We start from the raw sequence: 57,671 nt of genomic DNA, 5'->3' as shown, positions 1-57,671 counted from the left end.
TCCGCTAAAGGCTATGGTGGCGTCCAGAGCCCTTCTTGCGGCCCTTTATGAAAAAAGGCCGGACGGCCTTTTACTTCGCTACCCTTGGTCACTGTTAAGGCTTTCCAAGATCATCCGCCTCCGGGTGGGGTATCCTGGCCACTATGGTAATGTCCACTCCCGATGGGCCGTGTCTTCCGGGGCTGACACGACCCGAGACAATAATCCTTGCCACCAGCGCCCTGACCAGGGACTTCTTGGTCGCAAAATCCAGCTCATCAAGGCTGTGCAACACCTCCGCCGCCAATGCCCGCAAATCCTGCGGCCTTTGGTTCCCTCCTTCTGCATCTTGAAGGGCGGCTGTAAGCTCAACCCGTCGCTGCTCCAGCCTCTCCTTGCGCCATTTTAATTCGGCCAGTTTATCTCTGGTGTAGGCGTCCAGGTCCAATAGGCCGGAAGCCAGCGCGTCCAGGAGGGCTTCCCTTCCCCTCTCTATTTCTCTTAAATGCTTTCCAAGGCGTTCTAGCTCCTTATGTATCTCTGCCACCCCGGGAGAAAACGTTAGAGCGGCCTCCACCAGCTTTTCAGGGTCTTTAAGCCAGGAACAAACCTGTTGCCAAACTGCCTTCTCCAAGGGTTCCGCTAAAAGCATCTTGCTGGGCTTGCACCCGGATTTCTTGCTCCCTTGGCTTTTTTGGCTACACGAATACCGCCGTTCTCTGATCCCCCACCACTGGGAGTACACGCCGGTCATGCTGTTACCGCAATCGCCGCAGGTAATCAACCCGCTTAAGAGGTAGTTGTGCCGGCCTTTACCGGCCCATAGGCGCCGGGCCTCCTTCAACTTCTCCTGAGCTTTTGCCCAGAGGGCAGCATCAATAATGGGGGGAACTGAGATATCGATATCTTTGTATCTCCACTTTCCTATGTATACGGGATTAGTTAATATCTGCCTTACTACCATCCGGTGCCAAAGTCCCTTGCGCTTCCGGGTCGGTATCCCCATATCGTTTAACCGCTTGGCCACACCGTTAACCCCTATATCTTCGTGGACAAACCAGTGAAAAATATGCTTCACTACTGCCGCCTCTTCTTCCAGCAGGGACACTTGGCCCGTTTCCGGTTCGTAAGTATAGCCGTAGTTATAAAACCCTATGGGGATGCCTCCTTGCTTGGCCTTCTGGAGTTTACCCCGGATCATTCGTTCCCGGATCTTCTCTTTCTCAAACTCGGCAATTGCCCCCCGGATGGCATAAAACATACGCCCTTCTGGCGTATCCTGCCAGGTGAAGTCCAGGAAATCCAGCCGCGCCCCGGCCCTTTCAAATTCTTCAGTAAGGAGTAGCTGGTGGGCCAACCTTCTGGACAGCCGATCCGGATCCCGCACGATTATAATCTCCACGCGGCCTCCTCGGACGGCTTCGCGTAAAGCATTCAGACCTGGTCGGTCTAGGGTGGCCCCGCTCACACCTTCGTCGGCAAACTCTAATATCATGGTAGCACCTAACGAAATAGCCCGGCGGTAGCAGGCCTCCCGCTGCTCCGCCAGGCTATAACCGTGCTTTGCCTGGTCTTCCGTGCTAACTCTTATATAGATTGCTGCCTGCACTTTATCTTACCGGCCTCCCATACCTTTGGGGCTAGCAGGCGGTATGCATTCTGGAGTCCAGTAGTATCATCGGAAGAATAAACGACCTTGAGGTTAACAAGAAAATTCGCCGCGGCTTTCCTTTTAGGGTTACCGCCAGACACCGGGCACATCCCCCTCCCCTACATCTTACGAGGGTTCTAGATTGTCCTACTACAGGAAAAGGGCCCCAGTTCACGGGGCCCTTTCAGCCTTTAATAAAACGGTTAGCCTGGAGGGTGTATCTATTCTGACTATATTACCGGGCACACAAAACACCATTGGAGCTACTTCTATACCCAAAGCAGCCCCCGGCCGGGGGGCTGTATAGCTCATTTAAACTTAACCTCCGTCAGCACCAGGCGGCCGTAACCGTCCTCATAGTAGGTAAACTCCATTTCTGCGCCCTCCGGAGCCTTCCATACCTCCGGCTTGATTTCTTCGGCTACCCAGAATGGAGTAGGTTGGCCCCCTACCATTGCCTCGATCATATTATTATCGATCCAACCAACGAAAACAGCGCTGACAGTCTGACGAGGGGCTTCCAGCTTTGCTATCCTTTTAATTTCCCACTTCCCCCTGGCAAAGGAGCAGTCAAAGCTAACCCTGTCACCGATGACCAGTGCGGGTATGATACCGCTCTCTTTTATTTCTCTGGATAATTCAAAGGTAACATGGTTAGTGTTGCTGGGGAACTGTATGCCCTCATCAATAGTAATTGCAACTGCGTTCTCACCCTTTTGCCCGCCATATACGCCGGTAATATTTTTATGCAAATTATCCTCTTCATTATTATTTTTATCCGGCAGAACTGCCTCTCCCTTACTACAGGCAACCAACAACAGGGGCAAAACAGACATCAGCAGCAATATTAATCCTTTCTTCATTAAGATGCCTCCCTGCATCTCCCGTCCGGAATTCTTAAGAAACTCCTCTATAGAAACGGATCCTGTTTAACAGGAGCCAATTGTTACCGGCGAACACATTATCCCCTTCTTCTATGGTAGGATAAGATAAGCAAGGCTTCCCATTTTCTCTCCTTCTTAAAATGCACGTGGGTTACCGTTGCTTCCCTTCCGAACTATTAAGCTTCATTTCAAACAACCATGGCCCGTTTAAGGCATAGGGCCATTTAGCTATTTTTACCTTCAGGCGCTGCGATTGTTGAATAAAGGCAGGACTAATCGTGACACCTTCGCGGTTACCCGGTCCTACGGTATACCCACGTATAGTTTCGACTTCACCCCTTTCATTGGTAATATAGATCAGGTTGGGATATTCGGCGTTACCTGCTTTATGGCCGTCCCTAAGGTCGTCTGCTTCCAGGGCTTCGTAAGGAGCTTTATTGTCATTAGGTATCAAGAGCATATTGATACTTAATCCTCTATTCCATACACCCACTCTCTCAATAAAAACTCTGGTATTATGAACATTGCCCACTTCCTGGTTGAGGTCAATTATCTTGGTATTATCAGCCGCCAGATATTGTTTGTAAGGGTTTAGATCAAGACTAAAGGTCAGCTCATCATCTCCCCACAAGATTAATTTTTCAATTTTAAGGGTAATTAGTTCTGGTATTTGATTAAAGGCAGGAAAAACCAACCAGTATTCATTGGGGTTATTACTGGCTTCAACTGCGGGAGTGATATAATATTCTTCTTTTTTATCCGTAAGGATTTTTCCCACTGCTATCCGATAAACCCTTTCGTTCTTGGGGGTGGAAAATGCAAAACGAAGCCTGTTTTCTGCCACACCGAGAAGCAATTCTTTAACCTCAAATTTGCGTCCAAGTAATTCCTGACTGCAATTTATAGCGTATGACTGTTCAATTTCACGGCTTTGGTCATAATTTACCGTCAGTGTTACTGGCTGCAAAGGATAAGATTTATCGCCTATTATAAGTTTGGCCTGCTTCCATACTACTTTGTCTACTGCCGTGAGTTTTTCACCGTTCATCTTTTGTAGTGGGTTATATGTCATCCTGCCATAATAACGTCCCCGGTAAACGATCCCTTCTTCTGGTGAAAAATTTGAGGTATATCCGGGATTGTTAAACAGTTTTTCCCCTCCGGCGGCTTCCAGAGAACCATAGTCTAAATACATATATGGCACTCGGCGATAATTAGCCAGGCTATAGAATAAAAACACCTCTTTGCTGTTGTACCAGATCTTTTCCAGGCGAACGGCGGTATTGGCTTCGGGCACTGGTATTTCTATGTTAAGGGGTGTTACCAGTCCCAACTCTTCGGCCCTTGTTAAGCCCGGGGTCATCGCTGCCAGGTATTGGTGAACCTCTGCCTGCGAGCGGGCTAGCTTAATCCCGGTGTTATTCAACCCGCAACCGGATGTCAATAGAACCAGCAAAAATAACAGCACTATCCGATAGGTTTTACTTGCCATTTGTTAATCCCCTTCCGGAATAAACTTCTTGATGGCGAGAGTAGTCTGGCCCCGGGGTTGTAGAAGAACTCAGTAAGCCCAATTAGCATACCTTTTATTCCCACCTTTGGAGGCTTCTCCTGTAAAGGCTTTGTCAGTGAGATTTCATTTTCAATGCAGCGGGCGGCGTAAGTAGCCAGTTTGGTTCCCTTATCGGAATTAAAGGTATTAATGGCTTTGATTAAACCAATGGTCCCGATGGAAATCAAGTCATCGATATCTTCTCCAGTACCTTCAAACTTTTTGGTGATGTGGGCCACCAGGCGCAAATTATGCTCGATCAGCACGTTTCTTGCTTCCCGGTCGCCCTTCCTTATGCGCTCCAGGTAATACTGTTCCTCCTGTTCGCTTAACGGCTGGGGTAAGGTGTTATTGGAAAGGTAAGAAAGCAGCAAAGCCAGGCCTTTAAGGACGGATAGGGCCACCACCGCCAGCAGGGTAGGCTCCATCGGCATACCTCCCGTAACGTGACGTCACCCTTTATTTATATGGAATTGCAAGGGCAGTGGTGCCTGTCCCTATCTCCTCTGTCGTTATGACTGACGCATTTTCTCCAGGATGCCGGAATTTTCCTTTACTTTCTGGGCAATATCCTGGGCCGACTTAGAGGTGCGGGCTGCCAGGTCCCGTACCGCCTGCGCCACCACGGCAAAACTGCGGCCGTGCTCCCCCGCCCGCGCCGCTTCGATGGAGGCGTTCAAAGACAGTATTTTAGTTTGATCGGCTATATCGCTAATGATGGAGGCCACGGCGGCAATTTCCTCATGGAACTGATTGAGCTTATCCAGTTGCTCTATAATATAACTTTCAATGGCCAGCTCCATGTCGAAAATGATCCGTTTGCTGAAAGCCTCCAGCAGGCGCAAACACAGCTCCCTTCCTTCATTGTACTGCCAGACTATGCGCTTGATGGCCGCCCAATGAAGGTGATAGGCGCCCAAATACCACTTGGGGTACAACCCTATTTCCTGGTGTTTTTTTCCCACCGCCAGGCGCCGGGCTATGTATTCGTCGTCAATTTTTTCGTCGGTAAGGCTGATAAAATATTCCCTTTGGGTCTTGGACAGCCTTTCTACGGTGCTGTGTTTCTTAATTAGGTTGTCCAGATAGGCGTAACGCTGAAGGTACTCATAGAACTCCTTTACCACCCCGTCTGCTTCCTTAATAAAATTTTCCCGCTGGCTATGCATGAGCCTCAAGTCCTCGGCGGTTATATTCAGGAAATGGAGCTGCTCTTTGTAACTGTTTAGCAGAGCCACGTCCACGGCCTTAGTCCGGCTCATAAGGGTATCGGCTCCCCTTCGTCTTTAGAATTAGAACTAGATAATTCGCCTCGGTGGGCCTTTTTTCCTCCAGGTGAGGCCAAATTTATGGCGGCAACATTTAGCTTCGGCCACGGGAAAACCTTTGTCTAGCGGTGCACCCGGTGGGGTACACCCCGGCGGGGACCTGCATATTATACTTTTACCAGGAATTCTCTGCGGTATTAAGGATGGTTTTGGCCATGCGCTTTGCTCTCGCCCTGGGAGGTGGGGGGCTTAAGGGGGCAGCCCACCTCGGCGTCTTAGAGGTGCTGGCAGACAACGACCTTGAACCCCAACTGGTCGTAGGTACCAGCGCTGGCGCCATCGCCGCTGCCCTTTATGCTGCCGGCCTACTGCCGGCCGCCAGTTCCCTTTTTAAATTGCCGTCCCCGCTCCTGTTCCGGGGTATCCCCCGCGTGGGAGGCCTGCCACTGGGCCTTCTAGACGGAAAGTCAATCGAAGGGATGTTCCGGCGTATCTGGGGGGAAAAATCCTTTCGCCAATTAAAGGTGCCTGCCGCCGTGGTGGCCTGTGACCTGTATACCGGTAACACCGTGGTCTACACCCATTTAACACCTGCCCATCCCCTGCCGCAGGGAGTCGTCATGGGAGGTAACGTGCCGGTGTGGCAGGCCGTGCGGGCCAGTATTTCCCTGCCGGCCATTTTTGCTCCCTTCCCCATCGGTTCCCACTTGCTGGTAGACGGGGGCATCACCACCAATGTGCCTGCCGACATCGCCCGCCTCCTCGGGGCGACCCGCGTTATTGCGGTAGAGCTGGGGACCCGTGCCACACCGAAAAACTTTAATAACGCCGGCGATGTTCTCTTGCGGAGTCTCGATATTATGACCCGGAGGTTAACTGACCTCAACCTGAGAATCCACGCCGATTTTGTGCTGTCTCCCCTAAAGGATTTAGATTCTCCTCCCAACTTCTGGGAAGCAAGGCGTATAAAGGAATTGGTAGGTTTAGGGGCCCAAGAGGCGGCCCGGCACCTTCCCCATATCAAAGCCTTGCTCGGCCGGAAAAGTTAGATCCAGAAAGCGCCTGAGCAGCGCCGCCGCCTCGGCCCTGGTGAGGGGACGCCGGGGCCTGAAGCTTCCATCGGGATAACCCCGCAACAGTCCCGCTGTTGTGGCCCAGAAGACGTCACGGTAAGCCCAGGGGGCCACCTCCTCCAGATCCATAAATGCTTTCGCCCCCTGGCTACCCCCTGGGTTAATCCCGATTTTTCTCGCCGTCCGTACCAGAACTGCCACCGCTTCCTGGCGGCTAACCGGGCTTCCGGGCCGGAAACTGCCATCTTCGTAGCCCACCATGAGTCCTGAACCGGCGACCCGTGCCACGGCACCCTCATAGGGAGAGTCCGGAGGCACATCCCGCCAATCCCCCTGGGGACCTGGCGGCAACATAAGGACCCGGTCCAAAAGGGCAGCCAGCTCGCCGCGGGCCAGGGGCTTTTCCGGGAAGAATCTTCCTCTTTCGACCTCCTGGAATAATCCTCGAGACGTTAAAGCCAAGATGTCCAATCGGGCCCAGTGGCCTTCAGGCACATCGGAAAAGTCCAGGTCCATGGCATCCCGACCCTCGCCTACAACCTCACCTTCCCGGTCCTCCACGTCGCCCTCTTCTAAAGTATCTCTGGGCGAGGCGTCTCGTCCCGGGAGGGATCCCTTCCCTTTCTCGTGGTCCTCGGATAGATCCACTTCTTCGGGCCGGTCCATTTCCTCCTTTTGACCCGGCTCCTCAGAGCCGGCGACCCCGGGGTTAAATAAAATGCTTGCCATTACCTCCTCGCTTACCCACCCGGCCCTGTCGCGGAAGCGAGCTATAACCTGCCGTAACCCCGCCGGTCCTGGAGACAGTTCCCACACTCTTACCGGCCGGTAAGGCTCCCACTCTCCTAGGGTGTCGCCCTCGTTGCGCAACATCATTTCCGCTATCCCGCCGGCGTCCTCGGCTCCCAATGTCAGTTGTACTGTTAAACTAGGGGTCTCTTCCTGACCGCCGTTAATATAAATCCAGGGGTGGGAAGGCGGGTGGCGGTCCAGGAGCAAACATCCCTCAGCCCTCCCTACGTTGCCCTTCCCGTCTACGGCCGAAACCTCGAAACAGTAGGACCCATCCTCCAGGTCGCCGGTATCCCACGCTATAGGCCGAGCCTGAGCACCCCACTCGTCGGCCCACCAGGACCGGCCATCGTTCTCCTCCCCCTGCGGGCCATAGACCCACAAGTTCACCCTGTCCAAGAGAGTCTCTTCCTCTACGGAGATCTCCAGGGGGACGGATGCGTTTTCACGCCATAATCCGGCCGGGAGGAAGAGATCCACCCGGGGTGGTAGGTCGTCTTCTCCGTGGGCGTAAGGAGACCAGGGTGTAAAGTTGAGATTTCCCGTAACCTTTTCCCCGCGGCCCTGCGGGTTTAAGAGTTCATGGCGGGGGCCGCTGCTGCTACCCCAGTAATTGTGGGGAGCCTCCACCGTTATAACAGAGGGAGCCTGCACGCCTACAGTGTTTCCGTACAGGTCGTTACGGCTGAATTGAAGCCGGTCCCCTGTCACGCAGCCCAGGTCCACACCGATTCCGTTGGCCGTGATGACATTATCGTGAATATCGGCCTCCACCTCACCGCTCACCACCAGGCCGGTGTCGTTGCCTTCCCAAAGCGAACTTTCTAGGACGGCCCCCGTGGCTGCGCTCAGGCGGGCTCCCACTCCGTTGTCCCGAAAGGCGTTTCCGGCCACTCTTATTCCCCCATTACCGTCGACCAGAAGCCCTGTTGACCAGCCCTGAAACACATTATCTACCAGGTCGAGGGAAGCGCCGCCTTGGATAAATACCCCCGTCCCACGCTCCGAATCCTGCGGACCGGTCAATTCGTTGCCCTGGAGCCGGCCGCCCACCGTATCCCGCAGGGCGATACCCCTTTCGTAAGCAGTAATAATATTGCTAATCGCCTCCAGTTCGCCTTGCTCCAAGTAGGCACCGTCGGCGAAGCCGGCAATATAATTCCCTTCGAGTTCAACCCTTCCCCTGATAACCCTTATCCCCTGCACCCCCGGCCCCGTCAATCTATTGGCCCGTATTACACACTGGGATGATTCTATTCTAAGGGCGGGGCTATAGGAGGTGTCCTCGTCCTGGTATCCTGCCCGGGTTATAATTTCATTTCCGGCCAGCAAGCCTTCGGTGACCCCCGTGAGGCTCACGGCTGAGCCCCGAGCCCGGTAAAAACGGCTATGGGCAACGGTCACGCCGCCCGCAGCCTTTACGTGGACCAAGTCTCGTGTATTCCCCCCTGCCTCAACGGTACAAGCATTCATTTCCACCGTCGTTGTGCCCGCCTCCACCCATAGAACGGACCCTGCCAGGGGGTTCCCCTCTTTCCCAAAACGACATGCTTCCAGGCTGAACTCGGTAACCGGGCGGTTGTTGCTGCTGCCGCTGAAGTAAAGGGCACCCGTGCTACTTCTTTCAAAGGTTACCCCCTTAAATAAGGCCTTGAAATCTTCTACGGAGGGATCAACCAAGACCCCATAGCTGCTGCCCGAAACCTTACCACCGGAACATTCCAGCTGTGCATTCCGCTTTATATACACGGCCTGCTTACCATAGATTTCCATGTTCTCAAGCTTGATCTCCAAAGGAGAACTTGCGCCCCCCAGAACTTCGATGCCGTTCGTGGCCAGGTCGCTGGTCTTGAGAATCCCGTTGCGCAGTTCGAGGTTTGTAACCGTCTCCGCTACGGTAATGGCGTTCTGTTCCTGCGGTGCCGTAACGGTGGCGCCGTTCAAGTCGAGGGTTATCCCGTCCGTCCTCCAAGAAAGACCCACATTAAAGGTAGCCCCACCGGCCACCACCCGCAGGGCATCGCCCTTTTGCGCCGCATCCAGGGCCGCCTGCAAGTCGCTGAAATAAGTGCCCCGGCTTTCGTTGTATACCGCATATACCACCTCCGCAGCGGCGTCCCCGCCATCCTGGGCCGCTAGGAGGCAGGCCGACCAAAGAAGGAACGAGACGAAAACAATACCCGAGTTCCGCCTTAACAACCTTTTCTTCCCTCCAAATGTTAAGACTTCCCTCGGGTATATTCGAGGTTCTTCTTTATTTTTCCTGCCGAGGAACATTTTTCGGCAAAAATATCACCCTGGAAGTAACACGGCTCCTTTGAGGGATACCGCTACCCTCTAAGGCAATAACAGGTTAGTCTGTTTATTTCTTCCATAATCTCTCCTGCTCTATCTTCGGGAGCGATAATATGCAGGTGGTCCCCCTCTAACAATCTGGTCGAGCCCCGGGGAATTATTTCCCTTGTTCCCCTGCTGACGGATACTAACAGACAGTCAGAGGGCAGAGGTAAATCTTTCACCCGGCATCCGCTGGCCGGGGAACCGCTTTCTACCACCACTTCGATAACCGCCGTCCTATCCCCTGGAGCCTGCTTCGCCGCAGGGTCTTGCAGGCCCCTCGTTAAATCCCTCTCTCGGCCTTATCTAGTACTCCCACCCGGTAACCCTGGCGGGAGAAATGTTTCATCAATAAGCTTCCCACATCGCCTGCACCGCTAGCTACCAAAATCCGCGCCTTACCTTATCATTCCCTTAAAGTAAGGCGGGCCGGGAATAAAAATAACCCATCGCCAGCCTGGCTCTGTTTTTCGCTCATCCCTCAGCTGAAGTAATAAGTTTCAATCCCCGCTCCCACCAGGACCAGGAATCCCACCGCCATTAAGAAGGTGTTGTTGCGGGTAATACTGCTATAAAGCAGGGGAAAGTCGAGCCACACCAGGATAAAGGCGGCGGCGTGGACTGAAAGAGGTTCCCCTGGGAAGGCACGGGCAGTTACCAAAGCTGTCGGGAGCCGGGAAATCGGTAAAAACGGTATACCAACCGGACCGCCTATATTTCCCCTCATAGTGGCCGGCCCTCCACCTCCCTTCCCCGGCTTCAAGGTACAGGCTGAAAACCACTGGGACCGGTTACTAGTATCCGCGAAATGCCCCATCCAGGGGTTGCTGCCACCCGGGGAGACCGGGCCCTCTCGCGCTGAAGGGCCCCAGGAAAGTCTGCATACCGTGCGCAGTTGTTTGGTATACCAATGTTGGGATATTATATTTGCCGCCCTTCCCGCCCGCGGCGGGAATCCTCCCTGTCATTAAAATTTTTTCGCAAGATTTATAGAGTTTCCTTTTCCTCTTCCAGGGCCAGCTGGGCGAAATAGGCCTCCCGGGAATTCTCAATATGTTGCCGGGCCAGCTTCTCCGCCCGATCGGCATCCCGCGCCTTGAGGGCCTCCAGGATCTCCCGGTGCTCCCTGGTGGCCGTGGCCATCCTCCCGGGTACGGCATAGCCCACTTTGGTAAACCCGACGATATACTCCGCCAGGTTGGTGATCATCTGTTCCAGGCGCGGGCTTTCTGCCGCCCGGTAAATAAGCAGATTATATTCACTGTGGAGCTTCTGGAGCAACTCCATATCCCTGCCCGCCCTGGCTTCCTCCATGGCCTTTACCAGCTCCTCCAGGCGTTCCAGCTGCCGGGCCGTAATGTTTTCCGCCGCGAGCCTTGCGGCCAGGCCCTCCAGAACCGCTCGGATGTTATAGATTTCCCATGCTTCCCGTTTGGAAATGCGGGCTACAACCACTCCCCGCCGGGGAACGTGTTCCACCAGCCCCTCCAGCTCCAGCTTGCGGATGGCCTCCCGCACCGGAGTACGGCTTACGCCGAGCTGCCGCGCCAGGTGCCGCTCCACCATTCTTTCTCCCGGCTGGAATTTGCCGGTCAGAATCGCCTCCCGCAATATGTGATAAACCTCACGGCGAACCGGTTGGTAAGAGGTCAGATCCAAGGGTTTCAAAACTCTGTCCACTTTCTCCCTCCTTGCTGGGGTGGCACCTGGTATCCCAAAAATAATTTAGCAGAGCTGCCGCTCGGAGGCAAGGACCCCTTTCGGCGGGAGGAGCCTCCCGGGGAGGGAAAGGACCGGGCCCCGGTCATTCCCCCGGTCTCCTTACTTTTGGGCAATAGGTCAGCGGACATGAATGAAGCCCTTACCCGGGATGGCTTCGCCGATTACCCGCGCCGTCTTTACTCCTCGCCGGTGCAGCTCCGACAGCAAGGGGGAAACTTTCTCGGGAGCCACGGCCATCAAAAGCCCTCCCGAGGTTTGGGGGTCGTAAAGGACGTCTTGTAAGGCCTCCTTCACGTGGCCGTCAAAATGCACTTTCCCCTCCATATAACGCCGGTTATTATAAGCCCCGCCGGGAACTAATCCCATGGCCGCAAAATCCAAAACCCCGGGCAACAGGGGTATTTCGCGACTTTCCAGCACCACATCCACTCCGCTGCCTTGGGCCAGCTCCAAACAGTGACCCAGAAGGCCGAAGCCTGTAATGTCCGTACATGCATGGACGCCTACCTCCGTCATGGCCGCGGCCGCGTCCCGGTTGAGCATGGCCATCCAGCGTCCCATCTCTTCTTCAGTTTCCCGACTTGCCATATCCGCCTTAAGGGCGGTGGCCAGGATGCCGGTACCCAGGGGCTTGGTGAGAATGAGTTTGTCACCCGGCCGGGCCCCCGAGTTGGTAACGATTTTGTCCGGATGGGCTATTCCCGTAACGGCCAGACCGTATTTGGGTTCCTCGTCCTCTATACTGTGCCCCCCTACCAACACGGCTCCGGCTTCCATGATTTTCTCGGCCCCGCCCCGCAGGATCTCTCCCAAAACGCCGGAGTCCACCTTCTTGGTGGGGAAGCATACCACGTTCATGGCCGTCAAGGGCCTCCCGCCCATGGCGTAAATATCGCTCAGGGCGTTGGCCGCGGCAATCTGCCCGAAAAGATAAGGATCGTCTACTATGGGCGTAAAGAAATCCAGGGTTTGAATCAGGGCTATATCGTCCGTCAGGCGGTAGACGCCGGCGTCATCAATGGTTTCTATCCCCACGAGGAGCTCAGGGCTCTGGAGGGCCTGCATCGGCAGGACTCGCAACAACTGGCTAAGGGTCCCCGGACCCACTTTAGCCGCTCACCCGGCACTGCAGGACAGCTGCGTTAATCGAATTCTCTCCTGGGCCACTCGTACTTACCTCCCTTGCCTTCCGGAAACGGTCTTCGTTCCCTTTACCACCGCCTTCATTTTACCACAAAGGGGTTAAGTTAATTATAACCCGTCGTTATGAGACCTTTTGCGCCGCAGGGTGCGTACCAAATCCCGCAAAAGTTCCCGCTCCTCCGGAAGGCAAGTATCCAGGAAAGAAACTATCTCTTCCTTTTCACCGCCGTGGCCCTCGACAGCGGCGGGGCGGTACTGGTTAATAATCCTTACGAACTGAATCAGTCCCCGGATTTCTTCATCTCCCCATGAGCGCAAAAGATTCACCAGTTCTTGCACGGCGCTGCGCTGCAGGCTGGAAGGCAGGGGCACCTCGTCTTCCATCAGGAAGTAACAGCTGGAAACCCCTAAAGCCTCCGATAGGCGGTGCAAAGTGGTCAGGGAGGGCAGAATGCGGTCGGTTTCGATTTGGCCGATAAGGCTGTGGGAAATCCCTACCTGATCGGCTAGTTCCTTCTGGGTGAGTCCCATCTTTTCCCGCAATCGCCTTAATTTGCTGCCCAGGCTTTCCCCTCGTTCCGCCTGTAAAAGGGAACTGGTGCTCACTTCCAGGGCAGCGGCCAGTTTCTCCAGGGTCTTCAAGGAGGCCGTGGACCGACCCCTCTCTATTTCGCTAATGTGGGCCAGGGAGACTCCCGATTTGCGGCTCAATTCGTTTAAGGTAAGACCTTTTTGCTCCCGCAGCCTGCGGAGCTTGGCGCCGAGCTGGTTGTTGTCCCCTCCGGGTGGGCTACCGTTTTCTTCCTGGAAGTAACTCGCGTCCACCCCCAGGATGCTAGCCACTTCGGCCAGGGTGGCCGCCGAAAGGCGCCGCGTACCTTCCTCCACCTCTCTCATGCAGTCGGGGGCAATGTCCAGCATATCGGCCAGAGCTTCCAAGGATATCCCGCGCTCCATCCTGAGCTGTCTCAGCTTCGGGCCTATGGATGCACTCATCAACCTTCACCTACTTTTTCCTTGCTAACTTCCCAGGTTTGCCGTGACCCTTACTTCACCGCTCATTCTGGCAACAAAACGCGGAATCCACTCGTGGTGGGCAGGGGCATAGAGGTGGTTGTAGCTGGCCAGAATTTGCCGGTAAAGGATCCCGTCAAAGCCGTCCTCGACTCCGTTACCCCGCAGCACGCGGTAGGCAAAACCGATCTTTTCCCTCTCCAGATTGATAACTCGCGAATGGTGGAATTCGTGGCCCTTCACCCGGCTCCCCGGACTGAAAAAGGGATTGCCGGGCCGGGCCTCCAGCAGGGTATAGCCGTGACCCTGGGGTTTCTTTTCCAATTGAACATCCAGGGGCAGCGCGCCTACCATTTCGAAGACCTTGCCGTCCAGGTACAGCCGGCGGGCCAGGTATATTAGCCCCCCGCATTCGGCATAAATGGGCAGGCCTTCCTCCGCCGCCCGGCGGATGGACCTCCGCAGGGCGGCATTGGCCTCCAGCTCCGCGGCGAAGACTTCAGGGAAGCCTCCCCCGATGTACAGCCCGTCGACGGCCGGCAAACAACTATCTTTCAGGCTGTCCACCAGCACCAGCCTCGCACCGGCCCCGACCAAAGCTTCTAGGTTTTCCGGGTAATAAAAATGAAAAACCCGGTCCTTGATTACGCCAAGACTGACGCCCCTCTGAGGAGCAGAGTAGCCGGGAACCCCCTCACCCGGCACGGGCCGCGCCGTTCTGGCTATATCCCAAATCCGATCCACGTCCACGGCTCCCTCCACGGCCGCCCTGGTGGCCTCCAGGGCCCGGTGCAGGTCTTCCCTTTCCGCCGCCGGTATAAGGCCCAGGTGCCGGTCGGGTATGAGGTAGGCGTCGTCCTTAGGTAAGGCCCCCAGGACGGGCAGGTCGGTATATTCTTCTATAGCCCGCCGCAGCATATTTTCATGGCGGGGTCGGGCCACCCGGTTAAGGATGACGCCGGAGAGCCTCAGCCGGGAATCAAAATCCTGGAAGCCCCTTACCAGTGCTGCAACGCTCCGGGTCATGCGCGTGGTATCCACCACCAGAAGCACCGGCGCCTCCAGGGCCAGGGCAATCTCTGCCGTACTGCCGCTACCCTTCATATCCAGGCCGTCGAAAAGACCCATTGCCCCCTCAATTACCGCTACATCTGCCTCGCGGCAGCCCCATACAAACAGACGCCTGAGCTCCTGGGGGCTCACAAAATACAAGTCCAGGTTACGGCACGGTCGTCCGGCTGCCAGGGAGAGCCAGCTGGGATCGATGAAATCGGGGCCCTTTTTAAAGGGTTGCACCCTTAATCCCCTTTTAACCAGGGCGGCAACAAGACCCAGGGTCAAAATTGTCTTGCCGGAACGTCCATGGGGCGCGGCTAAAACCACTCTAGGTATGTCTCGGCCGGAAGTCATGGTTTCTCCCTTTCTCGCCGGGCAAGGAGCTCACCTCTTCAACGCCCAAGAGGTTGCGGAAATGGTCTCCCCCCACTCGTTGAACAAAGGTGGCCAACCTCTCGCCGGGTTTGCCTTCCCTTATCCAGAAATCCAGAATAAGACGGATTCGGCGGCAAATCTCCCCGTAGTCCACGGGTTTGGCCGGTACAAAGGGAAAAACAACTTGTCCCAGGGAAGGCCGGGCACCTCCCCTACCTCCCACCAGTATGGCCGCTCCGCGGTTAGGGCCCATTTTGATACCCCGGGGAGCTGCCTGGGCACAGGACGTACACAGCACGCAACGCTCCTTATTTATAGTGACGGAAGTTCCCTCCGGTGTCCGTTTAGGCCGGATGGCCCCTGCCGGGCACCAGGATACGAGAAGACCGATATCCTCATTGGCAGCAATCAGCTCTCTATCGTTTACCTCGGGAACGTCCGCGAAGACTCCGACAATCCCGATGTCCGCCTCTACGCTGCCGCCACAGCTGTTGGGGCAACCGCTGATGGATACCTTCAGCTGCGCCGGGAGGCCGGAGACCGTAAAGTACCGGTATAGGTAATCTCCCAAGACCTTGGCTATACTGGGGGCATCCACGGCTGCATTTTGGCAATGCACAAAGGAAGTACAGCACTTGATCTGGTGCAAAGTCCGGCCCGTCCCCCCCACGGGGAAGCCGGCCGCGGCCAGCTCCTTCAGCAGGATATCCAACTTGGAAGGATCCACCCCTACCAACTCAAATCCTTGCCGAAAGGTACGCCGCCCGGTTAGGGCATATCTCTTGATAAAACCCGCCAATTTACGCAGGGAGGCCGCGGCCAGAAGGCCGTTGGGAGGCAGGAGGATTCTAACACTCCATAGCTCACTACCGTCCCGGGCCGTGTGTTTGATTATGCCCGGCCCGACTTCTTCATGCCAGACCCAGCTTCCCGCCTTCTCCTTAAGGTAAGGCGGCAATTCGCGCCGGAAATCGGGCATAATACCCGCTGGAAGTTCGCCTGCTTCGGTCACCGGCTTCCCTCCTTGAATTAAGGAGCAGAAGATTGTACGACGCTTTTCTGAATAATTGCGCCTACGGCTCGAGACCTAGTTCCCTCCGAATGCGCTCGAGCCCCCACCGGCTCACGAAATCACCCATTCGCTCCTTGGTCTTGCCATGTTCTGTCCAGAGCTCCAGAAGGGCACCGAAGAGATCGCCCAGCAGGGGGTAATCTTCTGGGCCCCGCACCGGTATGAAGGGTACCAGGACATGTCCGACCATGGGACCCTGCCCTCCCCGGCGGCCGTATTTTCCCCCCACTACCCAGGCCACTCCCCGCTCCCGGCCCGGCTCTATGGCTGGACAGAAGTTGATACAGGTCATGCATCGAAGACATTTCTCACCCTCTATCTCCACCCGCAGGCCACGAGAACCCTCATGAATTTTTAATGCTGTTCCCGGGCAAGCCTCGGCCAGTTCCCGCCAAGGGCCGCCCCTCGCCACCCACTCGCCGAACTTTTGTTCGTCCACCAGGGGGAGATCCCGGTAGACGCCTACAAAAGAATTGTCCCGCTGCATCATGGCCCGAATACAGTCGTTAGGGCAGCCCCCCACCCCGCTCTTGCATTTATGGGGAAAGCCCGGGTACTGCTGGTCCTCCATGAAGCGTTCCCCCAAATAAGTGGCTAGGGCCGGTGCGTCGATCAGGGCAGCGTCACACCGCGCCGGACCGCAGCATGCTATGACGCACCGCAGATCGTCTCCCGTAGACCCAACGTCCAGGCCGAGCCTGTTCAGTTCACGCACCAGGGGAACCATATTTTCCCGTGGGGTATAAATCTCCAGGGTGCCACCCGTGGTGAAGTGTATCAAACCCAGGCCGTAATCCTCGGCCAGGTCGGCCAGGGCCTCTAAGGTGGCTGCGCTCACCCAGCCTCCGGCGGGGCAGAGAATCCGGAGAAAGGGCGATTCCTCCAGCAAATCGGGGTAGCGGCTGGAGCGGGTCGAAGCCCCGGCAGGTATTTCAGGAATGGAGACGTAACCGCCGCCCTCAAAGGCTGGAAGGCCATCTTTAAGTCCTGCTTCATAGAGGGCCAAAGGGTAGCCGGTGGCGGCCAGCTCTCTGACGTGGCTGGGGTACTTCCCCTCCAACAGCAGCCGGCAAAGGGCCGTTCCGTCGGCAGGCTTAGCCATGTTAACACTCCTTAGGCATGGGTAATCCGGTTATCTTGCTGATTTCTCCAATGGGATTTCCCGGGAAAAGCTTATAAATCTTCTTCTTTTCCCAGCCGCTCAGTTTAATTAAAGTGCGCAAGGTACACAGTGTCTCGTGTTGAGAATAATAGTTATAGCTTAATTCCAGGATGTGCCAGTGTTCCTTGGTGAGATGGATACCCCGTTCTAATGCCCTGGCGGCAATCCTTTCCCTCTGAGCATTAGAAAGGCTCATCTCCATCCCTCCTTGAATCAATTTTAGCACAAGAATCAACAATTGGGGCCAGCCTATTTTCTGGCCGGCCCCACCGCGTGGAGCTTCCTGTCCCCAGCCCGGGCTTACACGCATCCCGTAGGCTTGGGTAGCCCGGCAATCTTACAGGCACCCTTGGCGGGCCCGCTGGGAAAGAGATCGTAAATCTGCTTCAGGGTAAAGCCCGTCTCTTTGCAGAGCTTCCGTATCATGGGAGCAATGCCGAACTGGAGGTAATACTGGCGTAGGTAATTAATGACCTTCCAGTGATCCTCCGTCAGCTCGGTAACTCCCTCCGTCTCGGCCAAGGCCTTGGCTACGGCCTCATTCCACTTGTCTGGGTCCTGGATGAACCCGTCTTCGTCCACTTCAATTTCAATACCTGCCAGCACCATTTTAGGCATAGCCTTTTACCCCCTCCGTTAGGTTTTTTATATATCCTTCATAGCCCCTAGGCTGCCAGGACTTTACAGCACTAGGGCATTGGCTACCAGCTCGCTGATACCGGCAAAGCGTACCGGGAGCTTATAGTAATTTATGATTTCGCGGAACTGTCCCTTGCAGTTGGAGCACGCCAAGGCCACAATACTAGCGCCCGTTTCCTCCATCTGGCGGGCCTTGATCTTCCCGTAGGTCTCCATCCTAAACTTCAAGAAATCCCCCTTGGTCATTATGGCAAAACCGCTCCCGCCGCCGCAACAATAACTCATTTCTCGGTTAGGATGCATCTCGCGGAAATCCGTGCAGCACGCCTGAAGAATACGGCGCGGCTCTTCGTAAAGGCCTCCCAGGCGTCCCAGCTTGCAGGAATCATGATAGGTCACCGGTTCCGGATTCTTCCGTGGATCTACCTTGATGCGCCCCTCCCCGATCCACTGGTCTATTAGTTCCAGTATACTCTTAACCTCAAAGGGCCTTTCCTCCTCCGGTACCAGCCGCATCATAATGTACTTGAAGGCCTCAAAGGCGTGGCCACACTCGCCCACCACCAGGGTTTTTATCTTTAAATCAATACAGGTCTTAATCTGGGCCCGCAGCACCTTCTCCAGCTCTACATCACTGAAAAATACCCCGTAATTGACAACATCGTTGATGCCCGTAGCGGGAGAATTGAGAGTCCAATCCACCCCGGCCGCGTGAAAGATTTCAGCCGCCCCCATCACCGTTTCCGCAAAGGCCAGGTAATCTCCGGCATTATGCATTACTAAATACTCGGCGCCCTTTTTGTCCACCGGTATCTCTATTTTGTATCCCTTGGTATCCTGGATTTCTTCCACGAGGAAGTCTACTATGTCCAGGAAGGCGGCCGTGGGCGTTCCCGTAGCATTGCCCATCTCCAACTGCTTCCGGGTCCCTTTTTCCCTCAGCTCATCCGGGGCAATGTCTATGGCCTCTAGTATTTTCCTGGCCTCCCTGATTATCAATCCGTTATCAATGGCCACGGGGCAAACGTAGGCACACCGTCGACAGACCGTGCAGCGGTAAGAACCCTCGGCCAGAGCATCCAGCTTTTCCTCCGTTAAGTCCTCTGCCCCTACCAACCGGGGAAACAGCCTGCCTGCCAGGGTGAAGTACCGGCGGTATATCCTGCGGAGCATGTCAGCCCGCACGGCAGGGTGGTAGATTTCCCGGCGGCCGCTTCCCAAATAGAGCGGGCACACCTCGGCACAGGTGCCGCACTTCATGCAGGTGTCCAGGGAAAGAACATAGGGAAGCCAAAAAGTCCAGTTGGCCCGGCTGTCCAGGGACTTTTTCATGGCCTCCAAAAACCGGGGTACGCGGTTTTCATGGGGCTTGAGCACTTCATCGGAAAGGGCGCGGTACTCATCCAGGACTTTTCTCAATGGCTTTCACCCCATTTTACCCGGTGGTAGGTGAAATACTTGGCCGCAAAATGGATCATGCGGCCGAAGGGCAAGTACAGCAGGAATATTTCCAGGAAAAAAATCTCCCACAAAAGGGACGGACGGGAGGGCAAACGGGGCGCTAGGCTTAGGAGGCCTACCGCATATTCCCTGACCGCAGGGCCTTCACCGAAGAAGCCGCTGATTATGCCTCCCGCGGAAATTAGAAACACCAGGAGCAGGTTGAGGTATTCCACCGGTGTGGATAATATTTTCAGGCCCCGGCACAGCCGCTTGGCAAACATCCACAAGGAGCCGCCGGCCGCCGCAAGTCCGCCCAAGTATCCCAGGAGCCCCACCGGGCATCCCACCAGGACGAGGAACAACCACCCGGCCACCAGGTAAATGCCCCAATGCATAAGAAGGGAGGGCAGCCATATATTCTTATTGTGCAACTTTAGGCTCCGGAGTGACACAACCTCCATTACCATTTCTCCCACCCGTTCCCCTGCCGTGCGCGGGTAGGGGAATAGCTCCCAGGGCAGGTGCCGGGGCGCCCGACTCCAGCATACAACCCGATAGATAAATCCTGCCACAAAGACGGCTAAGGCCACGTACGGCAGAAATATCCCTACCAAGTACGCCAGCCAACCCATGTTCCGCCCCCCTTTTTATTTCATGAGCCCGTCCTGTCACCAGGACGGGCCCTGTGCCTACCAGCGGAATTGGACCGTGGTCCGGAAGGTCGGGACGCTGAAAACGAAATCGTCGATATGTTTATCCGTAAAGGGGATGCCCGTAAGTTTAAAGAAGGTTTCCCAACCTATCCGCTCGATCCACTCGCCCATCCTCTCGCCTTTGCGGGCATGGGTGGCCCAAACCTCCACCAGGTGTTTCACCGCCTCGACCACTTCCGGCCAGCGGGGAGGATTGTTGGGCAGGTAGGGGATGGCCAGGCGCGAGAACATGGGAGCCGACCGCGCATTGGACACTTTGCCGCCTACCCAGAGGGAAATGCCGTCGTTTTCCGGATCCATAATCTCCATGGCCGGGGACATGGTATAGCAGTTACCGCAGTACATGCACCTTTCTTCAATTACGTCCACGCTCTTGAGCTTCGGGTTGGGCCGGATGGCGCCTGTGGGACAACTGGCCACTACCGTGGGAATCTCGCTCACCTTGGCCAGCATTTCATGGTTGACCCGCGGCGGCGTCCGGTGGATGCCCAGGATGGCGATGTCCGAGCAGTGGACGGCCCCACACATATTCAAACAACAGGCCAGGGCGATGCGCAACTTGGCCGGTAGTTTGTCTTCTTCAAAATAGCTATAGAGCTCATCCATCACCGCCTTGACGATGCCGGAGGCATCCGTAGCCGGCGTATGGCAGTGAATCCAGCCCTGGGTATGGACCATATTGCTCAGGCAGCTTCCCGTTCCGCCCACCGGCCACCCCTTAGCCTTGACTTCGGCAATTAGGGGCTCGATATTCTCCTTCTTGGAAAGGATGAACTCGATATTGTGGCGGCTGGTAAAGCGCACATAGCCGTCACAATACTTGTCTGCCAGGTCGCAGATATCCCGGATGGTGTCGGTGCTGAGCAGCCGCGCCGAGCCCACCCGTACGGTGTAGACCTCCTCACCGCTCTCGGCCACATGCTTTAGTACGCCGGGCCTAAGTATTTCATGGTAGGCCCATTTCCCGTAATTCCTCTTAATGACGGGCGGAAGCATATCCCCGTAATAGGGAGGTCCGAAATCGGTCCTAGGCATTTCGTTTCACCTCCTCCGGCCACCAGAACACGTAGGGATTGGCCCGGGGCCGGAATACCATTTGGGGTACCGGCGGCAAACCTACTGCCTTAAGGAAGGTGCGCATGCCGAGCCGGTAAATAAGTTCGCCTATGCGCTCCCTGTTCTTGGCGTTTTCGTCCCACCAGTCGAAAATCCTGCCCAGGAGGTCCTTGAGCTCGGTATAGGGAGGAGTTAAGCTCATAAAGGGTACGATAACCCACCCGAGGAAGGCCGATTTCAGGATGGTGGCCTTGCCTCCCACCAGAAGGGTAGCGCCCCTTTCCGTACCGGGCTTTAGGGCCTTGGGCATCCGGTTAATGCAGTGCATGCAGCGGACGCATTCCTCAACGCTTAGCTTCAGTTCCTCGTTGGCGGCGTCCCAGGCTAGAGCCCCCGTGGGGCACCTCTCTACAACTTCCGCCTCAATATCAAGGCCGTTCTTGACGTACTCGGCCACCGCCGCCTGGTTTATCTGTAGGGGGCCCTTCCAAGTACCGATGATGGCCAGGTCGGCCCTGGCGATGGCAGCTACACAGTCGTTGCCGCAGCCCGAAACCTTGATCTTGAACTTGTAGGGCCACTGGGGCCGGTGGAGGAAATCTTGAAACTCCAGGGTGAGGCTGTGGCAAACATCCAAGGTATCGATACACGAATACTCACAGCGTGCCGGCCCTACGCAGGCGCTGGGGGTTCGAAGACCGCCGCCCGAGCCGCCCAGATCGAAACCGGCATCGCTCAGCTCGTCAAAGCAGGGCTGCAGGTTTTCCGTGGTGGTACCCAGGAGGATGATGTCCCCCGTAGACCCGTGGAAATTGGTCAACCCACTACCGTATTTGTCCCAAATATCACATAGGGACCTCAAGGCCTTGGTGGTGTAAAACCAACCGCTGGGCTGGTTTACCCTTATGGTGTGGAATTCCCTAATGTGGGGAAACTCCTCTGGTTTGTTGGAGTAGCGGCCTATTACGCCCCCACCGTAACCCCTTACTCCTACAATACCCCCGTGTTTCCAGTGACCCACTTTTTCCTCATAAGAGAGATCCAGCTGCCGCAATAAATCCCCCGCCGCCGGTTTTTTCTCCGCGGCCCTTTTCATTTCTTTAACGAAACTCGGCCACGGCCCCTTTTCCAGCTCATCTACCCGGGGAGTTCGGGATTCGACCAAGATGCTTCACCTCCACTTTAGCTTAGGAAAATTTGTTATACCTGGTGCTATTCAGCCCCAAGCTCTCGGACCACACCTCCTTTCAACTTCCATACTTCTCGAGCTAAATTTAATATTCTTGTACGGTAACTGCACCCGTCGAACAAACGGTGGTACAGCTTTCGCACCCCAGGCACTCCGAGGCATCTCCTGTTACCTCTGCTTTATCCCCCTCCATGGAAAGAATCTGAGCAGGACAAGCGGCCGCACACTCTCCACAACCGCTGCACTTATCAGGATCCACCGAAACGATGTACATCTCCCGCCACCTCTTTCGTTTCTTGTTTTTATGTTTTTGTTATAGCAAGTACGTTTGCCTCTACTACCGAACGCCCTCTTAACTCACCATACATATTCGACACTCCGGCCAGAAAATCCTGCTATGAATAAAATAAATTACGGTATAATTTAAAGTATCGAAACCCAAGCCGGGATCTTTGAAGAGAACACTCCGTTCTACAGGCTTAAGGTGACGGCCAGCGGAGTGCCGTCCTCCTCCGCCAATTGAAGCCACAGGCTACAGGCGGGAAGTTCCAGGCCGGCGGGCAATTTCTCAAATACCAGGGTAAACTCCGAAGGGTCGCCGGCCGTAACCCTGACTACGGGTTCCCTTTCCAACTCCAACCGGTTGTAGTTATGACCGTCCGGGCTGACCAGCACGGCATTCAACACTTTGAGGTCCCTTGTTTCCCCGGAATATACTTCCAGAGCGACATGTACTAAGTACGAGGGGTCTACCGCCACTTTGGTGACGCGGACGGTGGTTCCCGAGAGACCCGACACTTCCACGGCCCCGCCCTCCCAGACCCACTCGCCCGGACCCATGGCCATGACAGCTTCTCCCGGCCGTCTCTCACCGGTCCTCTCAATCCTCTCTTCTTCAAAAACGATACCCGGATTTACCGGGCTTCCGCCCTCGAACTCTTCTATGACCAGAAGGCGTGAAGGTACGCGGGAGGCCGGAAATTGGGGGAATACCAAGTACAGATCTCGGTATCCCCCCTCTAACACCGTTTGCCGGCAATAAAGGTCGTCCGGAAGCTCCGTAAGAAGCATGTCATAAAGGTTTACCGCATTGGGGAGGCGCCGGGAACTGAAGACGTATTTCTTGCCTCGGTCGTCCACGAGGGCAAAGGTCCTGCCCCATCCCTTGCGTTGGCTGAAATCCATGCCCTCGTACAGGCGCACCTTGAGGTATAACGCTCCGTCGCGGCGGCCGAAGGCCAGGACGTCGTACTTGGCCGAACCCTCAGAGATCGCACCTTCCCAGGTTAGCGCCGGAATTATTTCCCCACTCTTCAAGCCCGGAAGGGCGTCAGCGGCCGCCGGACCTGCCTGGCCGCCGATGGCGAGTTTAGGGCTGTCGGTAAACCTGGCCGGTTCCAGGCCCAAGGGCCTGTCCGTTGCCCAGACCAAGATAACGATATCGACTATCAGTACCAAGCCCAGGGCGATAGCCACCAACCATGTTCCCTTGTTGCTACTCCTTTCCCCCATGCGCCCACATCCATCTCTTAGTTTAAGATAGAAAAAGGCAACCCTGACCAAACCACTATGCCCTGCGGCCAGGGTTGCGCAAAGGTAGCCCTCTCTGTTAGAAGGTCTTGGGGAACAAAATTCCTCCGAAGGCCAGCCACGCCATTATTAGGGTGAGGACGAGATTGGCAGTCTGCCCCACGATGTAATGCACCACGGGCTTGCCGCCCTTGACCTGGCGGGCCAAATCCCTTATGTTGGACTCCAGCCCGATACTTATAAAGGCCAGGGCGAAGAACCATCCCCGCAGGCCGGAAGTAATCTTGGTGAAGCCGTTAACAGCCTCTTCTCCCATGCTGGGTATCAGAATAAAGGAGAACAGCAGGGACGCACCCACGAAACCCAGAACGAATTTCGGGAAGCGCACCCAGATTTCCTTGGCACTGGCCGCCTCTACGCCCTCGGTGGCTCCCCCCTTGCGATACACCCAAATAAGGGCCGTCACAAAAGCCACCACGCCGATGAGGACGTTCTGGATCATTTTCACGACGGAAGCTATTTCCATTCCCCTCTGCCCCAAGAGGGCACCGGCCGCCACCACGGCTCCCGTGCTATCGATGGTCCCGCCTATCCATGCCGCCCCCACGTCGATGTCCATTTTGGCGACCATAATAAAGGCGGGCATGAGCACCAACATTAGCACCGTAAAGAGCAGGGATATGGTAATGGCCACACTTACCTCTTCTTTCTTGGCACCGCAGGCGGCACCGGTGGCGATGGCTGCCGACACGCCGCAGACCGAAGTTGCTGTGCCTAAGGTAAGGGCAAATTCGGGCTCCATTTTGAGGACTTTAACGCCGAACCAGTACATGAAAATGATTACTAGCGGAGGTACGATCCACCCCACCATTATTCCCGGGAGGCCCAGGGCCACAATGCGACCGAAGAGGATTTCACAGCCCAACAACACGAGGCCCGTCTTGATGTACATCTCCGTTCTAACGGCAGGTTTAAGCCATTCGGGCGTCCTTACAGTATTGCTTATAAGTAACCCCACCACCAGGGCCCACAGAGGAACTTCCAGGTTGTAGTCCTTGGCTATAACATGATTTCCCAAAATCTGTGCAATGATCGCCAAAATAAATAATACCGGAAAAGCCACTAAAAACCTGGCGGCACTCTGCCCCATGGCTGCGACTCCGATAGCGTTGAGGATGCCCAGACCTATTAGCAAGGCAATGAGCCGTATCCACGCTTCGGGGGGAACGGCCTGCCCTAGGCTGGTCCACTTGCCGAAGCTGGGTAACTTAGTAATAACTCCTGCAATAGCAAGAATGATGAGAATAAACCCAAACCATACGGACCACCAATCCTCTTGTTTCCATAGGGGAGACCAATCTATCCCCCTTTTAACCTGCGGTTGAGGCTGATAGGACATTATTCCACCTCCATTTTACTTTGGAGTGTCATCCCCTTCTTGCTCCTCCTCTTGACAACAACCACAGGCTATATAACCGCCCCTCCATATTACTGTCTCGCCCGCACCACCTCCTGGCATTCCTTTGTGCTTGCGCTCCTTTTCTCCTATCACCCCCCTTTAAACGTCCGTCCAGCGTACCTCAAACGCAGCATGTGATTTCTGAATCATTCACGGGTACCGCTGCCGGACGTACTGTTAACTATGTCTTTATTTCCTCTATTTTGACCTAAGGCAAGAGGAGGAAATATCCCTTTCTTAAAATACAGAGCTCCAATTTATTTTGTGGTTACAAGAACAACCATTAGGTCTCTACTTTTGTATATTATATTTCGATATATATAACCAGATTCCTGCTATAAATAAAACCCATGGGCAAAAATTTTGTCGGCATTAGAAATACCTGATAGCGCCTGACCAGTAGATCGGTCCCAAAATATTATATGCTAGCGCGACGGTTTAATTTGATAACGACTCACGGCTGCCAAGTGCTCTCGCAAGCTCCGGCTGAACTCGTGGGAACCGTCGGGCCGGGCCGCAAAATAGAGGTAATCAGTACGGGCGGGATTAAGGGCGGCCAGAAGGGAAGCTCGACCTGGAGAGCCAATAGGCCCTGGGGGTAGGCCCATGACTTGGTAGGTGTTGTAAGGGGACTCGATCTGTAAATCCTCATAGGTCAGAACCGGCTTGGGAGTCTCCAGTAAATACTCTACCGTGGCACAGGATTCCAGCTTCATCCCCCGTCGCAGCCGGTTCAAGAACACCCCTGCTACAAGGGGGCGCTCTCTATCTAATTTGGCTTCCTTCTCTACTATGGAGGCCAGGGTAACGATTTCGAGGGTATCGAGTTCCAGGCCGGGGGCACGTTCCTCCTCAATTTCGTTATAAACTTGCTGGAAGCGGTCCAGCATCAGCCGAATAATGGCTTCCGCCGTAGTCCCCGCCGGTACCCGATATGTATCGGGGAACAAGAAACCTTCCAGGTAATGGGTACCCGGCGATATCCCTTCTAGGAACGGGTAGTTATAGGGTTTGGCCGCTGCCTGCCAGAATTCGTCCTCCGTCACCAAACCCTTCTCGGCCAGGACGCGGGCAATCTGCTTAAGGGTAAAGCCTTCGGGGATGGTGAATTCTTCTTCCATTACACGGCCTGCTACCAGATGCTCCAGGATTTGTGACAGGTTTTCCCCTGGGCTTAGGAGGTATATCCCGGGCTTTAGCTTCTGGTCGGCCTTCTGCCGGGCAGCATAAAAGCCGAAGGCCCGGGCGCTGCGGATTATGCCGTGGTCTTCCAGCAAGCGGCCGATCTCTGCGGCCGTGGCACCGGCGGGAATGGTCACTTTAACCGGCGGCGCACCTTCTGCTCCTGCCGGGGCCATAAGGCTTTGCCACCAGGCCCAGCTTACGGTTAAGGCGAGGATTAAAGCCGCGGCCAGGAGGGATGCGCCCAGCCCCAGGCGCCGCCCTTTCCACCTTCCAATTTTACCTAACAACCCTGGCGGTTGTCCCACCAATCTCTCCCTCCAGCTTTTTATTTCATTATAGCAAGAGGGAAACAGGCTTGTCACCTCGTCTCAACCCTGAGCCATCTCCACCTTTTGGCCACATGAGATTTAGGCTCCTCCTCACTCCGTGAGCCTCGCGGGCCAAACTCAGCCGGTGGATTTAGGAGGGGTCCTCAGCCTCGGAAAGAAGCCCCTCAACCCAGGGGCACCCGAAGCTAACAGCCGCCCGGGCTCGAGTGCCCGCAACGGGGTGTGGCGACCAGGCCCACCGGAAAGGAGGACCCTAGCACAGGGAATCACGGTCCCCGGACGACTACCCGGGGAAGGGGAAAATAGTAGTCCAGGGAAACCCTTTCTTCCGTCCAGCTTCCGTTAATGAACCCCCGGCGCATGACCCGAACCCGGTATCCCGGCTTACCTTCCCTTTCTACTAGGGTCTTGCCGGCCGGCAGCGATACTTCTTCTTTGATCCGGAGGGGCGGTGGAATTTTCTCGATTATTTCGGAAACTACTTCCATGCGGGGCGCTTCGGGCGGGCCGTAAAAGGTAAAGGTCAGGCTGTTGCCCTTCACCTGGGCCTTGAGCCAATACCAGTAAGGGGTGTCGTTTCGCAAACGGAGGTCGATGAGGCCGTAGGCCACGGTGGCGTCGAGGCCCGGGGGGACGTAGTCCACCTTTAGGGCGTGGGGCTGCCTCTCCACTATCGTCATTCCTGCCTGCAGGGCCGCATTGTAGAGGGTACTGGAAACCTGACAGACGCCTCCTCCCACGCCCGGAATGAATTCGGCAGCTTCAATGACCAGGGCCTCCCGGTATCCCCGCTCCACCGTCCTGGGGCCCACCAGTTCGTTAAAGGAAATTTCCTCCCCCGGTTTAAGCCATTTCCCGTCCAGGGCCTGGGCCGCCAGAAGGATGTTATGGGTGCGGTTTTCATCGGACGGGTTGAAATAAGTGGTAAAACTGCTCACCGCGTTAGTAATGCGGCGCCCGGCTATCTCTTCCGTTGACACATTGGGGGCCAGCCCGCGGGTCGGTATCTCCACCGGTTGCCCGGAACCTTGATTTAAGCTCGCCTGAAGGGCCACCCACAGGTCTTCGATCACCACGGCTCTGCCTTCCCGGCCGGGAACCACCCGCGGCCGACCCCCGGCATCCAGTTCCAGCCGGGCATCCTGGGGATCAACGCGTAAGGGGCCTATGAGCCCCTCAAGTTCGGAATGGGCCTTATCCTTTTCATAGCGGTAGACGGGATCAAGGTAGTACTTCCTGGCGGGCCACAAGTACGAAAGCCTCTCCCACCACGGGCCGGTGCGCCCAACAGCCAAGGCCCGGGCCAAAGTGGCCTCCACATCTACCGTTAGCCCCAGGGCCCCCGGGGTCGTGGTCAACACCCGGTCCTCCCACCGAAGCTGCACCGGCCTGGCCGCTTCCCGCAGGGCTAAATCCACCAAAGCGCGGCGCCCTTCTTCGGCCTTCATACCTCCCAGGTACGTGTCTCCCACGTATACAGCAGGCCAAATACGTTGGCCCAATAAGGAGCTCCCTCCCAGCAAGGCCGGCAGGCTCCCGACCAGCAACAGGACCCAAACATACTTTTTCACGCCCATCCCTTCCCCCGGCGGGTTATCTTATACATAATATGCCCCGCCGGCCGCCCCGTTAAATAGAAAGAACCCGCAACTGCGGGTTCTCAATTAGTTTTCCTCTTCGTCCACCAGCTCGTCCCAGGCTTCTACTACCCGTTCCCACTCCTCTTCATCCTCGATTGCGTAGAGCACTTCTCGACCCTCTTCGTCCCTGCCTATCTTTAAGACGATGGCTTCGTCGGCGCTGTCTACCACGGGTAACAGGACGGCGTATTCCTCATCGTCTACCTCCAAGATATCCACCACTAAAAATTCGTGTTCCTGCCCTTCTTCGTCGCGTAACAGAATGGTGTTTTCCTGGCAGGCCATTTCCTCACCTCAATTTATATTAGGGTTGGACCCATCATACCCTATCGGACGGGTGGCAGTCAAGATAACTTTGGAGGATCAGCACGGCTGCCAGGCGATCCACGATCCTTTTTCGCCGGCGGCGGGAAAGGTCCGCCTCCACCAGAAGCCTTTCGGCCTCCACCGTAGTCAATCGCTCATCCCAGGGAACTACCGGCAGCCCCAGGAATTCCCTCGCCGCCCGGATAAAGGCCAGAACCTTCTCCGCCTGGGGCCCCAGGCTTCCGTTCATATTCCGGGGTAAACCTACCACCACTTGATCTACCCCGTACTCCTTAGCCAGGGCCTCTAAAGCCCTGAGATCCTCCTCCAGCCTCTCGCCGCGCTTCAGGGTTGTCACGCCCTGGGCCGTCCAGCCCAGGGGATCGCTTACGGCCACGCCGATGGTTTTCTCCCCTACGTCCAGTCCCATTACCCGCAAAGGTCAAATCACCTTTAAACAAAAATCGCGGCAGGCCGGGGCGCAGTAGCCGCACAAAAGGCACTTATTGCGATCTACCACCACCCGCCACCCGTTCACCCGCAGGGCTCCTTGCGGGCAGTAGCCGGTACACCGGCCGCAGCCGGTACACCACTCTTCAATATGGAGCCGCCGCTCCTTTTGCCGGGTCACCTGCAATACATCAAAAGGCGGCTCTTCCCCCCGACTCCAGGCCACGTTTACCAATACCTCGGCTTCCGACTGCATACCCACTGCCACCGAATGTACGAAGGGCAGTTGATACACGAAGTCCAGGGCCTCCCGGGCCTTTTTAATTAGGTGCCCGCCCCCCAGAGCCTTCATGGCATAGATGCCCTTACCTGCCCGGGCCGCCCCTTCCACCGCCTCCAGCATGTCCTGAATAGTGCCGTCCAAAATACCGATACCTTCGACGTTGAGGAGGGGATGAATTACATCAATTTCAGGGAGTTGGGCAGCCGCCCTAACCGCCGCCACGGCATGGGTGGAGAGGCCTACCGCCCGGACCAGTCCACGGGCCCTGGCCTCTAAGAGGTACTCGAGGGCCTCCCGGTGCCCGGCAATGGTAAGGGCCGACTCCTGCTCATGTAAGAGGAAAACTTCGATGACATCGCGGTCCAATTCCCGGCGAGCCTTTTCCAGGCTTGCAGCCATTCCCTCCCGGGTGTAGGCATAAGACTTGGTGGCCACTACTACCGGCTTTGTCCACCCGCGCAGGGCTGCCCGAATATAGGGGTAAGTGCCGTAGCTCTCGGCCGTGTCTATAAAGTTTATCCCCTGCTCCAGGGCCGCTCTAATTAGCGATGCCCCGGCGGCCAATTCCAGCCCGGCCTGGAGGGGTCCCAGGGGCAAGGTTCCCAGGCACAGGCGCGAAACGTAAAGATCCGTCCTACCCAGCTTAACATAACGCAAAGACCGATTTCCCTCTCCTCCAGGACGGAAGGAACTTACCTCTCCCTTACCTGCGATCCGTCCTGTTCCCTACTTTTCGACGACTCCCTCCGTCAATTCCGCCAATTTTTTTTCCCAGTACAGGAGGCGCCCTTCCGCCCGCGAAAGAAGCCTTTCGTCCTCCGCGGTAAAGTAACCCACTTCGGCCCTGGCGCGCGCCTCTTCTAAATGGGCCCGCAAGACGTCCAATCCCCGCCGGTACAGCTCCAGGGCATAGCCGGCCCGTTCCCGTTCATGCCCCCATGGGGAGCTCCGCCAATCACGGATGGCAGCCTTAAGGAGGTCGAAGAACTTTTCCCCCTCCGCATACAAGTTCACCGTGAGCTCCACGTCGGAGAGAGCCAAGGGGCTATTCCTCCTTTAAATAATGATTGAGCAATTCCTCCAAGATTTCATCCCGCTCAACCCTGCGAATCAAATTACGGGCGCCCCTATGGCTGGTAATGTAAGCAGGGTCGCCAGATAAAAGATACCCGACCAGCTGATTAATGGGGTTATATCCCCTTTCCTCGAGGGCCGCCTTAACTTCCCTTAACACATCCCTTACTCTTATTTTTTCCTCTTTTTCCATTTTAAACATCATGGTTTCCTGCATATCACTAACTCCTTTCGGACCCGGCCGAGGCCACTTGCTGGGCCACTACTCGCAGGCTGTAAAACAGCGCCTCCTCCAGTTTGCTCGGATCCTTTCCTCCCGCCTGGGCCATATCCGGCCGGCCGCCTCCGCCCCCAGCGGCGACCCGGGCCACTTCCCGCAACAAATTCCCGGCATGGACACCCCGGGCCACGACATCTTTACTGGCCATGGCCACGAAATTCACCCTGCCGTTGCTGGCGGAGCCGAGGATGACAACACCCGACCCCATCTTCGCCCTTACCAGGTCTGCCATTTCGCGCAAGGCTTCGGCTTCCGTCACCTGCACCCGGGCGGGTAACACACGCACACCGTTTACCTCTTTAACCTCGGCCAGCAACCTATCAACTTCGTAGGACGCCAGCCGGCTCCGCAGGGAGGCCAGTTCCCTTTCCAGGCCCTTTACCTGGGTTAGCAGGGCTTCAACCCGCCGGGAGACGTTGTTAACCGGGACCTTTAAAAGGGCGGCCGCCCTTTCCAATTCGGCCCGCTCTGCCGCCAAGAATTCCAAGGCTGCCGAACCGGTGACCGCCTCCAGCCGCCTGAGGCCGGAACCTATGCCGCTTTCCCCCGTTAAGCGGAAAATACCCAACTCAGCGGTATTGCGGACGTGGGTACCGCCGCACAGCTCCAGGCTGTACTCGCCGATTTTTACTACCCGTACCCGTTCACCGTATTTTTCACCAAACAGGGCTATGGCGCCCATGGCCTTGGCTTCCTGGAGGGACGTCTCCAGGGTATCCACGGCCAGGTTGGCCAGGATCTTCTCGTTCACCCTGGCTTCTACCGCCTTCAGTTCTTCCTCCGTCAGGGGGGCAAAATGGGTAAAGTCAAAGCGCAGGCGGTCGGGGGCCACCAGGGAGCCGGCCTGATTGGCGTGCTCGCCCAGCACTTCCTTCAGGGCCCGGTGCAACAGGTGGGTGGCGGTATGGTTGCGGGCTGTAGCCCTTCTTCTCTCTACATCCACCGCTATGCGTACCCGGGCTCCCGGCCGCAGGGTGCCCGACTTAATCTCTAATTCATGCAGAATCTTCCCGGCTGGGAGACGGCGGGTGTCCAGGACCGCGGCCCGTCCACCGCTCCAGGATACCTCGCCCCGGTCACCAACCTGCCCGCCCCCTTCCGGGTAGCACGGGGTGCGGTCGAAGACCGCCCATCCTTTTTCCCCGGCTTCCAGGGCCTGTACGCGCTCCCCTTCTCCGAGGAGGGCCAGGGTCACCCCTTCCTCTTCCCAGGAAGTATATCCGGTGAAAACGGTGGGCTTCACATCTCCCAAGATGCTGCCCAGGGTTATTTCCAGCTCATAGCCCTTATCTTCTTCCCGGGCCGCCCGCGCCCGTTCCCTCTGGGCTTCCATGGCCCTGGCAAAGCCCTCGCGGTCAACGCTAAAGCCCCTCTCCCCTGCTATCTCTTCCGTAAGGTCGAGGGGAAATCCGTAGGTATCATAAAGGACAAAGGCCTCCTGCCCGGTGACCTCCCGGCGGCCTTCCTTCTCGGCGCCGGCCAAAATACCTCCCAGAACCCTGAGCCCTTCATGGAGGGTGGCGTGAAAGCGCTCCTCTTCCTGGCGAATTATACGCATGAGGTCCCCCTCCCGGGCGGCCAATTCCGGGTAGGCTTCGCTCATGATTTCGGCCACCACGGGAACCAGGCGGTAAAGGAAGGGCTCTTCCAAGCCCAGCACCATGCCGAAGCGGGAAGCCCGGCGCAAAATCCGCCTAAGCACATAGCTTCGGCCCTCGTTGCCCGGCAGCACACCGTCGGCAATAATAAAGGCGCAGGACCGTGCGTGGTCGGCGATAACCCTAAAGGGAAATCCCTCTTCTCCGCGGCTGTAGCGTCGACCGCTTAGTTTTTCCACTGCGGTAATCAGGGGGCGTATCAGGTCGGTATCGAAATTGCTCTCCACCCCCTGCAACACCGAAGCTATCCGCTCCAGGCCCATGCCGGTATCGATACTGGGCCGCGGCAGCGGTGTCAGATTCCCTGCTGCATCGCGGTCATACTGCATAAAAACGAGGTTCCATATTTCCAGCCAGCGGTCGCAATCACAAACCCCTAGGGCGCAAACCTCCGCGCCACAGGAGTGCTCCGGACCCCTATCATAAATAATTTCGCTGCAGGGGCCGCACGGCCCGGTGTCCCCCATGCTCCAGAAATTGTCCTTTTCTCCCATCCGTATGATGCGCTCGGGTGGGAGCCCGGCTATCTCCTGCCATAACTTAAAGGCCTCTTCGTCATCCTGGTAAACGGTGGCCCAGAGGCGCTCTTGGGGGAGCTCCAGAACCCGGGTAAGGAACTCCCAGGCAAATTCAATGGCTTCTTTCTTAAAATAATCTCCAAAGGAAAAATTGCCCAGCATCTCGAAAAAGGTATGGTGGCGTGCCGTCCGTCCAACGGTATCCAGGTCGTTATGTTTTCCCCCCGCCCGCACACACTTCTGGGCGGTGGTAGCTCGCTTATAAGGACGCCGGTCCAGGCCTAAAAAAACGTCTTTAAACTGAACCATACCGGCGTTGGTAAAAAGTAACGTCGGATCGTTGTGGGGTACCAGCGGGGAACTGGGAACAACGGTATGGCCCTTGGAGGCGAAGAAGCTCAGGAAATTCTTCCGCACCTCGTTCCCGGTCAAAACAGGCCTCAACTCCTCGTCAAAACTAAACCTCGTCGCCGCAATAGCCGGTGACGAGGTTTCCGACTAAATTTGCCTTCATTATACCTTGACTTGCGCTCCCTTGTCAATAATTAGCAGGCTCTATAATAAAAAGTGTGGGAAAGGGTTAAGTAGAGGGGGAAGAGGGGGTGAGTTAGAAGAAAAGGAGGAAAAGGACGGGGGCACATCCAATTAAAGTTAGTAACCAGAAGCCCCTAGAAGAAAGGAGTGCCCCCATGCATAAGATTAACACGTTCACTCTTGAAGGACAAGAGAATTTTGGGAAAATACTACAGACTATTTTAGAAGCACCTCGCGACCAGGGAGATATTGTGTTAAGGGTGACCATAGACCCTCCAGCCGTATGTCCGGCATGCAACGAAGGCAAATTACATAGACATGGCTTTTTAAAGGGAAGGGAGAAGAAGCCCAAAGAAAGGAAAGTTCGTCATGCTTTTTTATACGGGAGGTGGGTTATTCTCTCTTGGGTGCCGGTACGGTATAAGTGTTATCGTTGTAAGAAGACTTATACCCTTCGTCCTCCGGGTACCAACGCCTGGGCCAGATTTACAAAATTAGGGGTGCAGATAGTAGTTTATTATGCCCAGAGGATGAGCTTTACCGGTGCTGCCCAAATATTAAACCTCACTCCTGGTAGGGTTATAAGAATAGTGGACAAGTATATCCAGCCCGGTCTTCGCGGGGATGATACTCAAGGGCCCGTAGTGTTAACCTTAGATGAGCTATCCTTTAGCGGGAAGGATTTTGTATGCGTAGTAGGGAGGTTAGCACCGGACAAGAGACCTTTGAGTATTTTAGAGGACGTGAGAACGGCTACTATAAGGGCTTATCTAGAGGGGCTCAAAGAAGCCGGGGTGAAAGTAGAGGCGGTAGTAATTGATATGAAAGACTCTTGGCGGAAGTTAATCAAAACGGTTTTTCCTTCAGCCAAGATAATAGTAGACCCCTTCCATGTAATTCAGGACGCCAACCGTCGCCTAAATGAAGCCCGGAAAGTAGAACAAGAAGCAAGCAAGGAGAACATACCTCGCCTACCTTTGATTAAGGCTAAGGAGAGACTTACTCCCAGACAACGAGAGACGTTAGAAAAAATTAGAAATAAATACCCGTCCCTCTATGAACTATACCAGCTAAAGGAAGATTTGCGCCAGATCCTAAAGATGGACCGGGTAGAGGAGGCTCAAGCTGCCTTAAGCCGTTGGCTCATAAATGCCGAATGCGCCGAAGATGCAGAAGGACGGGTATGGGCGCGTACTATCAAGTCTTGGAGGTCAGAAATATTAAATTTGGTAACATATACTCAACAAGGTCGGCGGTATACTAATGGCTATATTGAAGGTAAAAACACCTTAATTAAAATGTTAAAACGCTTAAGTTTTGGCTTTGGCAATCGTACCCATTTCATCAAGAAAATGTTTCTGGGATGCTGCCCCCAAAATCTAATCCCACAACTATTGACATAGAGCCTAATTAGCACTCCAGGCTAGAAGTATTGCGGTACTTACCACGCCTTTAGAGCCGCCTCGATACGGCGCCAGGGGGCGGGATGGGAATAGGTCAACCACTCCACAAAGGGTGCCGGAGCCACATCCTGCAGATTACAGCGGGCCAGGTCCACGTGAAGTTGAACCATGGCGGGGATGTTACCGGTTAGCTCTAAGGCTACCCGGTCGGCCTCCCTCTCAAGCTGTCGGGAAAGGGAATTTTGCACCGGCAGTGCGAGGAAGGAAAGGAGGTGGAAGAAAAGCCATATGATAATCAGGATATGGGGGGCATAGGGCCCTCCGCGAAGTGCTTCCCCCGGCGCCGAAATCCGCAGTACGGCGTATAAAGCCCCAAACAGAGCAAAACCGCCCGCAATACCCCACACCAGGCTCCGGACGATGTGACCCCGCGCCCAGTGGGCTATTTCATGGGCCACCACGGCCTCGATTTCTTCGGGGGGATAATTCTTTAATAGGGTATCGTACAGGACGATGCGCTTTGTTCCGCCCAGGCCGGCAAAATAGGCGTTGGCCTTGGTAGTCCGGCGGCTGGCGTCCATCACCAGCACCTCCTCCACCTCCATTCCCGCCCGGCCGGCCAGGCGAACCACCATATCTTTGATGGGCCCGTCGGCCACCGGTTCAAAGCGGTTAAAGAGGGGGGCCACAAAAACGGGCCAGAGCATGGTTTCGATTACCATCCAGGCGGCCAGAAAGAGTCCCGCAGCCGCCCACCAGCCCGTCGGCCAGCGCGCGGTGGACCAGAACAATAGGAGAGTTCCTATGCCGGAGAAAAGCAAGTCCAGCCCAGATCCCTTGAGATAGTCCAGCCACCAGGAAAGAAGCCCTTGCGTGGAAAAGCCCCACCGGTGCTGCACCACAAAACCGCTGCTGAAGGTAAAGGGGAGTTCGGCCAGCCTGAGTAAAAGCCAAATCCCCCCAAAGAAGAGGGCGAGGGCCAGGCAGTACCGGTGGCCGGACCACTTTAACACGAGCCGCGCCATGGAGGCCCCCTGGCCGCTCCACCAGAGCCACCATAGCAGCCCGGCCTTGGTTAGATAGGCGGCCAGGCCGAGGAGGCGCACCGTCTGCTGGTACCGGCGGGCCCGCTCCAGTTCGGCCGGACTGAAATATTGACCCACCAGGGCCGGCACGGGCGCCGGTAAAAAGAGAAATAAAAGATAGAGGGCCGACAGTATTAACACCGCTCCCAACAAGATTCCCCACACGAACTGGGCTTTGACCAAACCTTTCCCCTTCCCCTACTTTGCTTTTTAAAGGAATTTTATTCTCCAGTAGCCCTAATTATCCTACTGAGGGGGTATAATAGACAAAAGCCGGCCGTGGAAGAAAGGGGCCGGAAAAATCCCTTCCAAGCATGTCTTTCGGCGTCCAAATTAAAACCGGCCCTCCTGGGGCCGGCTAGGAGTTCGTTCCTCCCGGTCACTCTTTTTCCACCGGGATGCCCGCCAATTTCATCTTTTCCCGGAACTCTTCTTCATACTCTTTATAGGTGTGGACCTTCACGGGATAATTCCACGGGTTCACGTGCCTCCTGGCCCGGCTGTCGTTAGGCAGGTTGCGGGTAGGCATGAGGAAAATGCCGCCCATGTGCACCAGCTTGCTGAAGGGAAAGTAAGCCAGCAGCGCACACGCCAGCCCCCAGTGGACGTAGAAGAGAACCCCGATCCCTTCCGGAATGCGGGGCCGGAAGGTCAGCACTCCCATGGCCAGCTCCTTGACGGCCGCCACATCCACCCCCACGAAATAGCGCATGATAACGCCGGAAATACCAATGCCCAGAAGAAGAAGCAGGGGTACATAATCCCCCGGCAGGGAAATATACCGTACCTGGGGTATGAAGAAGCGGCGGAGCAAGAGGTAAGTAGCGCCCAAAAGAAAGGTTATGTCCGTAAGATAAAGGGCGCGTAGTCCCACCCGGAGGAACCCATCGATCCCGTCCACCCAGTAGACGAAGGAGGGAACGGGATCGGTAAAGAACCGCAGGTGCCGGATGACTACCAAAAGCATGGACCAGTGAAAAACCAGGGCGCCCACCCACAGCCACTTCTCCCAGTGGTAGGCCAGATGCGGCCCCTCATGGAGCTCGGCCTTGGTGTTGCGAAAGAGGGAGCGAAAGAGCAGGATCTCCAGGGCCATGCGGCCTATAACCCCGGCGGTACTGGAGGGATTATCCAGGCTGCTGGGCTTAATCCAGGGAAGGGAGCGCTGCTGCCCGCCGGTGGTAGGTATCCGGAAGGGAACGGGCGACCGCCCCCACCCCAGCAAGCGATAAGCCATCCCGCCAAGAAAGACGGCCGCAGCAACGTATGGGAGCACTGCGCCCACCAAGAATTGGAGGCCCAGTACTTTCACGGCCAGGGTGATGGCCAGAATTAAAACCGCAACGACCCCCAGCGAAAAGGCTACTCCCATGGCAACTTACCCCTCGTTTCCTAAGGCTGTTTCTTTCTTGACGGCCACAACTATCCGGTAAAGGACGGTGAGGACCAGCAATCCGGTGGCCCATACCCCCAGGGCGATTAGCACCTCCGGCAGGGTCGGCACGTATTCGCTGACCCGCTCAAAGGGATTGGGGATAAAGCCGGCTATGACGAGGCCCAAGCCCTTCTCAATCCACAGAGCTCCGAAGACGGCCGCACAGGCCACCAGCAGGGTCTTTTCCCGGGCGCGGGTAGCGGGGTTTATAAGGAGAACAAGGGCCAGGGCCGAAAGGAGGACAAATACCCACATAAAGGGGACCATTCCCCCGTGCCCCTCAAGCCCGGTATATAAATACCGCAGACTCTGTACACCGTGGCCGGGCACCTGACTGTAAAAGGCCGTGAAAAACTCCAATCCCACAAAAAATACGGTAACGATCATGGCGTAAGTAACGATGCCCGCCAGTTTCTGCACGGCAGCCCTACCCGGGTCGAACCCGGCATACTTTTTCAGGATGTAACACAGGAGGATAAGAAGGGCCGGCCCGGAAGCAAAAGCCGAAGCCAGGAAGCGCGCCGCCATCAGGGCGGTAAGCCAGTAATGCCTTCCGGGAAGACCGGCATAGAGGAAGGCCGTCACCGTATGGATGCTCACCGCCCAGGGTATGGAAAGATAAATCAGGGGCTTCAACCATCCAGGGGGAGGCACTGCCTTGTATTCGGCTTCTAAAACATGCCAGCCAATTATAATATTGAGAAGAAGATATCCGTTCAGCACCACCATGTCCCAGAAAAGAAGGGAATTGGGTGTGGGATACAATATCATGTTTAAAAGTCTCATGGGCTTCCCGAGGTCCACTATGACAAAGAGCAGGCACATAATGATGGCTGCCACGGCCAGGAATTCTCCCAAAACGGTGATCCGGCCGAATTCTTTTACGTTGTGAAGGTAGTAGGGCAGCACCAGCATTACGGCGGAAGCCGCTACCCCCACCAGGAAAGTAAACTGCCCGATATACAGGCCCCAAGAAACATCCCTGCTCATGCCCGTAACGGTGAGGCCCTCCCTGAGCTGCCAAAAATAGCAGAGGAACCCTACACCCATTACGACCAGTAGTAGAGCTATCCATCCCCAATAGCGGTTGCTGCCCGTAAGAGCCTTGGCCAGCATGCTTATCGTCCTCCGCTGTTCCCTGCACCGGGATTAATCACATAGTAGACTTTAGGCCTCGTACCCAGTTCGGGTTTCCGCACTATGGTATAGCTGCCGGCGAGTATCCGCCTCACTTCAGAGCCCGGATCGTCCAGGTCGCCGAAGACCAGGGCCTTCGCCGGGCACCCTTCCACACAGGCAGGCAGCAGGCCCTCTTCCAGCCTTTCGGCACAGAAATTGCATTTCTCCACCACACCCTTTTCCCTGGTAGGAAAGGCCGGATTCAATTCCCGGAGATACGGGCGTGGGTCGCGAAAGTTGAAGCTTCGGGCGCCATACGGGCAGGCCGCCATGCAATACCGGCAGCCCAGGCACCGGTGGTAGTCCATCATAACCAGTCCGTCGTCGCGCTTGAAGGTGGCCTTAGTGGGACACACCCTCACGCAGGGCGGGTTTTCGCAATGGTTGCACAGAACCAGGAAGGGGTTATCCCTCAGGTGTTCAGCAAGGTACTCGTGGGCCTGCTCTGGAAAGGCATGTTCAAACCTTTCGGTCCACACCCACTTGACCTCTTCCTCGGGGTCAGGAATCTCCGGCACGTTGTGGGTGCGGTGGCACGCCAGAATGCAGTCCCGGCATCCCTTCCCCCGCTCCCAGCACTTCTGCATGTCAACGACCATGGCCCATTTCCTACCCGCCGTAGATCCGGCCCTCGCCGAATCCCGGGGTTCCCCGCTACCGGCGAACCCTTTAACGGCCGGGAGCAGTACCAGGCCTAATCCACCCACCGCGCCGATTTTCAAAAAGCTCCGCCTGCCGGTCCTCATTATTTACTCTCCCTTGGAAAATCAAGATGGCACGTCCAGCAATCGGGGGCTACCCCGGCATAGTCATGGCACCGGGCGCAGAACTCGTCATAGTTGGAATGGCAGTCCAGGCAGGTGTTCTGCAGGCTCATTAAGTACTCCTTCCCGTCGCCCGCCACATAGATCCTCTCACCCTGGCGGACTACCCGTTCGCGCCATTCTTCCAGGAGCCGCATGTGGTTGGCCCTCATATAAGAAGCGGGTTCAACACACTGCGGCTCGGCCATCTGCCGGATTCTGGGAGTATCCAGGCTGACCTCCGGCGCGGAAGCCGCCTTCCCTATGTTGTACCAGAAGGGGAAGGTCATTACCACCAGGAAGACAACCGCGCCGGTGACGATGTAACGGATATCAGGTATTTTCATCCTCCGCACTTCCCTTTAAAGGTTCTCCCCGCAGAGTGGTTGTTCGCTCGGCCTCACCCTTCATGACCAGGGCGTTCCCCACGAGCTCATGGACGCCGGCAACGCCGACCCCCGGGACCCAGTAATCCATCAAGGCCGGCAATACGGCCCGGTCAATGGCGCATATGCAGGCCAGGAGATTTACCCCGTGCTTTTCCCGGACGTAGCTCACGGCATTGGCCCGCGGGAACCCTCCGCGCATGCGCATTTCCATATTCTCATCGGCGTTCAAGCCCCCTCCGCTGCCGCAGCAGAAGGTCTGTTCCCGGATGGTGTTTTCCGGCATTTCATAGAAATGGTTGCAGACCTTCCGCAGGATATACCGCGGCTCCTCAAAGAAGCCCATGGCCCGCGCCGGGTTGCAGGAATCGTGGAAAGTAACTTTGAACCCATCGTTACGGCTGGGATCCAGTTGAATCTTGCCGTGGCGGATCAGGTCGGCGGTGAACTCACATATATGGACCATCTTGGTAGAGCGGGCGTTCTCAAACCTGGTCCCCGTTATAGGAGAGACGGGTTCCTCCAGGAAGTCCGCCGGACCGTTCATGGTATCCATATACTGGTGAATGACCCGCCACATGTGGCCGCATTCCCCGCCAAGGATCCATTTCACCCCCAGTCTCCGGGCTTCGTCGTACATTTTGGCATTGAGCCTCTTCATTACCTCATGGGAAGTGAAAAGACCGAAGTTGCCTCCTTCAGAGGCATAAGTGCTCAGGGTATAATCCAGGCCGATTTCGTGGAAGAGCATAAGATAGCCCATAAAGGTGTAAATCCCGGGATCGGCAAAAACGTCGCCCGAAGGAGCTATGAAGAGGATCTCGGCTCCCTTGCGGTTGAAAGTAGGCTCTACCCGAATGCCCGTCACGTTTTCTATCTCGTCCACACAGAAGTCGACCATATCCCGGAAGGCATGGGGCTCAATACCCACGTGGTTGCCCACCCGGTAGCAATTGGCCACGGGTGCGATTATCCAGTCGGGGTAAATGCCCAGCAGGCCCAGGAGCTCCCTGCCTATCATGGTGATCTCGGCCGTGTCGATGCCGAAGGGGCAGAAGAGGGAACAGCGGCGGCACTCCGTGCACTGGTAAAAATAGTAGAACCACTCTTTTATAACCCCTTCCGTCAGGTCCCGGGCCCCCACCAACTTACCCGTCATCCTGCCGCTCCAGGTGAAATAGCGCCGGTAAACGCTCCGCAGGAGCTCCGCCCTCAGGACGGGCATGTTTCGCGGATCCCCGGTACCGATAAAGAAATGACACTTATCGGCGCACGCGCCACACCGACTGCATATATCCATGAACAGCTTCAGGGACCGGAATTTCTCCAGGCGCTCCTTAAAGCCTTCTAGAACAATCTCCCGCCAATTTGGCGGTAGCTTCCAGTCCTCCTCCTCCGGGGACCACTCCCTCGGGTTGGGCAGTCCCAACGCTTCCAGGTGACGGGGCTTGGCGGCATAGAGCCAGGTGCCCCGCTTGAATTCCACAGGACTGTCCATCCAACCCCTTCGGGGAGGATTATAATTAATCCTGACCAGTTCCTCCGGTTCGGGGAGCGAAGCCATATTCACACCCTCTTACTCAAAAAGATTTACACCTAAATTGGCCCTCTGCAACAGGCGGGACGTCCGGTTTTTTATCTCCTTGACCCTGATGGCAAAGAGCTCCTCGCGGCACTTCATGTACCCGTCAAAGGCCAGGGCCGCCAGCTCATCGACCCGGGACTCGAATTCCAGCAGTTCCCTCCAGGGCAGTTCTCCTTCTCCCAGTTCGGCCGCCATTTCCTCCCGGACCACCTGCTTCAAAAGGAAGGCGAAGGCTACGGCCTGGGAAGGGGCAAAATCCTGTACCGCCCGTATTCGAAGGATCTTATCCAGCCAGGGGTAGACCCGCTCCGCTTGCAGACCCCGGAGCAGTTCTCCATAGAGGCCCTCCAGTCCCTCGTAGATAGCGTGTCCTACGGGATTGGCAAACCGGTCCTTTTCTTCTTTTAAAAACCGGGCGGTTTCCGCAGGATAGGTCTGCAAGACCCGCTCATACCATTTATTTAGAATCGCATCTCTTTTACCGGTTAAAATACTATGGAGATTCACCGATACCCATCCTTTAGCTCCGAATAAACAGATTCATGCCTTCTTTCACAATGACTGAGCCGCCATTTTCGTTCTTCCTAGAACTACTTCTGTTATTTATAAAATTTTATTCGCTATTTCCGGGGGAATTCCTGCTGTAGTTCCCTAATTTTTTTGTTATATTCAAAGAAGGGGACGGCACCAGAACGATATCGGGCCACGGCCGCGGAAGGTGGCGCCGCCCGAAGGCGGCCCTGGGGCGGCCGTAGAGCCCGGGGGCACGCCTGATAGCTGTTGGCCGGTACCCGTAGACCGCTACTGCCCTGGCCGGTGCTTGCGCCGGCGGGAAGGGCAGCTAAATCATGCCCGGCCAAAAAGTACGGGGTGCGCCAGGTGGCAAAGCAGAGGCGGACCCGAGGCCACGGACGGCCGAGGCCGGCAGCTGAGACAGGATGCTTAAATTCTGCCGGGTAGTCCGCCTCAGCCTTAAGCTCTGAGACTAAGTGAAGGGATAGTTTGGCCCGCGAGGGTTTTTGGAGCGAGCGAAAGCCAAGCAGGCCTAAGCTGGAAAGTGGTGATACGTCAGGTGGGAAACGGTTTGACCGGAGGTCCCGGTAAGGTATATACTCTGTCTTGAATACTCTGCCTAATGGGTGATGGGATTTGCGCTTCCTTTCTTCCATGAAATCGGCCCTTTCCCTCTTGCTTTTCCTGGGGGCCGCGGCTTCCCTGGGCACCCTTATCCCCCAGGGTCAACCTCCGTTATTCTACCGCGCCCACTACGGCGAGGCCGGGGGAAGTTTCATTCTGCTCCTGTCCCTTGATCATGTGTATCGAAGCTGGTGGTTCCTCACCCTGGTTTCGCTCCTGGGCCTGAGCCTTTTACTATGCTCCCTTCGGCGGTGGAAGAAACTCACGGGCTGGAAGGGCCGGGGCTCCGTCCTCCTTCACCTGAGCCTCCTTCTCATCTTGGCCGGAGCAGTCCTCTCCGCTTACCTGGGCCGTACCGCTTATGTAGAGCTGGGAGTGGGCGACAAAGTAGACTTAGCGCCCTACGGGTTCCCCGGCTTTACTTTATTCGTCAGGGATTTCCGCATTGAATACTACCCCACCCTGGAACCCCGGCAATATATCAGCCTTCTCCGGCTAGAAACCGGCTGGGGATCGACCAAGGAAGAGGAGGTAAAGGTAAATCATCCCTTAAAATTTGAGGGATTAAAAATTTATCAAAAAAGTTATGGATGGCTGGTTAAGGGACAAGTCTCCGCCGACACCGGGGTTTCCCCCTTTGAGCTGGCCCATGGCGAGGAGCTTCTCCTGGACGAGGCCCAAAAATTGCGCCTGAGGTTTTTCTTCCTCCCCGATAGTGGAGGAGCCCCCGCCATGCCCCCATCTTCACCCCTTCCTCCTAACCCCCGATTGGCCTGTCTTCTCCTCCGGGATACGGCCATCCTCGCCGCCGAGAACATTGGGCAGGGAGAAAGCCGGGCCCTTGGCGACTATACCGTGACCTTCGCCGGTTACCGCCATTACACCGGCCTGGAAATTAAAAAAGATCCGGGCGTAGGAGTTACCTATGGGGGCTTTGCCCTCCTCCTCCTGGGTCTAGTTATGCGGTACCTCGTACCCGATAAAAGGAAATTAGCCGGAGGCGAAAGTTGAAGTCATGGAAGCAAGATATGTTTTGGCGGCTTATCTTTTGTTGCTGGCAGCCCTTTTCCTCAGTTTAATACTCCTGTGGCAGCCCCATCGGCAGCTGGGCCGGGCGTCCCTGGCCTCCATTGCTGTGGCCTTTTTCCTCCTTTTCCTGGCCCTGGGCCAGCGCACCCTTAACAGCGGCCACCTCCCCGTGGCTACGTTATACGAATTCAGTCTCCTTTTGGTCTGGGGGCTCCTCCTCCTGTTCTTCTTTATCAGGAAACATGTTCCCGGCGATTTGTTGACCGTTCTGGTGGCCCTGCTGGGAGTGCTGATCCTTTCTTTTAGCAACACCCTTCCGTCGGAGAGCCGGCCTCTGATGCCCGCCCTGCAGAGCGTCTGGCTGCAGCTTCATGTACTGACGGCCATTATAGCCTACGGGGCCTTCGGCCTTTCCTTTTGCCTGGGAATCATTTATTTGCTCCAAGAGAGGGCCCGGGACAGGGAAGTTTCCCTCTCCCTGCCCTCCCCGGCTAAATTGGACAACCTGATGTACTGGTGCACAGCCGTGGGTTTTGCCTTTATGACCTTGGTGCTCATCACCGGAGCCGTATGGGCGGAAGAAGTTTGGGGCCGGTGGTGGGGATGGGACCCCAAGGAAACCTGGGCTTTAATCACCTGGCTCATCTATGCCGGCTTCCTCCATGCCCGCAAGACCTACGGTTGGCAGGGAAAAAGGGCGGCCGTCATAGCGGTAGCAGGGTTCGTAGCGGTACTCTTTACCCTGTTCGGGGTATCTTTGCTGCTTCCGGGTCTGCACAGCTATATATGAACACTAATGGCTTACCAATTTAGACCAGAGGAAGCCCAAAACTACGCGGCCTATGGCTGCCACAGGTACGGCCACCAAAAGACCGGCTACGCCGAAAAGCTCGCCCCCCGCCAGGACGGCCAGGATAACGGCCAGGGGAGATAACTCCACGCTCTGGCCCAGGATGCGCGGGGCCAGGATCGCGGTTTCGATCTGTTGTACAGCCACGATCACCCCTACGGCATAAAGGGCGAGGCGGGGAGACTCCATCCAGCTTAAGGCGACCACGGGTATGGCCCCGATGAGGGGACCAAAATAGGGAATGAGGTCCGCCAGGCCCATAATGATACCCATAGCAACTGCGTACGGGCTTCCGGCCAGAAAAAGACCCAGGCCGGTGAGCAGTCCCACCAGCAAAGAAATCAACAAGTGGCCCCGCACAAAACCGGTGAGGATGCGGTCGATCTCCGTCCATAGCCCCAGCAAGTCTTCCCGCCAGGCAGCCGGTAAAAGGCGGAGGGCGTTCCGGCCCAAGACCTCGCTGTCCTTGAGGAGATAATAGGCCAGGACCGGAGCCAAAAGGATGCTGGTCAGACCCGAAAAAACCCCGGCCAGGAGGCCGGCTGCCTGCCGGATGCCCACCTCTATCCGTCCCTGTAACATGGCCAGGCTCTCGTCTACCAGGCGCCTTAGTCCCGCCGGCATGCCCGGCCGCTGGTACCGGTCGTAGAAATACTGTAGCCACCCCTGAACCTGACCGGTAAAGGCGGGGAGCTGGTCCAAAAACTTGTTCAGTTCCCGCAGGAGCCGGGGCAAGACGTAAAGCAGGGTTAGGGCTAAGATGGCCAGACCCAGGAAGTATAAAAGCAGGATAGCCGTCCCCCGGGACCACCCCCGCTTTTCCAGGGCTAAAACGGCCGGCTTAAGAAAGTAGGCGAGGAGGGCGGCGCCCAACAGCGGGGTAAAGATCGGCCGCACCATATATAGAAAAAATAAAGCCCCGGCCAAAAAAATACCCCCCAAGGCCAGGCGCCATAATTTACTGCGGTGCAGGGAAAACATGGCAAAATCTTCACCCAGCAGGTCCCGAGTTCAGTTCCTACGATAACGAACGACACCGCCCAACCGCCTAGGACGACCATCCTCGGTTCCGCTGGCTGCATCGGCAGGCGGCCGGGGCTCTTCGGCGGATTGAGCCGGGTGGGACATCAACCCTACAAAAAAACCTACTACCGCCCCTGCTAGCAGCCCTCCCCAGAATCCTCGCCGCAGCATAGGTTTTTAGCCCCCCCGGTGGTCGTAGGCAACTAGGGTACCGTCTTCGGCAATGGCGAAGACTTCATTGCGACCGTTGAATTCCAGGAGACAGTCCCAGCAGTAGTACTGGTCCACCCCCACGCGCCCCACGGCTTTACCGCCGCAGACAGGACAAGTAGGCAAATTACACTCCACCTCCCGTATGAAGGATGACCACATCGGGTCCCCATGTAATGGAACAGCCCGCGGCATCTATTGTTCGACGGCCCTCGAGGAGATCGTTCACCAAGCCCTGGGATAGTTCCAGGGCCACAATGCGGCCGGAGGGCCATTCCACCTCCACATCTTCCAAGAGTCCGAGTTCGCGTCCCCCGGCATCGAGGACCCTCCTCCCTTTAAACTCCCTCCAGCGCAGGCTCTCCCCGGGTACGGTGTCCTCCAAGCAAGCGCTGCTGTCCACCGTCAAGGCCTGGGGTCCCGGATTCCTTATTTTTTTGGCCTTGAGGAACCGGGGGCCCTTCCGAAGCCCGTTGGAGGTAAGGACGACGCCCGACAGGCCGTAAGTGGCGACATCCCAAACCAGGTCGTGTACCCGTCCCAGCTCTTCGCCGGCCTCCAGGCTGACTACGGGCAGACCCACCAACTCTCTCCCTCTGGGCAAGAAAATCCCCTCGCTCAACCGATATTATTGCCCGGGCGGGCGTGAAAAATGCGCCCGCTTCAGGACGCATCCTCCTCCCACGGGGCCAGGATGGTTCCTCCCCCTGCTACCAGCTCACCCACGTAATAAACCACCGCCTGTCCAGGAGTTACCGCTCGCTGCGGTTCCTTAAATACTATCCGGGCCCGCCCCCCACCACCGGCCTGGAGGAGGGCCGGTACCTCGGGGGCCCGGTAGCGGATTTTAACGGTAACCTCCGCCTCCGGCGGCGGTTCAGCCCATAGAATATAGTTATTGTCTCCCGACGTTAGAGCGGGTTTAAAAAGTTCTTCTTCCTCCCCCACGATTACGGCATTACGTCTGGGATCCAGGGCCACCACAAACAGGGGCCGCCCCGCCGCCAGGCCCAGGCCCCGCCGCTGGCCTACGGTATAATAGGGCAGGCCCCGGTGCCGGCCTATAACTCGTCCCCCCGTATCCAGAATGGGGCCCGGCCGGATGGGTACCCGGGCCCTCTGGCGGATGAACTGCCGGTAGTCACCGGTAGTAACAAAACAGATTTCCTGGGACTCGGGCTTGTGGGCCACGGGCAAGCCATAACGTTCCGCCATGGCCCGCACCTCAGCCTTGGTGTAGTCTCCCAGGGGTAGCAGGGTGTGGGCCAGCTGTTCCTGGGTAAAGGTGTACAAAAAGTAGCTTTGATCCTTGGTGGCGTCGCGACCTTTGGCCAGGAGATAACGCCCCCGCTTCTCGTCGTACCATACGCGGGCATAATGGCCCGTAGCTACATAATCCATACCCAGAGCCAGGGCCTTGCGCAGAAGCCCATCGAATTTAATGAACCGGTTGCAGGCCACGCAGGGGTTAGGGGTGCGCCCGTGAAGGTAATCTTCCACGAAGTAATCAATGACCTTTTCTCCAAACATATCGCGGAAATTAAGCACATAATGAGGAATGCCCAGAAGGGCAGCTACCCGCCGGGCATCCTCTACGGCACTTAAAGAACAACATCCCGTTTCCCCCGGTGGTGGAGGGGCATCCGCAGGCCAGATCTGCATGGTAACTCCGATGACCTCGTAACCCTGGTCCTTAAGTAAGGCGGCGGCCGTAGAACTGTCCACCCCGCCGCTCATGGCCACCATAACCTTGCCTTTAGCCAGTTACGTCACCGCCCTTGTGGTTCCTCTTCTCGTAATCTTCTATGGCCTTATGCAGGGCATCGGCAGCCAAATTCGAACAATGCATCTTCTGGGTGGGCAGGCCGTGGAGGGCCTCGGCCACGTCTTTATTGGTTATTCGCATGGCCTCCTCCAGCGTCTTGCCCTTGACCATCTCGGTGAGCATGCTGCTGGTGGCAATGGCCGCCCCGCAGCCGAAGGTCTTGAACTTGGCATCTTTTATTACACCGTTTTCTACTTTAATGAAAAGGCGCATGATGTCTCCGCATACGGGATTGCCTACCTGCCCGACACCATCGGCGTCCGGGATCTCCCCTACGTTGCGGGGATTGGTGAAATGTTCCATCACTTTTTCGCTGTACATTTCCACTCACTCCTTACCGACCTCAAATAACCTCCCGGCCTACTTCCCCTTGTTGTACAAAGGAGACATGGAGCGCAGACGCTCGATGATCTCCGGGAGCACTTCCAGGACATAGTCGATATCCTCTTCCGTATTATCCCGACCCAGAGTCATGCGCACCGAACCATGGGCGATTTCATGGGGGATACCCATGGCCAGGAGAACATGGGATGGGTCCAGGGACCCCGAAGTACAGGCCGAACCGCTGGAGGCGGCTATTCCCTTCATATCCAGGCTGAGAAGGATGGATTCTCCTTCCACGTAACGGAAGCTGAAGTTGGCATTGATGGGGGATCTTTGCTCCCGGTCACCGTTCAGCCGGGTTTCCTCGATACTAGCCAGTACGCCGTCAATTAGTTTATCCCGCAACGCCCTTAACCTGCGCCCTTCGCTCTCCAGTTCCTTCCCGGCCAATTCGGCCGCCTTGCCGAAACCCACGATGCCGGGCACATTCTCCGTCCCCGCCCTGCGCTTGCGCTCCTGCCCGCCACCGTGCAACAGGGGCTGGATGCGGGTTCCTTTGCGGACGTAAAGGCACCCTACCCCTTTAGGACCGTAAATCTTATGGGCCGAGGCGGTTAAAAGATCGACATTTAAATCCTGAACATTGACCGGTATTTTGCCCACGCTCTGCACGGCATCGGTGTGGAAAATAATACCCTTTTCCCGCGCCACCCTGCCGATTTCCCGGATGGGCTGAATGGTGCCCACTTCGTTGTTAACGTGCATGATACTGATCAGAATAGTCTCGTCGGTAATGGCCTGGAGAACGTCTTCTACCCGCACCAGCCCTTCCGGTGTTACGGGTAGAAAGGTCACTTTGAAGCCCTGGCGCATCAAATACTGGGCCGTATCCAAAACGGCATGGTGTTCAATGCTGGAAGTAATGATATGCTTCCCCTTCTTTTGATTGGCGTAGGCAGCGCCGATGAGGGCCATATTATCGGCCTCGGTACCCCCGCTGGTAAAGATGATTTCCTCCGGCTGGGCTCCGATAAGGGCCGCTACCCGGGCCCGGGCCTCTTCAAGGGCCTTTTTGGCCTGGCGGCCCCAACCGTAAATGGTGGAGGGGTTGCCGAATTCCTCCTTCAGAAAGGGAAGCATTTCCTCCAGTACCTCCGGCCGCACCGGCGTCGTAGCACTGTGGTCAAGGTAAACCCGTCGCATGGTCTCACCTGTTTCCCCGAAATTTAGATATAGTACATGTAATTGTTATTACTCTCCTGCAACTTGTTGGCCTCTATGACCATGTCTTCCAACGTAATGGAATCTAAGACACCGCTCACGCTATCCCGCACCTTTTCCCATATGGTACGGGCTACGCAGCTTTCGGCCCGGGAACAGCATTCCCCCTCTTCTTTAACGCAATCCATGGGAGCAATAGGCCCTTCCAATACGCGGATAATGTCCCCCACCTTAATTTCCGAGGGGTCCTTGGACAGGGTGTATCCTCCCTGGGCGCCGCGGACGCTGCGCACCAACCCCGCTTTACGCAAAGCGGCAATGAGCTGTTCCAGGTAGTGTTCGGAGATATCCTGGCGTTCCGCTACACTTTTCAGGGAGATGGGCCCTTCGCCGTAACGCTGGGCTAGGTCGAACATGGCCCGCAGGCCGTATTCCCCTCTGGTGGAGAATTTCACGATGCCCTCACCCCCCTGTCTTTTTCTTTGCTTCCGTAGTTTATATCTTAGCAATCTACTCGGATATTGTCAAGGTAAAACCGAGCGATATACTATACTTTATTAAATTTCCATGAATCCTGCCCTTTTATGCGTCCGCCGAGATGCAGGGTAAACTCAGGCGGGAGCAACATTGGTCTTCGGTATGGCCCGTGATATAATAAAATAAGCCAAACTTATAGCTTCCGAGGGACTCGCTATGAATCTCTTCGAACAGGCCGCCAGGGACGAACTACGGGCGAAGGCCCCGCTGGCCGTCCGGATGCGGCCCCGAACCCTGGACGAATTCGTAGGCCAGGAAGCGGTCATCGGCCCCGGCACCCTGCTCCGCCGGGCCATTGAAAACGACAGCCTGACCTCCCTTATCCTCTGGGGACCTCCGGGCACCGGCAAAACCACCCTGGCCCACATCATAGCCGATATGACCAGGGCCCATTTTGAATCCCTCCACGGGGCCCTGGACGGCATAAGCGACATCCGCCGGGTGGTTGCCGCGGCTAAAGAGAGACATGTTTATTACCGCCAAAGGACCCTTATTTTCGTAGACGAGATACACCGCTGGGCCAAAAACATTCAGGACGCCCTGCTCCCCCACGTGGAGGAGGGCCTTATAACCCTTATCGGCGCTACAGTGGAAAACCCCATGTTCACCGTCAACCCGGCCCTGCGCTCCCGGTCCCGCATCGTCCGTTTGGAGCCCCTGCGGGAGGAGGATATACTGAAGCTTTTACGGCGGGCCCTGGAGGACGGGGAACGGGGGCTGGGATCCATGAACCTGGAGGTCGAGGAGGCCGCCCTCAGGCACTTTGCCCGGCTGGCCAACGGCGACGCCCGCGTCGCCCTGAACGCCCTTGAATTCGCCGCCCTAACTACTCCGCCCTCGGACGACGGCCGGCGCCGGGTTACCCTGGCCGTAGCCGAAGAAGCCGCCCAGAAAAAAGCCCTCCTATACGATCGCGACGGCGACCAGCACTACGATGTAGTATCGGCCTGGATCAAAAGCATCCGCGGTTCCGACCCGGACGCTGCCATCTACTGGCTGGCCCGCATGATCTATGCCGGCGAGGATCCTGCCTTCCTAGCCCGCCGGCTCATGGTCCATGCGGCTGAAGATATAGGCCTGGCCGATCCCATGGCCCTGTTGGTGGCCACCTCCGCCGCCCAGGCCGTGGAGCGGGTAGGATTGCCCGAAGGACGCCTCATCCTGGCCGAGGCCACCCTTTACTTAGCCCTGGCGCCCAAGAGTAATTCCGTCATTAAGGCCATCGACGCAGCCCTGGACGCCGTAGAAAAAGAAGAGGCTTCCCCCGTACCCCGGCACCTGCGGGACGCCAGTTATCCAGGGGCAGCCGCTCTGGGTCACGGCCGGGGGTATAAGTACCCCCATAATTATCCCAACGGCTGGGTGGAACAGCGCTACCTGCCGACCTCTTTAGAAGGCAGAACCTTTTATGTACCCTCTCCGTACGGTAAGGAGGGAGAGCTCAGCCGCGCCTGGCAACAGCGGTGCAGGGGAAAGCTAAAGGACGGCTAGGCCATAAACCGGTTGAGGACGTCAATCAATTCGTCTATTATTTCGTCTCCCCTCTCCCGGGCGAGGGCATTGCGCACGCATCCGCGCACGTGCTGCTCGATGATCATGGTCCCCACCGTCTTCAAGGCTGCCCGGGCGGCTGCGATCTGCACCAAAACATCTACGCAGTATTTATTCTCTTCCACCATGCGCTGCAATCCCTTGACCTGACCCTCGACCTTGCGCAGCCGCAGAAGAATATCGTCTTTCACCACCGCATAGGAGCTCACGACCCTTCCCCTTTCCCCTTTACTCCAGCAGTTCCCGCACTACAATGCTGGCCAAGATCAGACCGGCCACCGAGGGTACAAAGGATATGCTGCCCGGCGGCCGACTACCTTGAGAGGCGCCGCCGGAAGTCCTCCGGGGCGCTTCTTGGGAATACACCACCTTTATCCCGCCTTCGATGCCTCGCCGGCGGAGCTGTCGGCGAACGACCCTGGCTAAAGGGCAGCCCCTAGTAGCGGAAATATCCGCCACTTCCAAGGCCGTCGGGTCGAGGCGGTTGCCCGCACCCATACTGGAAACGATCCGCATTCCACTGCTGTAGGCCCGGGCCAGTAGATCCACTTTATCCCGCACGGTGTCAATGGCATCCACCAGGTAGTCTAGGTCCCGGCGGACGAAGAGGTGGCCTGTGTCCGGGGCGTAGCGCTCCTGCCGGGGTACCACCGTCAGGCGGGGGTTGATATCCTTCAGGCGGCGGGCCATGACCAGGACTTTGGGCTGCCCTAGGGTGGAATGGAGGGCATGAAGTTGCCGGTTGATGTTGCTGGGTACTATGTAGTCGTAGTCCACCAGTTCCAAGTATCCCACCCCGGCCCGGGCCAGGGCTTCGGCGGCAAAGGAGCCTACGCCGCCCAGGCCTATCACCGCCACCCGGGCCCGCGAGAGCTTGGCCAGGCCTTCCATGCCTATCAAGAGTTCTGTTCGAGCGGTGAAGGTTTCTTCCATAGACTGAGAAACACCTCATATAAATACAAAACCCCACAAATGCCGTGACGTGCCGCAGTTTCATGAACCCGCTCTCCGCAGGTGGGTGCCCTCCTGGACGCTTTTTGTTTCCCCTCCTCGGGGGCTTACAAGCCACGCCCAGAGTCCGGGCTCCCTAAGTGTTGGTGTTGGCTCACAACATGCGGCCCTAACACGGGCATTGCAGGGTGTCACTTCAAAATCCTCTTTGCGTATTCTATATTAGCACAAACTGTCCTTTAGTGCAAGCGCTAAGTCAGCTTAGTCAGCCCCAGTTTTGGGCCAGATGGGACTTGGCTCCGGGTCCCACGGTGAGCCTCGCCCACCGACACTGGTGCTCAATTCTAGGACACTCCCGGGGAGGCCCGGCCCTCCGGGCTTCCGCCCCTCTGGAAATACCCGGTCCCGGCCCCACCTTCCACCTCCGTCTGGGCTCTCGGCGCCGGATTTCCCTCCGCTACCGGGCCTACCCCGGCCTCCCTCCCCGGCCCGCCACGCTAAACCTCCCAGGTTTAGCTGCCGCCCTCGTGTAGTTGCTAACTTCCCGGGAAAAAGGCGGTCCCGGCCGGCCAAAACCGCTCCGAAGTCCGGCCAACAACTCTCCGGCCCCCACCCCGGAAGGAGGGGAAGCCTGCCCTGGGCTTCCCCTCGAAGGCCTGGGGAGAAGGCCGGACTAACCCTGGCGGCATTAAGGCCAGGGGGACGTCCTGCGGCCTGACACCCGGAACGGAGTATTCCTAACGCAGCTACCTCGACGGCCGTATAGTAAGGTGTAACTCCTTTAGCTGCTCGGGGGCCACGGGACCCGGGGCACCCGTCATAAGGCAGCTAGCGCTCTGGGTTTTGGGGAAGGGAATAACGTCCCGGATGGTTTCCCTTCTCCCCATGAGCATAACCATGCGGTCGAGGCCAAAGGCAATGCCGCCGTGGGGAGGGGCGCCGTATTCAAAGGCTTCCAGGAGAAAGCCGAATTTCTCCCGCGCTTCCTCGGCCCTCAACCCCAGGAGTTCGAACATCTTCTCCTGCACATCCCGGCGGTGAATACGGATGCTCCCACCGCCCAGTTCTACGCCGTTCAATATGACGTCGTAAGCCAGCGCCTTGGCCTTTAACGGCTCGCGGTCCAGAAGGGGCAAGTCTTCTTCCCGGGGCGAGGTAAAGGGATGGTGGACGGCCTTATACCGTCCCTCTTCTTCGTCGTATTCCAGGAGGGGGAAATCGATGACCCAGGCGAAGGCCAGCCGCCCGTCGTCTACCAGGCCCAGACGCCGCCCCATTTCCAGGCGCAGGGCTCCCAGGGCGCAGGCGGCCGTCTCCTCTTGATCGGCTACGAAAAGGAGAAGATCCCCTGGCCGTGCCTCCATCCGTTCCCTGACGGACTGCAGTTCGCCGGGGTCGAAGAACTTGGCAATGGGAGAGCGGATTCCATCCCCCTCTATAATCATCCAGGCCAGGCCCTTGGCACCGAAGGTGCCGGCCAGCCTGGTCAATTCATCCAGCTCGCGGCGGGAATAGCTGCTGCAGCCCGGAGCCCTGATGCCCCGTACTACTCCTCCCCGGCCTACGGCTTCGGCAAAAACTCTGAATCCGCTATTCTTAACCAAGTCCGAGATGTCCTTAATCTCCAACCCAAACCGCAGGTCGGGCTTGTCGGAACCGTAGCGGCTTATGGCCTCCTCATAGGTCAGCCGCGGGAAGGGGAGGTCCAGCTCCACACCCAGGACGCGGTGAAAAACATAGGCCAGCAGCTCTTCGGTAATCCCCATAACATCTTCCCGCCGCACGAAGGACATCTCCATATCCAGCTGGGTAAACTCTGGCTGGCGGTCGGCCCGCAAGTCCTCATCCCGGAAACAGCGGACGATTTGAAAGTAGCGTTCCACCCCGGCCACCATCAGTACCTGTTTGAAGAGCTGGGGAGACTGGGGCAGGGCAAAGAATTCGCCGGGGTGCAGCCGGCTGGGCACCAGGAAATCCCGCGCCCCTTCCGGTGTGCTTTTGGTCAACATGGGAGTTTCGATTTCCCAGAAGCCCCGGCCGTCCAGGAAGTCCCGGATGGCTTTAGTCGCGCGGTAGCGCAGTTCCAGCAGGCGCTGCATCTCGGGCCGCCTCAAGTCCAGGTATCGGTAGCGCAGGCGTAAGGCCTCGTCTACCTCCAAATTGTCGGCAATGTAAAAAGGTGGCACTTTGGCCACGTTCAGTAAGCGCAAATCCCGGGCATAGACCTCAACTTCCCCGGTGGGCAAGTTGGGATTGGCCGTGCCCTCCGGCCTGATGCTCACCTCTCCGGCCACGGCTACGACGTACTCGCCCCGGAGGGCTTCGGCCTTGGCAAAGGCCTGCTCTGAGACTTCAGGGTTGAAGACCACCTGTACTATCCCCGAGCGGTCGCGCAAATCCATAAAGATTAACCCGCCGTGATCCCTCCGGCGGTGAACCCATCCCGCAAGGATGACCTCCAGGCCCGCATGTTCTTTCCTCAATTCGCCACAGCCATGGGTCCTGGACCAATCTCCCATACCTTCTATCACTTAGCCTTCACTCTCCTTCTTCCGCCTGCAATAGGGTATGATGTCCTCCCAGGCAACCTCCTGCTGTTCTCCCCGCAACAGGTCCCGAACCGTGACCTTCCGCTCCTTCAGCTCTTCCTCCCCCAGAATGATGACCAGCCTGGCCGGATAACGGTGGGCGTACTTCATCTGGGCTTTTAAACTGCGGCCCATGTAATCTTTATCGGCGGCAATGCGGTGCTCCCTCAGGGTCTTAAGCAAATCCATGGCCGCCCCCTCCAAACCGGAGCCCGCCGTAACGACCAAAACGTCCACCCCACCGGCTACCTCTATCTCCTTCCCCTGGGCTTCCAGGGCCAGCAAGATGCGCTCCAGGCCGAGGCCGAACCCGATCCCCGGTGTGGGAGGTCCCCCGCAAGCTTCCACCAGGCCGTCGTAACGGCCGCCGCCTCCTATGGAACTCTGGGCACCGATGTCGGGCACGGTAATTTCAAAGGCCGTCTTGGTATAGTAGTCCAGACCCCTCACCAGGCCTTCGTCCAGGACATACTCCATGCCCAGGTCGTCGAGGTAGCGCAAAACCCTTCGAAAGTGCTCGGCGCAGTCCGGGCACAACGAACGGGTTATAGTAGGAGCCCCGGCCAGCAGCTCCCGGCACGCCTCGCTCTTGCAGTCGAATATACGCAGCGGGTTTCGTTCGAAGCGGTTCTGACAGGTGGGACACAATCCGGGCAGTTTGGGCCGCAGGTAGGCTTTGAGTTTCTCCCGGTGTGCCGCCCGGCATGCGGGACAGCCCACACTGTTAATCCGCAGCTCCGTATTCTCCAGGCCCACCTGGCGGTAAAAATCCATGGCCAGGACAATGACTTCGGCATCCACACCGGGATCCCTGCTGCCGAAAACCTCCACGCCGAACTGGTGGAACTGCCGCAGCCGGCCGGCCTGGGGCCTCCCGTAGCGAAACATAGGTCCCAGGTAGAAGAGCTTTACGGGCAGGACCCCGCTATACAGCCGGTGTTCCAGCAGGGCCCGCACCACCGGCGCCGTCCCTTCCGGCCGCAGGGTGAGGCTGCGTTCGCTCCGGTCGAGGAAAGTATACATTTCCTTCTCGACAATATCCGTCGTGTCCCCTACTCCGCGGAGGAAAAGCTCGGTGTGTTCAAAAATGGGGGTCCTGATTTCCCGGTACCCGTAAAGCCTGCACAGGGAGCGGGCTTTCTCTTCGAGATACTGCCATTTTTCGCTCGCTCCCGGCAGAATGTCCTCGGTACCGCGCGGTCTGTGGGTTAACATGCCTTACCTCCCTCAGCAGAAAAACGGGTTATCGGCCTTTTCCTCTCCGATGGTGGAAGCCGGCCCGTGGCCGGGGTATATGGTGAAACCGTCCGGCAGGCAAAACAATTTCTCCCGCACGGAGGAAAGCAGTTTTTCCAGGGAGCCCCCCGGAAAGTCCGTCCGGCCAATGGAACCCGCGAACAGGGTATCTCCGGTAAATACCACGCCATCTCCCTTTAGGCAGATGCCGCCTGGCGTGTGTCCCGGAGTATGGATAACTTCCAGGGCCAACCCTTTACCCAGGCGGATGACATCGCCCTCTTCCAGGGTGCGATCCGCCGGCAGGCCATCGCGCATTCCCCCGGCAAAGGCGGCAAGATTGCGGCGGGGATCGGTCAGGTACGCGGCGTCTTCCCTGTGTATCAAAATTTCCGCCCCCGTGGCCGCCTTAATTTCCCCATTGGCGCCGCAGTGGTCGATATGGCCGTGGGTATTGATAATATAACGCAGCCGGATGCCAGCTTTGGCCGCAGCAGCCAGAATCCGCTTGCCTTCGGCACCCGGGTCGATGACTGCACCTTCCTTCGTCTCGGGGCAGGCTATAAGATAGCAATTGGTGGCCAGCGCTCCCACCACTAAAGTTTCTATAAACATAAGAACCCCCCTCTGCAAGTCAGAATCAGAAGCCCGGCACTCCACGCCCCCGGAGGGAAGGGCCGGGACCTTGAGTTTGGCCTGGAAGAAAATTCCCGCCTCCGGAGAGATCTCGGTGCGGGTTAACTCCACCGGGCCGAAAGTCCGCCATCTCCCTTCCACCCGCCGCAAAATCTAAAACAACTTGCTGCTGTCCAGAAGCAGAGTGACCGGACCGTCGTTAACAAGCTCCACCTGCATATGCGCCTGGAAGCGGCCGCTGGCAACCTTAAGGCCCTGTTCTTCCACGGCGGTAATAAATGCCCGGTACAGTTCTTCCGCCACTTCAGGAGGGGCAGCCTCAGTAAAGCTGGGCCGCCGTCCCTTGCGGCAGTCGCCATAAAGGGTAAACTGGGAAACCACCAGAACCCCGCCCCCGACGTCTTTTACCGCGAGGTTGAGTTTTTCCTCCCCATCGGCAAAGATGCGCAGACCGGCTATCTTCTCGGCCAGGTAACGGGCATCCTGGACGGTATCCCCGGACCTGACCCCTAGAAAGACTAACAGGCCGGGTCCTATGGCCCCTATCTCTTCTCCTTCTACGGTTACCCGCGCCCGCAATACCCGCTGTACAACTGCCCGCAAGAGCCTTCACCCCCTTCCCGCTAAAGACCTGGACAGTCTTCAGCCCCTCCGCGCCTTGCCTATCGGCCCTGCACGCGCCCTCTCCGCCGGGCCCACCGTTCCCTACCTGACCTTCTGTTTCCACATTTCCGGCCGGGATAAAACAGCCCGGCGGTCCGGCCATAAGCCCCAGCCGCACCACTTCAAGGAGTCACCCGTTTCACTTCCATAACATCCTTGATGCGCCTGATCTTGTCCATAATATATTGCAAATGCTCCAGGCTCCTGATCTCGATTTTCAAGTCCACGGTAGCCATATGGTTACGGGTGGCCCGGGCATGGATGGAATTGATAATGGTCTTGGTGTCGGCCACAGCGGACATTATATCCATGGCCAGGCGGGGACGATCCAGGGCTACCGCCTCGATCTGCACCTCATAGGTGGCCTCCGCCTCGCCATCCCAGGCCACTTCAATAATGCGCTCGCCCTCATTGTTAAGGTGGTGGAGAACGTTAGGACAGTCGCTGCGGTGAACCGAGATCCCGCGCCCCCGGGTGATATACCCTATGATAGCATCCCCCGGCAACGGATGGCAACAGTGGGCCAGCCGCACCACTATGTCGTCCAGGCCCTTGACCCGGACTCCGTGGGAAGGCCGGCTGTACCCGTTCCAGGGTTTGCCAGCGGGCAGGGCCTCCACCCGGGCAATTTCTTCTCCTTTGTCCTCC

At 56.9% G+C, this 57,671-nt stretch carries 56 protein-coding genes, 1 other RNA gene and 2 pseudogenes (1 of these 59 only partly in view); 5 read left to right on the top strand and 54 right to left on the bottom strand.

All coding sequences use genetic code 11. The features are described from left to right. Window positions 1-94: 94 nt before the first annotated feature. The 5 genes and pseudogenes from TAMC210_RS08000 to TAMC210_RS13750 form a co-directional block, all read right to left on the bottom strand. On the bottom strand, window positions 95-1,588 hold the full coding sequence (locus TAMC210_RS08000; RefSeq protein WP_173298290.1) for a recombinase family protein: 1,494 nt from the start codon (window positions 1,586-1,588) through the stop codon (window positions 95-97). 350 nt (window positions 1,589-1,938) lie between these two features. Further along, a complete protein-coding gene (locus TAMC210_RS07995) occupies window positions 1,939-2,493 on the bottom strand; it encodes a hypothetical protein (RefSeq protein WP_173298289.1) in 555 nt (184 codons plus the stop codon). A gap of 172 nt (window positions 2,494-2,665) precedes the next feature. Then, complete coding sequence (locus TAMC210_RS07990; RefSeq protein ID WP_173298288.1) at window positions 2,666-4,006, bottom strand: hypothetical protein; 1,341 nt, start codon at window positions 4,004-4,006, stop codon at window positions 2,666-2,668. Between the two features lie 140 nt (window positions 4,007-4,146). Further along, window positions 4,147-4,494: pseudogene (locus TAMC210_RS07985) on the bottom strand (sigma-70 family RNA polymerase sigma factor); the annotation flags it as partial. Window positions 4,495-4,578: 84 nt separating this feature from the next. Beyond that, window positions 4,579-5,328, bottom strand: coding sequence for a globin-coupled sensor protein (locus TAMC210_RS13750; protein WP_173298286.1), 750 nt, complete (start codon window positions 5,326-5,328; stop codon window positions 4,579-4,581). A gap of 221 nt (window positions 5,329-5,549) precedes the next feature. On the opposite strand from TAMC210_RS13750, the gene TAMC210_RS07975 reads away from it, so the two are divergent. After that, on the top strand, window positions 5,550-6,383 hold the full coding sequence (locus tag TAMC210_RS07975; protein ID WP_173298285.1) for a patatin-like phospholipase family protein: 834 nt from the start codon (window positions 5,550-5,552) through the stop codon (window positions 6,381-6,383). Here TAMC210_RS07975 and TAMC210_RS07970 read toward each other — a convergent pair. The 26 genes and pseudogenes from TAMC210_RS07970 to alaS form a co-directional block, all read right to left on the bottom strand. Further along, the gene (locus TAMC210_RS07970) at window positions 6,318-9,398 is read right to left on the bottom strand and encodes an S-layer homology domain-containing protein (RefSeq protein ID WP_173298284.1); all 3,081 of its coding nucleotides are present in this window, start codon (window positions 9,396-9,398) and stop codon (window positions 6,318-6,320) included. The two genes, TAMC210_RS07975 and TAMC210_RS07970, sit on opposite strands and share 66 nt — an antisense overlap. Before the next feature lie 131 nt (window positions 9,399-9,529). Then, a complete protein-coding gene (locus TAMC210_RS13935; protein WP_373996449.1) occupies window positions 9,530-9,754 on the bottom strand; it encodes a TrkA C-terminal domain-containing protein in 225 nt (74 codons plus the stop codon). Window positions 9,755-10,017: 263 nt separating this feature from the next. Then, complete coding sequence (locus tag TAMC210_RS07960) at window positions 10,018-10,263, bottom strand: hypothetical protein (protein ID WP_173298282.1); 246 nt, start codon at window positions 10,261-10,263, stop codon at window positions 10,018-10,020. A 260-nt stretch (window positions 10,264-10,523) separates the two neighbouring features. Then, window positions 10,524-11,216 (bottom strand): GntR family transcriptional regulator, encoded by a 693-nt coding sequence (locus TAMC210_RS07955; RefSeq protein ID WP_173298281.1) that lies wholly within the window; start codon window positions 11,214-11,216, stop codon window positions 10,524-10,526. Between the two features lie 159 nt (window positions 11,217-11,375). Continuing rightward, a complete protein-coding gene (selD, locus tag TAMC210_RS07950; RefSeq protein ID WP_217267328.1) occupies window positions 11,376-12,425 on the bottom strand; it encodes a selenide, water dikinase SelD in 1,050 nt (349 codons plus the stop codon). 84 nt (window positions 12,426-12,509) lie between these two features. Beyond that, on the bottom strand, window positions 12,510-13,397 hold the full coding sequence (locus tag TAMC210_RS07945; protein WP_173298279.1) for a helix-turn-helix domain-containing protein: 888 nt from the start codon (window positions 13,395-13,397) through the stop codon (window positions 12,510-12,512). Window positions 13,398-13,421: 24 nt separating this feature from the next. Further along, complete coding sequence (locus TAMC210_RS07940; RefSeq protein WP_173298278.1) at window positions 13,422-14,825, bottom strand: cobyrinate a,c-diamide synthase; 1,404 nt, start codon at window positions 14,823-14,825, stop codon at window positions 13,422-13,424. Next, window positions 14,800-15,858 (bottom strand): hypothetical protein, encoded by a 1,059-nt coding sequence (locus TAMC210_RS07935; protein WP_173298277.1) that lies wholly within the window; start codon window positions 15,856-15,858, stop codon window positions 14,800-14,802. Before TAMC210_RS07935 ends, TAMC210_RS07940 begins: the two co-directional genes overlap by 26 nt. Before the next feature lie 61 nt (window positions 15,859-15,919). Beyond that, on the bottom strand, window positions 15,920-17,020 hold the full coding sequence (locus TAMC210_RS07930; RefSeq protein WP_173298276.1) for a hypothetical protein: 1,101 nt from the start codon (window positions 17,018-17,020) through the stop codon (window positions 15,920-15,922). 1 nt (window position 17,021) lies between these two features. Then, window positions 17,022-17,276, bottom strand: coding sequence for a TusE/DsrC/DsvC family sulfur relay protein (locus tag TAMC210_RS07925; protein ID WP_173298275.1), 255 nt, complete (start codon window positions 17,274-17,276; stop codon window positions 17,022-17,024). Window positions 17,277-17,380: 104 nt separating this feature from the next. Then, window positions 17,381-17,698, bottom strand: coding sequence for a TusE/DsrC/DsvC family sulfur relay protein (locus TAMC210_RS07920; protein ID WP_173298274.1), 318 nt, complete (start codon window positions 17,696-17,698; stop codon window positions 17,381-17,383). A gap of 63 nt (window positions 17,699-17,761) precedes the next feature. Further along, window positions 17,762-19,138 (bottom strand): (Fe-S)-binding protein, encoded by a 1,377-nt coding sequence (locus TAMC210_RS07915; protein WP_173298273.1) that lies wholly within the window; start codon window positions 19,136-19,138, stop codon window positions 17,762-17,764. Beyond that, window positions 19,135-19,794, bottom strand: a complete 660-nt coding sequence (locus tag TAMC210_RS07910) for a nitrate reductase (protein WP_173298272.1) — start codon at window positions 19,792-19,794, stop codon at window positions 19,135-19,137. Before TAMC210_RS07910 ends, TAMC210_RS07915 begins: the two co-directional genes overlap by 4 nt. Before the next feature lie 57 nt (window positions 19,795-19,851). After that, the gene (gene dsrB / locus TAMC210_RS07905; protein WP_173298271.1) at window positions 19,852-20,910 is read right to left on the bottom strand and encodes a dissimilatory-type sulfite reductase subunit beta; all 1,059 of its coding nucleotides are present in this window, start codon (window positions 20,908-20,910) and stop codon (window positions 19,852-19,854) included. After that, complete coding sequence (gene dsrA / locus TAMC210_RS07900; protein WP_173298270.1) at window positions 20,903-22,096, bottom strand: dissimilatory-type sulfite reductase subunit alpha; 1,194 nt, start codon at window positions 22,094-22,096, stop codon at window positions 20,903-20,905. Before dsrA ends, dsrB begins: the two co-directional genes overlap by 8 nt. A 109-nt stretch (window positions 22,097-22,205) precedes the next feature. Further along, window positions 22,206-22,403: pseudogene (locus TAMC210_RS07895) on the bottom strand (4Fe-4S binding protein); the annotation flags it as partial. Window positions 22,404-22,591: 188 nt separating this feature from the next. Continuing rightward, on the bottom strand, window positions 22,592-23,632 hold the full coding sequence (locus TAMC210_RS07890; protein ID WP_173298268.1) for a hypothetical protein: 1,041 nt from the start codon (window positions 23,630-23,632) through the stop codon (window positions 22,592-22,594). A 97-nt stretch (window positions 23,633-23,729) separates the two neighbouring features. Continuing rightward, window positions 23,730-25,049, bottom strand: coding sequence for a YeiH family protein (locus TAMC210_RS07885; protein WP_173298267.1), 1,320 nt, complete (start codon window positions 25,047-25,049; stop codon window positions 23,730-23,732). 485 nt (window positions 25,050-25,534) lie between these two features. Beyond that, window positions 25,535-26,599 carry an endolytic transglycosylase MltG gene (gene mltG, locus TAMC210_RS07880; protein WP_173298266.1) on the bottom strand — a complete coding sequence of 355 codons (1,065 nt, stop codon included), beginning with the start codon at window positions 26,597-26,599 and terminating at the stop codon, window positions 25,535-25,537. Between the two features lie 290 nt (window positions 26,600-26,889). Then, window positions 26,890-28,194 carry a VanW family protein gene (locus TAMC210_RS07875; RefSeq protein WP_173298265.1) on the bottom strand — a complete coding sequence of 435 codons (1,305 nt, stop codon included), beginning with the start codon at window positions 28,192-28,194 and terminating at the stop codon, window positions 26,890-26,892. A gap of 93 nt (window positions 28,195-28,287) precedes the next feature. After that, window positions 28,288-28,548, bottom strand: coding sequence for a DUF1292 domain-containing protein (locus TAMC210_RS07870; RefSeq protein ID WP_173298264.1), 261 nt, complete (start codon window positions 28,546-28,548; stop codon window positions 28,288-28,290). Between the two features lie 34 nt (window positions 28,549-28,582). Next, entirely contained in the window at window positions 28,583-29,008 is a 426-nt protein-coding gene (gene ruvX / locus TAMC210_RS07865) for a Holliday junction resolvase RuvX (RefSeq protein WP_173298263.1), read from the bottom strand. A gap of 3 nt (window positions 29,009-29,011) precedes the next feature. After that, window positions 29,012-29,959 (bottom strand): aldo/keto reductase, encoded by a 948-nt coding sequence (locus TAMC210_RS07860; RefSeq protein WP_173298262.1) that lies wholly within the window; start codon window positions 29,957-29,959, stop codon window positions 29,012-29,014. A 69-nt stretch (window positions 29,960-30,028) separates the two neighbouring features. Beyond that, a complete protein-coding gene (locus TAMC210_RS07855; RefSeq protein WP_173298261.1) occupies window positions 30,029-30,343 on the bottom strand; it encodes a hypothetical protein in 315 nt (104 codons plus the stop codon). Between the two features lie 4 nt (window positions 30,344-30,347). Then, on the bottom strand, window positions 30,348-30,593 hold the full coding sequence (locus TAMC210_RS07850) for an IreB family regulatory phosphoprotein (protein WP_173298260.1): 246 nt from the start codon (window positions 30,591-30,593) through the stop codon (window positions 30,348-30,350). A 4-nt stretch (window positions 30,594-30,597) separates the two neighbouring features. Continuing rightward, window positions 30,598-33,264, bottom strand: coding sequence for an alanine--tRNA ligase (alaS, locus tag TAMC210_RS07845; RefSeq protein WP_173298259.1), 2,667 nt, complete (start codon window positions 33,262-33,264; stop codon window positions 30,598-30,600). A 257-nt stretch (window positions 33,265-33,521) separates the two neighbouring features. On the opposite strand from alaS, the gene TAMC210_RS07840 reads away from it, so the two are divergent. Beyond that, entirely contained in the window at window positions 33,522-34,769 is a 1,248-nt protein-coding gene (locus tag TAMC210_RS07840) for an ISL3 family transposase (protein ID WP_173296948.1), read from the top strand. Between the two features lie 38 nt (window positions 34,770-34,807). On the opposite strand, the gene TAMC210_RS13930 is transcribed toward TAMC210_RS07840, so the two are convergent. The 7 genes from TAMC210_RS13930 to TAMC210_RS07805 all read right to left on the bottom strand — a co-directional run bounded on the left by TAMC210_RS13930 (window position 34,808) and on the right by TAMC210_RS07805 (window position 41,749). Further along, window positions 34,808-36,037, bottom strand: coding sequence for a M48 family metallopeptidase (locus TAMC210_RS13930; RefSeq protein ID WP_217267327.1), 1,230 nt, complete (start codon window positions 36,035-36,037; stop codon window positions 34,808-34,810). A gap of 196 nt (window positions 36,038-36,233) precedes the next feature. Continuing rightward, window positions 36,234-37,226 (bottom strand): sulfate reduction electron transfer complex DsrMKJOP subunit DsrM, encoded by a 993-nt coding sequence (dsrM, locus tag TAMC210_RS07830; protein WP_173298258.1) that lies wholly within the window; start codon window positions 37,224-37,226, stop codon window positions 36,234-36,236. A 6-nt stretch (window positions 37,227-37,232) separates the two neighbouring features. Then, a complete protein-coding gene (gene dsrP, locus TAMC210_RS07825) occupies window positions 37,233-38,405 on the bottom strand; it encodes a sulfate reduction electron transfer complex DsrMKJOP subunit DsrP (protein WP_173298257.1) in 1,173 nt (390 codons plus the stop codon). A 2-nt stretch (window positions 38,406-38,407) separates the two neighbouring features. Beyond that, complete coding sequence (dsrO, locus tag TAMC210_RS07820; RefSeq protein WP_173298256.1) at window positions 38,408-39,214, bottom strand: sulfate reduction electron transfer complex DsrMKJOP subunit DsrO; 807 nt, start codon at window positions 39,212-39,214, stop codon at window positions 38,408-38,410. Beyond that, window positions 39,214-39,618, bottom strand: a complete 405-nt coding sequence (dsrJ, locus tag TAMC210_RS07815) for a sulfate reduction electron transfer complex DsrMKJOP subunit DsrJ (protein WP_173298255.1) — start codon at window positions 39,616-39,618, stop codon at window positions 39,214-39,216. Before dsrJ ends, dsrO begins: the two co-directional genes overlap by 1 nt. Further along, a complete protein-coding gene (gene dsrK, locus TAMC210_RS07810; RefSeq protein WP_173298254.1) occupies window positions 39,605-41,221 on the bottom strand; it encodes a sulfate reduction electron transfer complex DsrMKJOP subunit DsrK in 1,617 nt (538 codons plus the stop codon). Before dsrK ends, dsrJ begins: the two co-directional genes overlap by 14 nt. Window positions 41,222-41,233: 12 nt before the next feature. Next, window positions 41,234-41,749, bottom strand: coding sequence for an RsbRD N-terminal domain-containing protein (locus TAMC210_RS07805; RefSeq protein ID WP_173298253.1), 516 nt, complete (start codon window positions 41,747-41,749; stop codon window positions 41,234-41,236). A 642-nt stretch (window positions 41,750-42,391) separates the two neighbouring features. Here TAMC210_RS07805 and TAMC210_RS07800 point away from each other — a divergent pair. Further along, complete coding sequence (locus tag TAMC210_RS07800) at window positions 42,392-43,390, top strand: cytochrome c biogenesis protein ResB (protein ID WP_173298252.1); 999 nt, start codon at window positions 42,392-42,394, stop codon at window positions 43,388-43,390. Between the two features lie 4 nt (window positions 43,391-43,394). Continuing rightward, window positions 43,395-44,198, top strand: a complete 804-nt coding sequence (gene ccsB, locus TAMC210_RS07795; protein ID WP_173298251.1) for a c-type cytochrome biogenesis protein CcsB — start codon at window positions 43,395-43,397, stop codon at window positions 44,196-44,198. A gap of 3 nt (window positions 44,199-44,201) precedes the next feature. On the opposite strand, the gene TAMC210_RS07790 is transcribed toward ccsB, so the two are convergent. The 8 genes from TAMC210_RS07790 to TAMC210_RS07755 form a co-directional block, all read right to left on the bottom strand. Beyond that, on the bottom strand, window positions 44,202-45,185 hold the full coding sequence (locus tag TAMC210_RS07790) for an AI-2E family transporter (RefSeq protein ID WP_173298250.1): 984 nt from the start codon (window positions 45,183-45,185) through the stop codon (window positions 44,202-44,204). 84 nt (window positions 45,186-45,269) lie between these two features. After that, window positions 45,270-45,452: a YtxH domain-containing protein gene (locus TAMC210_RS07785; protein WP_173298249.1), complete on the bottom strand. Its 183-nt coding sequence runs from the start codon at window positions 45,450-45,452 to the stop codon at window positions 45,270-45,272. Between the two features lie 6 nt (window positions 45,453-45,458). Beyond that, a complete protein-coding gene (locus TAMC210_RS07780) occupies window positions 45,459-45,653 on the bottom strand; it encodes a hypothetical protein (protein WP_173298248.1) in 195 nt (64 codons plus the stop codon). Further along, a complete protein-coding gene (locus TAMC210_RS07775; protein ID WP_173298247.1) occupies window positions 45,619-46,095 on the bottom strand; it encodes a PRC-barrel domain-containing protein in 477 nt (158 codons plus the stop codon). Before TAMC210_RS07775 ends, TAMC210_RS07780 begins: the two co-directional genes overlap by 35 nt. A gap of 59 nt (window positions 46,096-46,154) precedes the next feature. Continuing rightward, window positions 46,155-47,237, bottom strand: a complete 1,083-nt coding sequence (mnmA, locus tag TAMC210_RS07770) for a tRNA 2-thiouridine(34) synthase MnmA (RefSeq protein WP_173298246.1) — start codon at window positions 47,235-47,237, stop codon at window positions 46,155-46,157. Window positions 47,238-47,247: 10 nt separating this feature from the next. Further along, window positions 47,248-47,637 (bottom strand): Fe-S cluster assembly scaffold protein NifU, encoded by a 390-nt coding sequence (nifU, locus tag TAMC210_RS07765; protein WP_173298245.1) that lies wholly within the window; start codon window positions 47,635-47,637, stop codon window positions 47,248-47,250. Window positions 47,638-47,676: 39 nt separating this feature from the next. Continuing rightward, window positions 47,677-48,843: a cysteine desulfurase NifS gene (gene nifS, locus TAMC210_RS07760; RefSeq protein WP_173298244.1), complete on the bottom strand. Its 1,167-nt coding sequence runs from the start codon at window positions 48,841-48,843 to the stop codon at window positions 47,677-47,679. A 23-nt stretch (window positions 48,844-48,866) separates the two neighbouring features. After that, complete coding sequence (locus tag TAMC210_RS07755) at window positions 48,867-49,316, bottom strand: RrF2 family transcriptional regulator (RefSeq protein WP_173298243.1); 450 nt, start codon at window positions 49,314-49,316, stop codon at window positions 48,867-48,869. A 238-nt stretch (window positions 49,317-49,554) separates the two neighbouring features. On the opposite strand from TAMC210_RS07755, the gene TAMC210_RS07750 reads away from it, so the two are divergent. Continuing rightward, the gene (locus TAMC210_RS07750; protein ID WP_173298242.1) at window positions 49,555-50,889 is read left to right on the top strand and encodes a replication-associated recombination protein A; all 1,335 of its coding nucleotides are present in this window, start codon (window positions 49,555-49,557) and stop codon (window positions 50,887-50,889) included. Here the strand turns inward: TAMC210_RS07750 and TAMC210_RS07745 are convergent. From TAMC210_RS07745 to TAMC210_RS07710, 8 genes are all read right to left on the bottom strand, one after another. Next, window positions 50,886-51,158, bottom strand: coding sequence for a metal-sensitive transcriptional regulator (locus TAMC210_RS07745; protein WP_173298241.1), 273 nt, complete (start codon window positions 51,156-51,158; stop codon window positions 50,886-50,888). The two genes, TAMC210_RS07750 and TAMC210_RS07745, sit on opposite strands and share 4 nt — an antisense overlap. Window positions 51,159-51,177: 19 nt before the next feature. Further along, window positions 51,178-51,882 (bottom strand): tRNA threonylcarbamoyladenosine dehydratase, encoded by a 705-nt coding sequence (locus TAMC210_RS07740; RefSeq protein ID WP_173298240.1) that lies wholly within the window; start codon window positions 51,880-51,882, stop codon window positions 51,178-51,180. 26 nt (window positions 51,883-51,908) lie between these two features. Next, window positions 51,909-52,093: non-coding RNA, 6S RNA (gene ssrS, locus TAMC210_RS07735), on the bottom strand. A gap of 553 nt (window positions 52,094-52,646) precedes the next feature. Next, window positions 52,647-54,431, bottom strand: a complete 1,785-nt coding sequence (gene aspS / locus TAMC210_RS07730; RefSeq protein WP_308791916.1) for an aspartate--tRNA ligase — start codon at window positions 54,429-54,431, stop codon at window positions 52,647-52,649. Continuing rightward, window positions 54,432-55,703: a histidine--tRNA ligase gene (gene hisS / locus TAMC210_RS07725; protein ID WP_173298239.1), complete on the bottom strand. Its 1,272-nt coding sequence runs from the start codon at window positions 55,701-55,703 to the stop codon at window positions 54,432-54,434. Window positions 55,704-55,715: 12 nt separating this feature from the next. Continuing rightward, a complete protein-coding gene (locus TAMC210_RS07720; protein WP_173298238.1) occupies window positions 55,716-56,339 on the bottom strand; it encodes an MBL fold metallo-hydrolase in 624 nt (207 codons plus the stop codon). A gap of 174 nt (window positions 56,340-56,513) precedes the next feature. Next, window positions 56,514-56,963: a D-aminoacyl-tRNA deacylase gene (dtd, locus tag TAMC210_RS07715; protein WP_173298237.1), complete on the bottom strand. Its 450-nt coding sequence runs from the start codon at window positions 56,961-56,963 to the stop codon at window positions 56,514-56,516. A gap of 182 nt (window positions 56,964-57,145) precedes the next feature. Further along, window positions 57,146-57,671: the 3' end of a RelA/SpoT family protein gene (locus TAMC210_RS07710; RefSeq protein ID WP_173298236.1), read on the bottom strand. Its footprint extends 1,676 nt past the window's final position; only the last 526 of its 2,202 coding nucleotides appear in the window; its start codon lies beyond the right edge, outside the window — the gene reads right to left on this strand; its stop codon occupies window positions 57,146-57,148.

Origin of the sequence: Thermanaeromonas sp. C210 (genome assembly GCF_013167955.1) — a bacterium.
In the GTDB taxonomy this organism is placed as follows: domain Bacteria; phylum Bacillota; class DSM-521; order Neomoorellales; family Neomoorellaceae; genus UBA12545.
Note: the sequence above shows the minus strand (reverse complement) of the source record. Positions and strands in the feature narration are given on the sequence as shown.

What these genes read in the sequence shown, in the direction of transcription:
- dsrJ (WP_173298255.1), bottom strand. Translation starts at nt 39,618, where the DNA reads ATGAAAATACCTGATATCCGTTACATCGTCACCGGCGCGGTTGTCTTC.
- TAMC210_RS07910 (WP_173298272.1), bottom strand. Translation starts at nt 19,794, where the DNA reads ATGGGTTGGCTGGCGTACTTGGTAGGGATATTTCTGCCGTACGTGGCC.
- dsrM (WP_173298258.1), bottom strand. Translation starts at nt 37,226, where the DNA reads ATGGGAGTAGCCTTTTCGCTGGGGGTCGTTGCGGTTTTAATTCTGGCC.
- TAMC210_RS07925 (WP_173298275.1), bottom strand. Translation starts at nt 17,276, where the DNA reads ATGAGCCTTTCTAATGCTCAGAGGGAAAGGATTGCCGCCAGGGCATTA.
- dsrB (WP_173298271.1), bottom strand. Translation starts at nt 20,910, where the DNA reads ATGCCTAGGACCGATTTCGGACCTCCCTATTACGGGGATATGCTTCCG.
- TAMC210_RS07740 (WP_173298240.1), bottom strand. Translation starts at nt 51,882, where the DNA reads ATGGAAGAAACCTTCACCGCTCGAACAGAACTCTTGATAGGCATGGAA.
- dsrP (WP_173298257.1), bottom strand. Translation starts at nt 38,405, where the DNA reads ATGCTGGCCAAGGCTCTTACGGGCAGCAACCGCTATTGGGGATGGATA.
- ccsB (WP_173298251.1), top strand. Translation starts at nt 43,395, where the DNA reads ATGGAAGCAAGATATGTTTTGGCGGCTTATCTTTTGTTGCTGGCAGCC.
- dsrK (WP_173298254.1), bottom strand. Translation starts at nt 41,221, where the DNA reads ATGGCTTCGCTCCCCGAACCGGAGGAACTGGTCAGGATTAATTATAAT.
- TAMC210_RS07870 (WP_173298264.1), bottom strand. Translation starts at nt 28,548, where the DNA reads ATGGCCTGCCAGGAAAACACCATTCTGTTACGCGACGAAGAAGGGCAG.
- nifS (WP_173298244.1), bottom strand. Translation starts at nt 48,843, where the DNA reads ATGCGACGGGTTTACCTTGACCACAGTGCTACGACGCCGGTGCGGCCG.
- TAMC210_RS07975 (WP_173298285.1), top strand. Translation starts at nt 5,550, where the DNA reads ATGCGCTTTGCTCTCGCCCTGGGAGGTGGGGGGCTTAAGGGGGCAGCC.
- TAMC210_RS07920 (WP_173298274.1), bottom strand. Translation starts at nt 17,698, where the DNA reads ATGCCTAAAATGGTGCTGGCAGGTATTGAAATTGAAGTGGACGAAGAC.
- TAMC210_RS07850 (WP_173298260.1), bottom strand. Translation starts at nt 30,593, where the DNA reads ATGCAGGAAACCATGATGTTTAAAATGGAAAAAGAGGAAAAAATAAGA.
- hisS (WP_173298239.1), bottom strand. Translation starts at nt 55,703, where the DNA reads ATGTTAACCCACAGACCGCGCGGTACCGAGGACATTCTGCCGGGAGCG.
- TAMC210_RS07990 (WP_173298288.1), bottom strand. Translation starts at nt 4,006, where the DNA reads ATGGCAAGTAAAACCTATCGGATAGTGCTGTTATTTTTGCTGGTTCTA.
- TAMC210_RS07930 (WP_173298276.1), bottom strand. Translation starts at nt 17,020, where the DNA reads ATGGCTAAGCCTGCCGACGGAACGGCCCTTTGCCGGCTGCTGTTGGAG.
- TAMC210_RS07840 (WP_173296948.1), top strand. Translation starts at nt 33,522, where the DNA reads ATGCATAAGATTAACACGTTCACTCTTGAAGGACAAGAGAATTTTGGG.
- TAMC210_RS07940 (WP_173298278.1), bottom strand. Translation starts at nt 14,825, where the DNA reads ATGACTTCCGGCCGAGACATACCTAGAGTGGTTTTAGCCGCGCCCCAT.
- nifU (WP_173298245.1), bottom strand. Translation starts at nt 47,637, where the DNA reads ATGTACAGCGAAAAAGTGATGGAACATTTCACCAATCCCCGCAACGTA.
- TAMC210_RS07720 (WP_173298238.1), bottom strand. Translation starts at nt 56,339, where the DNA reads ATGTTTATAGAAACTTTAGTGGTGGGAGCGCTGGCCACCAATTGCTAT.
- TAMC210_RS07885 (WP_173298267.1), bottom strand. Translation starts at nt 25,049, where the DNA reads ATGTCCTATCAGCCTCAACCGCAGGTTAAAAGGGGGATAGATTGGTCT.
- TAMC210_RS13750 (WP_173298286.1), bottom strand. Translation starts at nt 5,328, where the DNA reads ATGAGCCGGACTAAGGCCGTGGACGTGGCTCTGCTAAACAGTTACAAA.
- TAMC210_RS07750 (WP_173298242.1), top strand. Translation starts at nt 49,555, where the DNA reads ATGAATCTCTTCGAACAGGCCGCCAGGGACGAACTACGGGCGAAGGCC.
- TAMC210_RS07960 (WP_173298282.1), bottom strand. Translation starts at nt 10,263, where the DNA reads ATGAGGGGAAATATAGGCGGTCCGGTTGGTATACCGTTTTTACCGATT.
- TAMC210_RS07780 (WP_173298248.1), bottom strand. Translation starts at nt 45,653, where the DNA reads ATGTGGTCATCCTTCATACGGGAGGTGGAGTGTAATTTGCCTACTTGT.
- TAMC210_RS07995 (WP_173298289.1), bottom strand. Translation starts at nt 2,493, where the DNA reads ATGAAGAAAGGATTAATATTGCTGCTGATGTCTGTTTTGCCCCTGTTG.
- TAMC210_RS07785 (WP_173298249.1), bottom strand. Translation starts at nt 45,452, where the DNA reads ATGCTGCGGCGAGGATTCTGGGGAGGGCTGCTAGCAGGGGCGGTAGTA.
- mnmA (WP_173298246.1), bottom strand. Translation starts at nt 47,237, where the DNA reads ATGGTGGCCATGAGCGGCGGGGTGGACAGTTCTACGGCCGCCGCCTTA.
- TAMC210_RS07890 (WP_173298268.1), bottom strand. Translation starts at nt 23,632, where the DNA reads ATGGGGGAAAGGAGTAGCAACAAGGGAACATGGTTGGTGGCTATCGCC.
- TAMC210_RS07945 (WP_173298279.1), bottom strand. Translation starts at nt 13,397, where the DNA reads ATGAGTGCATCCATAGGCCCGAAGCTGAGACAGCTCAGGATGGAGCGC.
- dsrO (WP_173298256.1), bottom strand. Translation starts at nt 39,214, where the DNA reads ATGAGGACCGGCAGGCGGAGCTTTTTGAAAATCGGCGCGGTGGGTGGA.